The sequence below is a fragment of the Bifidobacterium callitrichidarum genome (assembly GCF_003129905.1).
GTDB lineage: Bacteria > Actinomycetota > Actinomycetes > Actinomycetales > Bifidobacteriaceae > Bifidobacterium > Bifidobacterium callitrichidarum.
This window is the reverse complement of sequence record NZ_QFFM01000026.1, coordinates 1-47,225: the sequence shown is the minus strand read 5'-3', so window position 1 is coordinate 47,225 and position 47,225 is coordinate 1. Positions and strand designations below refer to the sequence as shown.

The 47,225-nt window shown below is 62.2% G+C and carries 25 protein-coding genes and 1 rRNA gene; 5 read left to right on the top strand and 21 right to left on the bottom strand.

The window, feature by feature from the left end; translation table 11 throughout:
• Positions 1 to 135 precede the first annotated feature (135 nt).
• Positions 136 to 1,494, top strand: coding sequence for an FIVAR domain-containing protein (locus DF196_RS10770; RefSeq protein ID WP_109057818.1), 1,359 nt, complete (start codon positions 136 to 138; stop codon positions 1,492 to 1,494).
• Between the two features lie 243 nt (positions 1,495 to 1,737).
• On the opposite strand, the gene DF196_RS10765 is transcribed toward DF196_RS10770, so the two are convergent.
• Together DF196_RS10765 and DF196_RS10760 are read right to left on the bottom strand one after the other, a co-directional pair.
• Complete coding sequence (locus DF196_RS10765) at positions 1,738 to 4,734, bottom strand: cation-translocating P-type ATPase (RefSeq protein ID WP_109057817.1); 2,997 nt, start codon at positions 4,732 to 4,734, stop codon at positions 1,738 to 1,740.
• Between the two features lie 215 nt (positions 4,735 to 4,949).
• Positions 4,950 to 6,359 (bottom strand): MFS transporter, encoded by a 1,410-nt coding sequence (locus DF196_RS10760; RefSeq protein ID WP_476544397.1) that lies wholly within the window; start codon positions 6,357 to 6,359, stop codon positions 4,950 to 4,952.
• 59 nt (positions 6,360 to 6,418) lie between these two features.
• Here DF196_RS10760 and rlmB point away from each other — a divergent pair, with 59 nt between their 5' ends.
• Positions 6,419 to 7,432 (top strand): 23S rRNA (guanosine(2251)-2'-O)-methyltransferase RlmB, encoded by a 1,014-nt coding sequence (gene rlmB, locus DF196_RS10755; RefSeq protein ID WP_109057816.1) that lies wholly within the window; start codon positions 6,419 to 6,421, stop codon positions 7,430 to 7,432.
• A 184-nt stretch (positions 7,433 to 7,616) separates the two neighbouring features.
• Here rlmB and DF196_RS10750 read toward each other — a convergent pair whose 3' ends face one another.
• From DF196_RS10750 to DF196_RS10710, 10 genes are all read right to left on the bottom strand, one after another.
• On the bottom strand, positions 7,617 to 8,921 hold the full coding sequence (locus DF196_RS10750) for an ATP-binding protein (RefSeq protein ID WP_109057815.1): 1,305 nt from the start codon (positions 8,919 to 8,921) through the stop codon (positions 7,617 to 7,619).
• 257 nt (positions 8,922 to 9,178) lie between these two features.
• Entirely contained in the window at positions 9,179 to 13,510 is a 4,332-nt protein-coding gene (locus DF196_RS10745) for a SpaA isopeptide-forming pilin-related protein (RefSeq protein WP_146194751.1), read from the bottom strand.
• Positions 13,511 to 14,084: 574 nt separating this feature from the next.
• Positions 14,085 to 18,473: an InlB B-repeat-containing protein gene (locus DF196_RS10740; protein WP_109057813.1), complete on the bottom strand. Its 4,389-nt coding sequence runs from the start codon at positions 18,471 to 18,473 to the stop codon at positions 14,085 to 14,087.
• Positions 18,470 to 23,164, bottom strand: coding sequence for a Cna B-type domain-containing protein (locus tag DF196_RS14070; RefSeq protein WP_277745630.1), 4,695 nt, complete (start codon positions 23,162 to 23,164; stop codon positions 18,470 to 18,472). The genes DF196_RS10740 and DF196_RS14070 overlap by 4 nt, the downstream gene beginning before the upstream one ends.
• A 1,558-nt stretch (positions 23,165 to 24,722) precedes the next feature.
• On the bottom strand, positions 24,723 to 25,637 hold the full coding sequence (locus tag DF196_RS13965; RefSeq protein ID WP_158276316.1) for an isopeptide-forming domain-containing fimbrial protein: 915 nt from the start codon (positions 25,635 to 25,637) through the stop codon (positions 24,723 to 24,725).
• Positions 25,638 to 26,413: 776 nt separating this feature from the next.
• The gene (locus tag DF196_RS10730; protein ID WP_109057811.1) at positions 26,414 to 27,820 is read right to left on the bottom strand and encodes a DUF4032 domain-containing protein; all 1,407 of its coding nucleotides are present in this window, start codon (positions 27,818 to 27,820) and stop codon (positions 26,414 to 26,416) included.
• 72 nt (positions 27,821 to 27,892) lie between these two features.
• Positions 27,893 to 28,681: a hypothetical protein gene (locus DF196_RS10725; protein ID WP_146194750.1), complete on the bottom strand. Its 789-nt coding sequence runs from the start codon at positions 28,679 to 28,681 to the stop codon at positions 27,893 to 27,895.
• Complete coding sequence (locus DF196_RS10720) at positions 28,650 to 29,303, bottom strand: hypothetical protein (protein WP_146194749.1); 654 nt, start codon at positions 29,301 to 29,303, stop codon at positions 28,650 to 28,652. The genes DF196_RS10725 and DF196_RS10720 overlap by 32 nt, the downstream gene beginning before the upstream one ends.
• 364 nt (positions 29,304 to 29,667) lie before the next feature.
• On the bottom strand, positions 29,668 to 30,795 hold the full coding sequence (locus DF196_RS10715) for an ABC transporter ATP-binding protein (RefSeq protein ID WP_109057808.1): 1,128 nt from the start codon (positions 30,793 to 30,795) through the stop codon (positions 29,668 to 29,670).
• A gap of 374 nt (positions 30,796 to 31,169) precedes the next feature.
• The gene (locus tag DF196_RS10710; RefSeq protein ID WP_170115050.1) at positions 31,170 to 32,351 is read right to left on the bottom strand and encodes a glycosyltransferase family 2 protein; all 1,182 of its coding nucleotides are present in this window, start codon (positions 32,349 to 32,351) and stop codon (positions 31,170 to 31,172) included.
• A gap of 204 nt (positions 32,352 to 32,555) precedes the next feature.
• Here DF196_RS10710 and DF196_RS10705 point away from each other — a divergent pair, with 204 nt between their 5' ends.
• On the top strand, positions 32,556 to 33,416 hold the full coding sequence (locus tag DF196_RS10705) for a response regulator (protein ID WP_476538835.1): 861 nt from the start codon (positions 32,556 to 32,558) through the stop codon (positions 33,414 to 33,416).
• Complete coding sequence (locus DF196_RS10700; RefSeq protein WP_109057805.1) at positions 33,416 to 34,741, top strand: ATP-binding protein; 1,326 nt, start codon at positions 33,416 to 33,418, stop codon at positions 34,739 to 34,741. The genes DF196_RS10705 and DF196_RS10700 overlap by 1 nt, the downstream gene beginning before the upstream one ends.
• A 34-nt stretch (positions 34,742 to 34,775) precedes the next feature.
• Here DF196_RS10700 and nrdF read toward each other — a convergent pair whose 3' ends face one another.
• The 8 genes from nrdF to DF196_RS10660 all read right to left on the bottom strand — a co-directional run bounded on the left by nrdF (position 34,776) and on the right by DF196_RS10660 (position 45,310).
• The gene (gene nrdF / locus DF196_RS10695; protein ID WP_109057804.1) at positions 34,776 to 35,768 is read right to left on the bottom strand and encodes a class 1b ribonucleoside-diphosphate reductase subunit beta; all 993 of its coding nucleotides are present in this window, start codon (positions 35,766 to 35,768) and stop codon (positions 34,776 to 34,778) included.
• A gap of 85 nt (positions 35,769 to 35,853) precedes the next feature.
• On the bottom strand, positions 35,854 to 38,052 hold the full coding sequence (nrdE, locus tag DF196_RS10690; protein ID WP_109057803.1) for a class 1b ribonucleoside-diphosphate reductase subunit alpha: 2,199 nt from the start codon (positions 38,050 to 38,052) through the stop codon (positions 35,854 to 35,856).
• A 194-nt stretch (positions 38,053 to 38,246) separates the two neighbouring features.
• Positions 38,247 to 38,699, bottom strand: coding sequence for a class Ib ribonucleoside-diphosphate reductase assembly flavoprotein NrdI (gene nrdI / locus DF196_RS10685; protein ID WP_241519701.1), 453 nt, complete (start codon positions 38,697 to 38,699; stop codon positions 38,247 to 38,249).
• Positions 38,700 to 38,827: 128 nt separating this feature from the next.
• Positions 38,828 to 39,088, bottom strand: coding sequence for a glutaredoxin family protein (locus tag DF196_RS10680; RefSeq protein WP_109057802.1), 261 nt, complete (start codon positions 39,086 to 39,088; stop codon positions 38,828 to 38,830).
• Between the two features lie 444 nt (positions 39,089 to 39,532).
• Positions 39,533 to 40,075: a GtrA family protein gene (locus tag DF196_RS10675; protein ID WP_109057801.1), complete on the bottom strand. Its 543-nt coding sequence runs from the start codon at positions 40,073 to 40,075 to the stop codon at positions 39,533 to 39,535.
• Positions 40,068 to 42,593 carry a glycoside hydrolase family 3 C-terminal domain-containing protein gene (locus DF196_RS10670; protein WP_109057800.1) on the bottom strand — a complete coding sequence of 842 codons (2,526 nt, stop codon included), beginning with the start codon at positions 42,591 to 42,593 and terminating at the stop codon, positions 40,068 to 40,070. Before DF196_RS10670 ends, DF196_RS10675 begins: the two co-directional genes overlap by 8 nt.
• 550 nt (positions 42,594 to 43,143) lie before the next feature.
• Complete coding sequence (locus tag DF196_RS10665; protein ID WP_109057799.1) at positions 43,144 to 43,770, bottom strand: sugar O-acetyltransferase; 627 nt, start codon at positions 43,768 to 43,770, stop codon at positions 43,144 to 43,146.
• A 49-nt stretch (positions 43,771 to 43,819) separates the two neighbouring features.
• Positions 43,820 to 45,310 carry an MATE family efflux transporter gene (locus tag DF196_RS10660; RefSeq protein WP_109057798.1) on the bottom strand — a complete coding sequence of 497 codons (1,491 nt, stop codon included), beginning with the start codon at positions 45,308 to 45,310 and terminating at the stop codon, positions 43,820 to 43,822.
• A gap of 202 nt (positions 45,311 to 45,512) precedes the next feature.
• On the opposite strand from DF196_RS10660, the gene DF196_RS10655 reads away from it, so the two are divergent.
• Positions 45,513 to 46,526, top strand: a complete 1,014-nt coding sequence (locus tag DF196_RS10655; protein ID WP_109057797.1) for an AraC family transcriptional regulator — start codon at positions 45,513 to 45,515, stop codon at positions 46,524 to 46,526.
• Positions 46,527 to 46,852: 326 nt separating this feature from the next.
• Here the strand turns inward: DF196_RS10655 and rrf are convergent.
• Positions 46,853 to 46,969: ribosomal RNA gene (gene rrf / locus DF196_RS10650) — 5S ribosomal RNA — on the bottom strand.
• Between the last annotated feature and the right edge of the window lie 256 nt (positions 46,970 to 47,225).

The window sequence follows — 47,225 nt, the reverse complement described above, 5'->3', positions numbered from 1 at the left end:
CCCGCCGCCCCCGCAGCCGGCGCCTCGACTGCAGGCTAGCAGCAGTACATCTGGGATCAGGCCATCCAGCGATTCATCCCCATCGCCCCCACCGCGGCTCCCGCAACCGCACAGCCCGCGGCCGCGACCCAGCCGATGATGCAGCCGACCGCACAGCCGTCCACCTACGCGGAGGCGACGCAGCCCATCACTTCCGCCGCGACCCAGGCGACCATGGCGTACGGCCAGCCTGTACAGCCGACCCAGCCCGTGCGCCCCGCGGCCTCCTCCGCGGCGACGCAGGTGTTCCAGCCCACGCAGGCCGGCGCCACGCAAGCGATGCCGTACGCAGGTGCCGCCGCTCCGGCTCAGTCCGCACAGGCGACTCAGGCATACGCCCCGCTGGGCACCACGCCGATGCCCCGATCCACGGCACCGGCCGCACAACCGCTGGCGCAGTCCGCCCCGGCTTTCGCACCGTCGGGCATGCCGTCCGCAGCCGCGGATAACGAGGCCGCCACCCAAGTGTTCCAGCCGTTGACCGATGCCGTGCAGCCCGCCGCCCAACCGGCCACGCTGCCGCCGTCAATCCTGCCGGGCGATCCGGTGGATGACGAACCGGACGACGACGGGCCGAAGGGTCATGGCTCCCGTCGTGGCGGCGGCAAAAAGAAGAAGCACACCGGCGCCATCGTGGGCGGCGTCATCGCGGCTATCGTGGTCATCGCTCTGATCGTGGGCGGCGTGATGTTCTGGCGCGCCAACAGTTCCAAGGTGAGCCATGCGGCGGCGTTGGTGGAGTGCAAGGCCGCCGCCACCCAGTACGACGCGGCCAAGGCCAAGCTCACCGCCGCCGTGACCAACGGCGAGGCCAGCGCGCAGACCTCCTCCAGCCAGGTGGCGGACTCCACCACCATCGACACGCTGAACCAGGCGCTGCAGGATGCGGCCAATCCGGCCGAGACCGCCAGTTGCGATTCCTCGCTGACCGCCGACGAGCTCAAGACGCAGGCCAAGGACATGCAGACCAAGGTGAGCGACGTGACCGACAAGACGGATGCCATCAACAACGCGATCAAGGCCCTCAAGGCCTCGAAGGACACGGCCAGCACCGATTCGCTGAAGTCCAACCTGAGCTCGGCCATCTCCAGCGCGCAGACCACGCTGAACAACTCGGCCGGCGCCGTGGCGGACGAGTCCACCCGCACCGCGCTGCAGAGCGCCATCACCGATGCGAACAACGTACTCGGCAGCTCCAACCCGTCCGAATCGGATGTGAACAACGCCATCTCCGCACTGCAGAAGGCTGAATCGGACGTGAACGCCTCGATGCAGGCCCAGCAGCAGGCCAATTCCAGCACCTCGAACAATTCCGGCACCAGCAACGGCACCACGGAGAACGGCACGACCGGCGGCACCACCACGGATAACGGCGGCACGACCAGCAACGGCACGGGCACCGATTCGTCCAACACCGACGACTCCGGCACGGCAGACGACTCATCCGCCAACTAGGCCACGGCCACACCGTCACATGATGTAGGGAATTCCCCATGATGTAGGGAAATTCCCATGATGCATGGTCGCAAAAACGGCTCTATTCCGCCAAAACCGAAAATCGCATCCCTACATCATGGGACTTTCCCTACATCATGTGCCCCCGCAACACCCGCCGAACACATGTGCAACGGCCCGGACCTTCGCAATTGAGGGTCCGGGCCGTTGGTTTTTGTCCCTAGGATTAGAAGAATTCAGGCGTTATTGGCGCTTAGCCATTATTCTTAGCACAATCTTGCGCAACTCGGAAGCGACAAGCACAAATGCCGCCAAACCGATACATTCCAGCCACGCCAGCGGGCTCAGCGGCGTGGTGCCGAACGGGCCGTTGAGGAACGGCACGTAAATCACCACGAGCTGCAGCGCCACGGACAGGCCGATCGCGCCCCACAGCCACTTGTTCGAGAACAGGCCCACGAACGCGGACTGCAGGTGGGAGCGGGAGGCGAGCGCGTTGAACAGCTGGGCGAACACCAGGATCGTGAAGCCCATGGTGCGGGCCTCGGTCATCTGGGCCTCGTGGCCGAGCGCGTCCACCGAACGGTCGGTGAACAGGCCGCCGGCGAGGTGCATGTCCATGCCGATCAGCGTCACCGCGGCCATGATCACGCCGATGTAGATGATGTCGCCCCACATGGAGGCATCGATCACGCGGTCGGTCACCTTGCGCGGGCGGCGGCTCATCACGTCGTCGGTCTGCGGATCCACGCCCATAGCCAGCGCCGGCGCGGCGTCGGTCAGGAGGTTGATCCACAGCAGCTGCGTGGCGAGCAGCGGCACGGTCACGCCCACGGTCTCCGGCTGTCGGATGCCGAGGAAGCCGGCCAGCACCACGCCGAAGAACACGGTGAACACCTCGCCCACGTTGGAGCTCAGCAGGTAGCGCAGGAACTTGCGGATGTTGTCGAAGATCACGCGCCCCTCGCGCACGGCGGCCACGATGGTGGAGAAGTTGTCGTCCGCCAGGATCATCTTGGCGCTCTGCTTGGTCACCTCGGTGCCGGTGATGCCCATGGCCACGCCGATGTCCGCGGACTTGACGGCCGGGGCGTCGTTCACGCCGTCGCCGGTCATGGCCACGATGTTGCCCTGGCGCTGCAGGGACTCGACGATCTTGAGCTTGTGCTCGGGGGCGACTCGGGCGTACACGGACACGTCCGCGGTGGCCTTGTCGAGCGCGGCCTCGTCGGGCAGGGCGTCCAGCTGGTCGCCGGTGAGCGCCTTGCCGTCCTTGGCGATGATGCCGAGGTCGGAGGCGATGCGGGCCGCGGTGAGCGGGTGGTCGCCGGTGATCATCACCGTGCGGATGCCGGCGCGGTGCGCCTCGGCCACGGAGTCGCGGACCTCGGTGCGCGGCGGGTCGATGATGCCGACCATGCCGTTCCAGATGAGGTCGGTCTCGATGGCCTCGGACTGGTCGGCGATGTCCGCCACCTGTCCGGCGGCGTTGACGGTCACGCCCGGCACATCGGCCAGACTGCTGGTCTCCAGCGGACGGCAGGCCTGGCCCAGCGTGCGGTAGGCCTCGGAGGAGAGGCGCTCCACGGTCGACAGGATGGACTGGCGGTCGCCTTCGGTGAGCTTGCGCACGTGACCGCCCACGCGGATGCGCGAGCAGTAGCTCAGGAGCACGTCGGGCGCGCCCTTGGCGAACACGGTGAGCTTGCCGGAATCGGTGTCGTCCTTGGCGATGATGGACATGCGCTTGCGTTCGGAAGTGAACGGGATCTCGGCCACGCGGGTGAAGCGTTCGGCCTTGCGATCGGCCTTGACCTTGCGGGCGGCCACGATGAGGGAGACTTCGGTGGGGTCGCCCACGATCTCCCAGCGACCGTTGGCGTCCTGCCGCAGTTCGCCGTCGTTGGCCAGCGCGCCGGCGGCGAGCGTGGCGACGACCTCGTCCGCGATGGTGCGGGCCTCGTCCGATTCGGGCGAGACGCCGCCGGTCATGACCATGCGGCCTTCCGGAGCGTAGCCGGTGCCGGTGATCTGCACCTCGCCGGACGGGGTGACCACGCGCTCGACGGTCATCTCGTTGCGGGTCAGGGTGCCGGTCTTGTCCGAGCAGATCACGGACGCGGAGCCGAGGGTCTCGACCGAATGCAGCTTCTTGACGATGGCGTTGTGGGCGGCCATGCGCTGCACGCCGAGGGCCAGTACCACGGTGAGGATGGCGGCCAGGCCTTCCGGCACGGCGGCCACGGCCAGCGAGACGGCGAGCAGCAGGGAGTCGATGACGTCCTGCGTGTCGTTGAAGCCTTCCAGCACGGCGAGCGCCGCGAGCACCACCACGGCGATGATGCACACGGCGATGCCGAGAATCTTGGAGACGTAGTCCATCTCCTTCTGCAGCGGGGTCTTCTCGTCCTCGGTGGCGGAGAGCATGTCCGCGATCTTGCCGACCTGCGTGTTCATGCCGGTGCCGGTCACGATGGCACGGCCGGTGCCCTGCGTGACGGAGGTGCCGTTGAAGATCATGTTGGCGCGGTCACCCAGGGCCTTGGCGGACTCCAGGGTGTCCGGCTTCTTGCCCACCGGCACGGATTCGCCGGTCAGCGAGGCCTCGGCGATGCGCAGGCTCGCGGCGTTGACCAGTCGGCCGTCCGCGGAGACCGAGTCGCCTTCGGCAAGGACGATGATGTCGCCGGGGACCACGTCCGCAGTGTTGATGCGCTGCACCTTGCCGTCGCGCAGCACGGAGGTCTGCGGGGCGGTCATCTGCGCGAGCGCCTCGACCGCCGCCTCCGCCTTGGCCTCCTGGATGTAGCCGAGCACGGCGTTGACGATGAGGATGAGGACGATGACGATGGCGTCGAACGGCAGCGCCTCACCGCCTTCGGCGCCCGGGTGGGCGTTGGCCTTCTCGATGAACCAGGCGATGACCGAGATGACGGTGGCCGCGAGGAGCAGATAGACCAGCGGATCCTGGAACTGGGCCAGGAACTTCTTCCATTTGGGCACGGGCGGCGCGCTGGCGAGCTCGTTCGGTCCGAATTTGGCGAGGCGGCGTTTGGCCTCCTCCTCGCTCAGACCCCGACTTGGGTCCACATTCAGGGCTTTGGCCACATCGGCGGCACTGGTCAGGCTGGGATCCGTATCCCCCAACAGCGCTTTCTGGGCGCGCACTTCTTCTGATTCCGGGATCTCTTGCGTTGCGGTCGCGGACTGTTCGGATTGATCCTTCAGGCGATCAACCATACTGTTCTCCTTGGTATAGCCGCGGAGTAGTCAGTCCTGCGGCCTTTGCCGGGTTTTCTCTCCCAGCCGTCACGCAAGGACTGCGCGGTTATGGGCATCGACGCAACTGCTGCCGATGCATACGATTGCCATTATTCCATAACCGTGGTGATTGCTCGGCGCACAGCGTAATGGCGTTTTGTATGGTTACTTCCGCATGGCCGACGTGGCCGCCGTCAGCCGGCGAGCTGGTCCTGGAGGTTGCGGGCGATGGCGCGGTCGCGGGAGGATTTGGTCAGTCGCAGGCCGATGGTGACGGCGATGAGCACCAGCGTGCAGGCGATCCACAACGTGCGGCCGCCGAAGCCGCTGATGGTCCAGCCGCCCACGAGCGGCGCCAGCGCGATGGAGACGGACCAGATCACGTTGTAGACGCCCTGGTAGGTGCCGCGCGCGGAGGCCGGGGCCATGGCGGCCACGGTGGTGGTGGCGATGGGGAACGTGCCCAGTTCGCCGAGCGTCCAGAGCACTACGGCGAGCGCGAATCCGGCCCAGGAATGGGCCACGATCTGCACGGCGTATCCCACGACCGTGACGGCGAGGCCCACGACGAGCACGCGCGAGTTGCCCATGCGCGCGAACAGTTTCATGGCGGGGATCTGCAGCGCGCACAGCATGAAACCGTTGATGGTGAGCAGCACCGAGTACTCCCCCAGTCCCAGGCCGAGGTCGGTCATGGCGATGGGCAGGCCGGAGGTCGACTGGAAGTAGACGAGATAGTAGCCGAACATCAGCATGGAGAAGGCGAGGAAGGGCACGTCGGTCAGGACGCGGCGCCAATTGTCGCGCAGGGACGGGGCGGACGGGGCTGCGGTCGCCGCAGAATCACCGGACGATGCGGATTCGGTACGGCTACCGTCATCGCGGACCTCGGCGGTCGCCGCAACGTCGTCACCGGTGATGCCAACGTTCGCGGGCTTGTCGTCCGACGCCGATTGCGTACGGCCGCCGTCGCTCCGACCTGAGACCGCCGCACGTACGGCACCGCCCGGACCGGGCACGGCGATGCCGAGGTGCCGCACCTCGCGGAAGAAGGCGATCAATAGCACGGTGACGGCCGCCATCACCGCAGCCTCGACGTAGAACATCAGCGAATACGAGACCTTGACGAGCTGGTTCGCCACGATCGGACCGATCGCGTACCCGAAGTTGATTGCCCACGATTGCAGCACGTAGGCGCGCTGCTGGCGCTTGACGGGCACTACGTCCGCGATGTACGCGGCGATGGCGGGGCTGGGCAGCGAGGCGAACGCGCCGTAGACGAACAGGGCGGCGCCGATGGCCACCGGTGCGGTGAGCGCGGAGACCACGAGCAGGGCGATGGCCGCGCCGATCTCGCCGATGATGATCATGGATTGGCGGCCGAAACGGTCGGAGAGCGTGCCGCCGAACAGGCAGCCGATGATCGAACCGAAGCCGTACATGGAGACGACCGCGCCCACCACGCCCTCGTTGATGTGCAGCGCGGAGACCAGGTAGATGGACAGGAAGGAGGTGACGAACCGGCCCATCCACAGGATCAGAATCGCCAGCCACAGGCCCCAATACACCAGGGGCAGTCCGAATATCATGCGCTGCTGCTTCACGCTCAATACCTTAGCAACACCCGGCACGCTTGGGCTGGGGTGCTGGGAGAATGGCACCTATGGCTATTAAGAAAGGACCGACCAAGGGGTCGGGTGGCAAGCATCGTAACAAACTGAAGGGTCACGGCCCCACTCCGAAGGCCGAGGACCGCGTCTATCACAAGGCCTACGCGGCCAAGAAGGCGGCTGATCGCCGTAAGATGGCCGATCCGCGTCTCGCGGCCCGCAGGCGCGTGGACAAGTTCGCCTCCGCGGACACCTCCGATCTGGTGTTCGGCCGCAACTCCGTGCTGGAGGCGCTGCGCGTGGGCGTGCCGAGCTCCACGCTGTACATCATGTCCCGCATCGAGCATGACGACCGCACGCGCGAGATCGTGAAGCTGGCGGGCACGGTCGGCCTGCACATGATGGAGGCCGACCGTCTGGAGATGGACCGCATCGCCCGCTCCGGCAACCATCAGGGCGTGATCCTGAAGGTCAACCCGTTCGAGTACTCCTCGCTGGCCTCGCTGGCCGACCGTGCGGAGAAGAAGGCGAAGGCGATGGAGGCCGCGAACTCTGCGGCCGCGCGCATCGCCGCCCGTCCGCTGTTCATCGCGCTCGACGGCGTGACCGATCCGCAGAACCTGGGCGCCGTGATCCGTTCGGCGGCCGCGTTCGGCGCCAACGGCGTGATTCTGCCGGAGCGTCGTTCCGCTTCCGTGACCGCCGCGGCTTGGAAGGTGTCCGCCGGCGCCGCCGCGCACATGCCGGTGGCCCGCGTGGTGAACCTCAACAAGGCGATCGAGGGCTTGAAGGAGCGCGGCTACTACGTGGTGGGTCTCGACGGCGGCGGCGACAAGCTCGTGGGCGAGACCGGTTTCGAGACCGATCCGCTCGTGGTGGTGCTGGGCTCCGAGGGCAGCGGCCTGAGCCGTCTGGTGCGCGAGGCGTGCGACGCCATCGCCGGCATCCCGATCAGCTCGTCCGTGGAGTCGCTCAACGCCTCCGTGGCGGCGGGCATCAGCCTGTACGCCGTGGCCAACGCCCGCCGCAAGGCCGGCGCGGCCGGGGCAGCTGTCTCGGCGAAGTGATTCGACGGTCACCCGGGCAACATGACAGCCGGTACGGCGGAACAAATCACTAGCTGGCCTTTACCAATCGGGTTATAGGCCGGAACGCATCATAAACGGCGCGAAACATGAGGTTCGATCACCTATGTTTCGCGCCGTTTTGATATGCAATGGGTCTCAACACCAGTGAATCCCATTGCTGCATTCACTGTCCGATGCAGAACGCGGCATAGAGAGGCACGCTGCGGATGCCATTGTCCATGCCGAAATTCTTGGGCGATATGCGTATCACCGTTTCCGGTGCGTACTTTCCACGGTAAACCGCGAGGCTGCGTGATCGCGTGTTGAAAGATGACTTGACCTCTATCGGCATACCGGCTGTCATACCCGCGGACTGCATGACGAAGTCGACCTCTGCGGTGTTGCCGCTTGTCCAGTACCGCAGCGGCACCTCGTTCGCCGTCAGTGCCTGCGCGACGGCATTCTCGACCAGGCCTCCCAAGTCAAGATGACTGCGGCGTATCGCATCCAGCACCATAGCGGGATCCAACTCGCTCCGCGCGGCAAGCAATCCCGTATCCGACATATAAATCTTGAACGCGGACGCATCCTCATGCATGGCCAGCGGCAATTGTCCGCTGGAGATGCAAGTGCAACGCTCCACCAGCCCCGCGGCGAGCAACCAGGATATGGCGGTGGAATACACTGAAGCGCGGCCGCCACTGTGTACCAGTTTGTACTGGAACTTATGATTTTCCTTGGCCAGTTGCGCGGGAATGCTTCTCCACGTATCGCGGATGCGAGCACTCTCCGTTGGCGTGGCATACTTCGCCATATCGGTGACGTATAGATCGGTGATGGCGCTCTGGATGCCGCGTACTTCTAAGTAATCTCCGGTCTGTGCGAATCGTGACACCGCCTCGGGCATGCCACCGACCATCAGATACTGCCAAAACCGTTCCATCATCGCATCATGGAGGTAACACGGCTCCGAACCCTCATAGCATGCACGAATCTCAGGGACCATGGCCCCGTCTCCCATGGCATCAAGGAACTCATCAAAACTCATCGGATGCAGGGTGAGCGTCTCCACCTTGCCCACAGGCATACTGAAACCCTGCCTATTGACGGCCACACCCAGCAGGCTACCGGCGGCGGCTACGTGGAGCTGTGGCATGTCCTCATGGAAATACTTCAACGAAACCAGCGCGCGGTTCGAGGCCTGAATCTCGTCAAGAATCAGCAATGTATGTCCGGGCTTGATCCGTTGTCCCGATACCTGTTCCAGACGCCTCACCAATGTTTCCGCGTCCAGGTCCGCATCGAATACCCGCCGCGCGCGATCGTCACGTTCCAGATCGAATCGGACGCAGTTTCCCGGAAAAACGGTTCTTGCCAGTTCCGTAAGCAAATAGGTTTTGCCCGTCTGCCGCGCGCCGTACAGCAACAGAGGCTTGTAATCGTGTGATGTGGCCCAGTCCTTGAGACGGGCAAGCATGTTCCTGTGCATTTAGCCTCGTTCCAACTCGTCGCATATCAATCTATGAGAAAGTGCCGCATAATACATTTTTATCTAGATAAAAATGTATTTTTATTCACTTTTCCATAGATAATTGGATTATATCATTGCGTCGCCTGACATACCGATGCAATCAATCCAATCCCGTCGTACCGTTCGGCACAATTCATGCTGTGGCATCAATCATGCCGAACGGTACGACGTCGAAGCCATGCGGCAGCATCGCCGAAAAAGGAAGACGCCGACCGTTACCGAAGACTGCGGCTGCGGGAGATGTGGATGAGGGCCAGGCACGCACCGCCGAGGATGACCATGATGCCGCCCGCCGACATGACCGACCACGCGCCGATGCCGCCCGTTTCCGGCAGCGTGACGCCGGGGTAGTTGGCGAGGGTGTAGCTGCTGCCGTCCTTCTTGAAGGCGGGGACGCGAGCATCATCATTACCTATGGTCGTCTGTCCGGTTGCGGTGATGATGGTGGGCTCCTGGATGACGAGCTTGTTGCTGCCTTGGTACGGTGCGGTCACTGTGATGGCCCACTGACAGTGCGGCGAATCGAATCCTGCGGGGGTGCCTGTTTCCACCAGCCGATAGGTACCGACCATCAGACCGCCGAGTGCTACCGACCCGTCGTCACCGCTGGTCTTTGCCTCACCGACTCGCTGCCAATCAGAACCGCCCGCGTTCGTATTGCCGCCGTCAATCGCATCCGGGTCGATGAGCCCGGCGGTCGGTGCTGAACCAGAGCCAACCCATCGATACAGTTTGAATGTGGCACCAGCAAGCGGCTTGATTCCCGTTGTATCGGAACCGTCCACCTTGGTAAAGGTGAACGTGGCGGTATCTGCCACCAGTCCGACCTTGGTATAGCCGAAGTCGATGTTGCTGGTGGCGGTAGCAGCCGCACCGCCAGCCCCAGTGCCAGTGGTGGTGGTCTTCACGTGCGTGCCGTTGTAGGCGTGCGCGTCGGCGTCCACATACCCGGCCACCTCGGTCGGATCGCTGGGCGCGTTCATGACGAGCGTCACCTGCACGGACGAGCCGCCGGCGAGCTTCGCCTCGCTGCCGTCCTCGGCCCGGCTCAGGTCGATCGCCACGGCCTTGACCTTGGAGTAGTCGTAGGTCTTGTGGTCGATTTCGTATCCGACGGCTGGTGGCGTGCAGTCCTCCCAGATTGTGGTGTTCGTCAGCTCGCGGTTCGATTCGTTGGCGGAGCCGGTCGGTCCAAACAGATTCAGGCCAGCTGTCTTGGAGCAATACACGGCGGGCTTGAACCCTCGGTCGATAGCCTGCTGCACGTTCACGCTGCTGAGCGTGCCCCGCCAGCGCGGCGTGTTGATGCCGACTGCAGTATCAGACGCAGAAGTATCAGAACTGAGGTAGTTCTCCAGCGAATCGTAGAGCACGATACCACGCGCGGCGGTGTTTGGCATGGGCGTGTAGCGCAGGCGGTACTCGTATTGGCCGGATGCACGCACCATCACCTCGTTGTTCTTACCGTTGGTCCAGTCAATCTGCGTGCCACCGCGCACGTGCTTCTCCAAGCCGGACGAGGCAACCGTGTTGAAACTGATGGTGGTGGTTGCCGCGTCGTAGAGGAACGTGAAGCTTGTGTTCATGGTGTCGAGCTCGCGCATGGCGGCGCGTTCGTCGTCGCTCCAGTTGTCGCCGAGCGTGGCGTCCGACAACCCGGTCAGGTCGTCGTTGTCGTCGCCGTCGGCGATGCCGCCGTTGTAAGTTTCGTAGGCCACCACGTTGTGCAGGTCCTTGGCGTTGTCGTTGTAGCCGAGGTCGTTGGCGTCCTGCCAGCTGATGTAGGAGTCGAAGCGCAGCGTCATGGTGGATTTGCCGTTGTCTCCGTTGGTGTACCGCAGGTTGGTGTAGCCGTCCGGCGCTTCGGCTTCCACTTCCAGCAGGGTACGTCCGGATCCGCGATAGTTGGGGTAGGCCTTCGCGGTGAGGATGGTCATGGCGGTCGCGTCGTCCACGGCGGTGACCTTCACGCTGTCCACGTCGGGCGTCACGCCGACGGGCAGCAGATCGTAGAACGTGCCGCGCTGCTGCGGAGTAGCCCAGTTCTTGTCGATATACTCCTCGCTGTAGTCACCGGTTTCACCCATAGTAACTTTGTAGGGAATCTTGACACGGCCGTTGACAGTGTCGCTCGTCCAGTTACCATCGATGGTCTTGCTTTTGATAGATTCCATAGCGAATGGCGTCAGCTTTTGTTTAGCTCTGGCATGGCAGATGGGCACGTTAGAGGCCGAGCCCGCCCAAGGTGCCCCTGAACGCTTACCGCTGCTGTAGTCATAGTATTGCTCGTCGCTGTTGAACGGCTCTACGTTATAGAGTTCGTGACTTTGTGTACCGTAGCCCGCGAAATTCAATGCATCGTCGTCGCTGGCAATAGGCTGGACGCAGGCACCGTGATTACTGTCTCTTATTTGTCGAAAATCGAATCCGGCGATGCCTTTCTTGCCCTGTTCCACTTGATCCTGCGTGCGCACCACCAACGTGTTGTAGTCAGTGAGCGTCACATAGTCGTCACGTACCTCGTCGGTGGACGAGGTGTTGTCGTCGCTGAGTTTCTTGAGCAGGGTCTTGATGTGGTCGCTGGTCGTGAGTGTGATGTTCACGCCAAGATTCAGCTCCACGGCCGCCGCGGTCTTGGATTCATACACGGCTTTGACGCCGACATAATGATCGTAGGGGCTGAACTGCCAGATTTTGCTAAAAGCCAAGTTCATTTCACTGACTCCACCGTCGGGATAGTCGGTACCAATGGGCTCCCAAGCGGTGTCCCATTGATTGGTGTCATAGTTCCATGTGGCTTTGAGTCCGTACAGTCGCAGTTTGTCGGAGTTTTTGTTCAGATATTCGGACCGTAGGTCACGTACGGTCAAACCCCAGTCACCTGAATCATTTTGCCTCCAGTCGTACACGGCCCAGCCGCTCGATGATGTGAGGAATTGGTATTCTTTCGACGTATCACAGGAATCGCTCGACGACACACAACTATTGGGAATGGTAATTGAGGAGATATAGAAATCGTCAGGCTGTAGCTTGGCGTAGCCTTGAGTGGGGATGCTCGTGTTGCCGTCCTGATGCGGTCTGGCACCCCCTTGCTCCATCTGCCGAGGATATTCCTCACCGAAAACGAAGTTGTCGTCAATGAACTCGTGGCGTACGGTTTTCTGTTCGTATGCGGATTGGTCGTCGGGGAAGCCTATGGTCTGGTTGCCGCCATTCGCGCTGCCCATCGCAGTGGTCAGACCGTAGGTCTTGGCCGCATAATGGTTTTTGAACATGGCGGTGGTTGTGGCCCTGCCACTACTCAGAGCGGTCAAGCCGCCTCTGACGGTGCATTCAGTGGTGGGGTCGTCAAAGTCCTCTTGTCCCAAGAAGTTGTTTCCGCAGGATTTGTCGAGGCGGTAGAGGTCGCCGTCGTACGAGAAGGACTCGTTCTTAATCTCCTGGTCGGCAGTGTCGCTTTTCTCGGTGGTGATGCCGTCGTCCGTGCCAGTGACCGTGCCGGTGACACTGTTCTCGAACGTGTAGCTTTCATCACTGGGCAAGCTTTCGCCGTCATAGTAAGTGACCACGTAGTAGGTGTAGGTACGGCCGGGCGTGATGTCGACGGTATAGGGGCCTTCGTCCCATGCGTCGCTTACGGGTTTCCCGGTGGAGTCCAGCAGGCCGAGCACGTTGCCGCCCAGATTGTCGGTGATAGTGTCGGTGATTTCGGCGGTGCCTGGCTGGGCGCCGGTAGCGTAAAGCGTGACCTTCCATTTGACGTAGCGGTAGTCGTCGACGTATGCGCCGCTGTCAATCCAGTCGCTGGGCAGGAAATCCCCGGTCTCTCCCACACTGTCGTAAAACTTATAAATACTGGAAATAGCGATACTGGTGTCAGTGGTCTCAGTGATCGGCGGGGTGGTTTTGGTCTCGTCGCTACCTTTGATGGTCGCGCTGGAAGTGATAGAGCCGGTGCCTTTGCCGGCGTAGTCCTTGTCTGGCGTAGTGTCTTTGTCGGGCACGTCGCCGGCTCTGGCCGTATAGGTGACTTGGATGCTGAAGGTGTTGGCCGCGGGGATATCGATGGCGTTCGTAACGACGTATTCGTCGGTGGATTCGTCGTAAGTGTATTGCAGGCCGGTGCCGGTGTTGTAGTCGGGTGCTTCTGGGACGGGCAGCTGTGCGCCGCCGGTGGGCTTGCCGTCGCGCCCGGTGAACAGGTGGGCGGGGATGCGCCACTGGAGGTCGCCCGCGGGGATGGTCTCGCCGCCGCCGGCGCTGGACTGGCCGGAGGAGGTGAGGTCGAACTGGGCGGTGGCCGAAAGGGTGTCGTAATAGTCGGTTGGCGTGAACGTAATTTGCCCGGTGTCCGGGTCGATGGTGCCGTTGCCGGATGTTTTGATCCATCGTGCCGTCAGGCTGGTCACGGCGGAGGTGGCGCCGGCGGCCCAAGCGGCGGTGCCGTTGATCAGGGAGATCGACAGCAACACGGCTATTGATACCACAATTGATGCGAACGTTTGCAGTATGGTGCGTGGCGAGACGCGATGGTTTTGGTGAGCCATGATTCCTCCCGGTACGGCATCTTCGTCGTCGACCGATGCCGCCTTGCCTTTCTTAGGGCGCATTATACATGGAGGAATACTAGGTTTTATAACGGTTTCGGCGTGTTTTAGCGGCATCAAAGAGGTCAGACCAATGATGACGGAATGATGCAAGTCATCATTTTTCTGAAAGTTGAATGCAATTGCAAACGATTGCTGATTTTAAGCTTGGCTAGTAATCTGCAATCGCATGTTCGTGGCCCGATAATGTTATCAAGGGGACGGCTCTGTTAAGTTGGACTACCCCTCAGTCGGCTTCACCGCCAGCTCGTCCTGCAATTAAGGACGAACTTCGTTCGCAGTCCGCTGGCTCGACTGCCGTCTCGCACATCGCCTACAAACAGCTCTGCTGTTTGCCTCACGGCGATGTCCTGACAAGGGGAGCCGAGGGAGGTTGCTTCATGGCGATGTCCTGACAAGGGGAGCCGAGAATACGGGTGTCAATCCTGGTGTAACGGCGAATAGCGGACAGGCCGGTACCGTGATGGGCTTGAGGGTTTCACGGTACCGGCCTGCTGTGTTTGTTATTCAGTTATCAGCTCTTGGCCCAGAGGGCGTAGAGGGTGCCGTTGCGGTCGATCGGGATGAGGCTCTTGCCGTCGGTGTCGAAGCCGAAGGCGCTGCCGCCCGAGAACGTGCCGTTCTTGTTCGAGGCGAAGGCGTCGTTCTTCACGGTGGTCCAGCCTTGGAAGGTGTAGCCATCGCGGGTCGGGTTCTTCTTCGGCTTGGTCAGGTACTCACCGTCCGGCACCTCCTGCGTGCTGGGCATACCCGCCCCCAGTTCGCCACCGTTAGCATTGAACTTGATCGTCCACTTCCTGCCTTCCTTCACCCACTTGGCGTAGAGGGTGATGTCGGTCGTCACCAGTGAAGGATCCTTGCCGTCCTCGCCCTTGAACACGAACTTCGTGCTCAGCTCGGTATCCGCATACCATCCCTCGAACGTGTACCCATCGCGGGTCGGCTTGGGCGAAGGTTCCGCAACGTAGGCGTTCTCGCCGTCGTCCACCATCTGCGTGGGCACCGAACCGGCGTCACCGGCAGCCGGAGCGCCCTCGTAGTTGAGGTCGAACGTCACCTTCCAAGCCCGCACCCAATGCGCGTACAGCGTCAGATCACTGGTCACGCCCGTCGCGAAGTCGTACGCCGTGCCGCTACCGTCCGCAGCCGTGTACCAGCCGGTCAGGCGGTATCCGTCACGGGTCAGCGTAGGCGCGGTCAGTTTCTCGCCGGACTTGACGTACATCGCCGTGGCCTCGCCGGAGCCGGTCGTGCCGTCGTTGCGGTGGAACGTCACCAGGTAGTACTTCGCGGACGGCTCGTCATCCCACTTGGCGTACAGCGTCAGGTCGCCGATCACCGCCGAGCCGAACACGTACGGCGTCTTGCCGTCCACGTCCGTCGTCCAGCCGACGAACGTCTTGCCCGCCATCGTCGGGTCGGCCGGCCGCGTGACCGCATCGCCATGGTTGACGGTCTGCTGCGCGATATCCGAACCACCCTCACCGGTCTCGAACGTCACCGTGTACTGCTTGATCTTCCACACCGCGTGCAGCGTGATGTCGCCGTTCACCGGAGTGCCGCCGTCACCGATCGTGAAGTTCGGTTCGGTCGCCCCCTCCTCGGTGCTCCAGCCGAGCAGGTCGTAGCCGTCGCGGCGAGGCACCTGGTTGGCAGCGATCGGAGCCACGGTTCCGCTGGTCCTCACCGTCTGCGACGAGACGTTCCAGTCGATGCCGGTATCGAACTTGACCACGTTCGCCTTCTCGTACTGGGCGTACAGCTTGAGGCGTTCAGTCACCCGAGTGCCGCCCTCGCCAATCGTGAACGGCTTCTTGCCGTCCGCATCGGTGGTCCAACCGGTGAGGATGTACCCCTCGCGCTTCGGCACCTGGTTGTCGGCGATCGGGCGGACCGTGCCGCCGTAGACCACGGCCTGCGGGCTGACGTTCCAATCGAAACCGGTCTCGAACGTCACGCCGAGCACCGACGGACGATACGTGTAGATCGTCGGATCGCCACTCACCAGCCAGATCTCGGCAGTACCGGTCTCGTTCTGGCCGGCCGCCACCTGAATCGCGGACTCGGGAATCAGACGGTCGTTGCCGTCCGGGTCCTTGCTCATCCACGAATCACCGCCCTGGCGCAGGACGAATTCAGGAGTGCGGTTGCCCTTGGTCGGCTGGTTGAGCGTGTAGCGCGCGATCATGCCGTAGTCGTCATGCTCGGTGAACGAGACCGGGGAGCCGGACTGCTCACCCGACCACATCCACAGATCCCAGCCCTTCCAGGCGTCCGTGTCGAGGTCGTACTCCTGGTAGTTGCCGTCGGCGCGCATGTAGTGCACGATCACGTTGAGCTGCTTCGGGTTCTTCACGTCGTTCGGCGTGGGCACGGAGGCCGGGTTGCGCGATTCCTCGGACGAGTCGTACGACTTGCCGTCGGAGCCGTCCGCCCATGCTTCGATGGAGCCGCGCACCTTGGCGACCACGCTGCCTTCCTTCTTGTCGATCACGGAAGCCGTGTACGAACTCTCCGTGCCGGCGACCGCATCAGCGTCCACCGACCCGTCCTCAGCGGAGACGATGCGGTAGTTCACCGTGGTGAAGTCGCCGCCTAGCGTCGTGCTCATGCGCTTGCCCCACGAATCGGAGGTCTTGTCGAACGCATGGTACGTCTTGCCCAGCGGGTTGCCGCTCACATCAGTGCCCCAGACGACCACGCCGGTCGCCTGCTTCTGCGCGTCACTGGTGGCCTTGAAGTGCACGGTGAACGTGGTCTTGGCCGAGGCGACGCACACGAACGGCACGCCGATCGTCTCGTCGTGGTGCTCGACCGCGGTGATGGCCGTGCCGACCGCGTTCTCGTACGGCTTGGAGCCGCCGGCGTTCGAATAGCCGTCGCGGTAGTCCCACAGCGCGCCGTCGGCACCGGCCGGGTCGTTGGTGAACCGGTACTTGAGCCGCTTCGCCGTGGCGTCCTTGATGGTGGTCTTGTACCAGCCGTCCGCCGCTTCGCAGACCGCGTCGCTGCCGGAGACCTTCTCCATCTTCACGGGCGTGCCGTTGAGCAGGGTGTCGCCGATCGCGTACTGGATGTACACGTCGTCGCCCCAGTCGGAGCTGGGCTTGTAGTAGATCGTGGCCGAATCGTCGCCGATGCGGTCGGTGTTGACCTGGTCGTCGTAACCGGTGTCCGCGGTCTCGTAGCCGGCCCAATCGGCCGGCTTGTCGGCTGCCGCGTAGATCGCGACGGCGGAGCGCTTGGCGATCGTCACGCTCAGCTTGCCGTCCTTCACGGTCACCTTGTTGCAGGTCTTGCCGGACGTGTACACGTCGCAGTACTCGCCGTCGGGCAGGTTCGTCTCGTACGTTTCCTCATGCTCCTGCAACGTGTTGTTGATGGCGATGAAGCCCTGGTCGTTGCCGTTGGCGTCCTGACGGGCGAAGCCGATGTTGCCGGTGCCGTTGTCCTGCCAGCGACCGACCGTGGTGCCGGTCACGGCGTTGTGGAAGCCGATCATGCCACGCACGGACGCCCAGCGCTGCTCGCACAGCCACTGGCCCTGTTCGCGGGTGCCGCTCGTCTTGCACGCCTCGTCGAAGTCGACATCGGTCACATGCGTGTCCGTGGTGCCGTTCGGGCCGGCGTCGGAGTTGGCGTCGGTGAAGTAGTAGTCGGAGATGAGCTTCGGCTTGCCGTAGTCGTAGGCAAGCATGAAAGCGTTCGCAAGCTCGTAGCGTGAGCCGGAGTCGACGGTGAGCGTCTCGGAACCGCGTGCGGTATCCCAGTTGGTCACGAACACGGTGGCCTTGTTGCTCGGCAGCAGTCCGTTGCTGATGTTCTTCAGGTTGGAGACGTCGCCGTTGAAGTACTGCCGTAGCTGGTACGAGTAGGAGAATTCGGTGACGTCGCCGTTGGCCGTGTAGTTCTTCGGCGCGAGCAGCGGGGATTCGCCCTGGTGGTAGATGACCTCCTGCTGGAACGGGATGTCGGCGGCCTTCACGCCGATCTTCTGGGCGAGCTTCGCCTTGATGGCCTTCAGATCGAGCGTGTCGATGTGCTTTGCGGAGTCGATGCGGAAGCCGCGCACGCCGAGGTTCCACAGCTTGGCGAGATATTCGGCCTGGATGGTCTGCACGCGGCTGGAGCCGGTGTTGATGTCCCACATGGTCGACAGACGGCAGTCCTGCACTTCGTCGGCGTTGGTGTAGTCAGCGATGTTGGTGCGGCAGGAGTGGAAGTCGCCCGTGGCCAGGCCGTACTGGTGATTGTTGCCGCTTTCCTCGTACTGGTAGATGCCGATGCCCGGATAACGGCCGTACGTGCCGTTGTAGGCGGTGCCGGCCACGCCGTACTGGTCATCCACCCACGAGACGTCGTGGCCGGAAGTATGGTTGAGCACCACGTCGGCGATGATCTGCACGCCTACGCTGTTGCAGGTCTTGATCATGCTCTCCAGCTCGGATTCGGTGCCGAAGCGCGAGTTGAGCGAATAGCTGATCGGCTGGTAGACCGTCCACCACTGGGTGCCCTGCACGGACTCCTCGGGCGGGGAGATCTGCACGTAGCCGACGCCTTCCGGCCCGTACGTGGCCTTGCATTCCTTGGCGATGGTGTTCCACGACTGCTGGAATGCGATCATCGTCACGTCGGACTGGGCCTTGGTCGGGTCGATGGTCTTGCTGGTCTTGTCCGCGGCCTGCTGCTGCGTGACGTTGGCGTTCATCTCATCGGCGACGGCGGCGGTCGTCGCGGCCGCGCCGCCGAGCGTCATGGCCGCGCCCAGCATCATGGCGAACAGCTTCGATACTCCCCTGCGGAAGGATCGGGCCATCGTCGCCTTGGCCCGCCTGGTCAGGTGGGCCGGCTTCTCAGCGGACCGGGAGGCGGTCAGGCCGCGCATCGCGGTATTCCGAGTCATCGGAGATCTCCCTTCTTGTTGCGCTTGCCTGCGGCGGCGAGCGCCTTGCGGCCGAAGAACGCGCCGGACAGTGCGATGAGCGTCATGCCGAGCAGCAGGATGCGGGTCGTGCCCTCACCGCCGGCTTCCGGTAGGATCGGCAGGCTGGTGTTGGTGATGGTGTAGCCCTGGGTCTGGTTGCCGGTGATGATCGGCGGCTGGTAGCCGTCGATCGAGGGCACCGGCACGTACTTGCCGTCGTTCTTGGCGACTTCGCGCACCTCGTACTGCTTGTGCTTGCTGATGGTGAACGTATACGCCCAGTTGTTGCTCTCGTTCAGTTCGACCGGTTCTCCGACGGCGGTCAGGTTGCTGGTGTCGGTGTTGGTGATCTTTGGCGCGGTCGTAACGTTGGCGAACACGGCGGACGTGGTGCTGACGTTCTTCTCGTAGAGCTGCACCCAGATAGAGCGAGGACGGGTGTTGTCGTCGTTGTCGTTCCACGCCTTGCGTACGTTGAGGTTGGTCTTGTTCGGCGCGTTGCGGTTGCTTAGCGTGAAGGAGTACGCCTCCGGTTCGCCGGTCGTCGTTTGGGTCGCCGACGTGTCCGTATTGCCGCCTTCGGACGGGGCCGACGTTGTCGGATACTTCGTGGTGTCCTCGAACGTCGCGGTGTAGTCGTCCACGGCCTCTTCGGTGACGGAGTAGCGCAGCAGCTTGCCGTTGCGGTACTTCGGCAGGTTATTGAACGTGTACGTCCACGTATCGGCCGTTGCGGCCTTGGTCGCATCGGACTTGCTATCCGTTTCGTTCGATTCGCCGGCGGGCGTCTCCGTGTCGGTCTGGTCCGTTGCGGTTGCGTCGCCGTCAGCGGGCTGATCGGACGATTCGGACTGCTCGGATGCGGTCTGGTCGGATTGATCAGACTGGTCAGTCTCGGACGGCGTGGTCTCCGACTGATCGGTGCCGGACTGCTCGGTCTTGCCGGATTGGGACTGCTCGGTCGATTCGGAACCAGTCTGCTCGGTCTTGGACGGCGTGGATTCGGACTCGGTGGTGTCCGGATCAGTGGTGTTGGTATCAGTACCGTCGGTCGTATCGGACTGGGTCGCGTCTGAGGTTCCCGTCGTTGCCTTGTTCTTAGCGGTCAGCACGGCGCAACTCACGCCGACCAAGTCACCGACGCACTGATCACCCTGCGGCTCGGGCCAGCCGTTGGACTGGTTCCACAGGCTGGTCAGCAGCCAGACGGTCACCTGCTTGGGGCGCTGACCGTTGAAGTTCTGGGCGTCGTCCCACACCTTGCTCACGGTCACGGCCGTGGTTTCGGGCTTGTGCGTATTGGTGATCTCGAACTGCTCGTTGGTCTTCTCGTCAGCATCGGCAGACGTTTTCGTGAACGTGACGTTGCACTGATCGCCGGTCGGTTTATCCACCGTGCACACGCCGGAATCGTCGAAGTCGTTGTATCCGGCCACCGGCGTCTCCTTGACGGAGTACGTGTACTCGTAGCCGTACGAGTTCTTCTTCGGCAGGTTCTCGAGCGTCCACTTCCACGTGTTCTTGTCGGCGTTATCCGGAACCTTGAGCGTGGTGACGATCATGGTCTCGGAGTACTCCTCCGTCTCGGTCGTGCTGCCGTCCTTCGGATGCTTGCTGGTGCCGGTCACGGTCACCTGAATCGCCTCGGGGCGGATGCCGTCCTGATTATCGTTGTCCTTCCACGTCTTGGTCAGGTCGATGTTGCGCGCATCGGGCTGATGGATGTTGTACATCACGACGTCGTAGCCGTTGGCGTTCGGCGTCTTGACGATCGAGGCGTGGTATTCGTCTTTGTTGTCGCCGGACAGCTCCTCGTCCACGGTGTACGTGATCTCGTTGCCTTCGTTGTCCTTGGCGTCCAGACCGGTCCAGTCGTAAGTCCAGTTGTTGCTGTCATCCAGCACGACGCTGTATTCCTTACCGGTCATCTTCTCGCCGTTCTTGTACAGCACGGCCTTCACGGTCACATCCTTGCGCAGGTCCTGGGCGCCGCCGTCTTCCCAGCGCTTGGTGACGGACACGGCCGTATACGACTTGACCGCGTCCTCAACGCGGACCACATTGCCGCTACTGGCCACCTCATCGACCACGACCTTGCCGTTTTCCACGGTGAACGTGATTGGCTTGGCGGCCACGTCGTAGCCTTCCGGGGCCTTGGTTTCGGTGAGCTGGTACGTACCGTTGGGCAGCTGGAACGTCTTCGGACCGTCCGCGGAGGAAGTCCAGGTCAGCGTCGAACCGTTCTCCTTCACCGTCACGCCGTCAAGCTTCGTGAATGCGTCGGTGTCGAACGGTGCCGCATCGCCCTCGAACGTGGTGCCGGTCAGTTTGAACTCGGCACCGGCAAGTTCGGCCACGCCGGCTACAGCGGTCTTGGAGACGGTCACGTTGGTGGTGTTGAGCTCATCGGTCATGGTGACGGTGTTGCCCGCCGCAGTGTCCTTGCCGACCTTCACCGTACCGTTGAGCTTCACCGTGAAGGTGATGTCGCGCGCCGGCTGGTAGCCGGACGGCGCCTCGGCCTCGTGCAGTGTGTATGTGCCGGGGACGAGCGTGATCTCGTGCTTCTTTCCGGTGGAGGTCCACTCAATCGGGTTGATGGCCTCGCCGGCCAGCGTGGTGCCGGTGACGGTGAGCTTCGCGCCGGCGATCTCGCCCACGCCGCCGGTCAGGCTCACCTTGGAGATCTTCACATCGGTGGTCTTATAGATGTCGGTCATGACGATGACGTTGCCGTCCACAGCATTGCCGTTCACGTCCTGTACGGACAGCGACTGGTCGGCATTACGCACGACCTTGAACGTGATCGGATCGGCCACGCGGTAGCCGTTCGGCGCCTTCAGCTCGGTGAGCGTGTACGTGCCGGGCTTCAGCTCGACCTCATGCGACTTGCCCTTGCTGCTGGTCCACTTTTCGGTGACCTTGTTGCCGTCCTCGTCCGTGCCGTCGATCTCCATCTCCGCGTCCTTGATTTCCTTGCCACCGAGGTCGCGCTTGGAGACGCGAATCTTCGTATCGGTCGGATAGTGCGTGTTGGTGATGGTGATGCCGTCCGCATCGGTTGCAGTGCCGCTGGTCGTCGCCGTGTAGCCTTTGGTCGGGTTGACTTCCTGCACGGTGTATGTGATGGGCGCGCCGTTCTCGTACCTCGGCAGGTTGTCGAAAGTGCCCTTCCAGTGGCCGTCCGCGTCAGGCTTGATCGTCAGCGTCTTGTCAGGCACGGCGACGCCGTTGGCGTACAGCTGCACGGTGATTTCGGTCGGGCGCAGGCCGTCCTGGTTGTTCGCGTCGTTCCACGCCTTGGTGACGGGCACCGAGACGGTTTCCGGCGTGTACTTGTTGGTGAACGTCGTGGTCGACACGCCGTCCGCTCCGGTTACCGGATCAGATCGGGTGGTATCGTAACCGCCCTCGCCCGCGTTCACCTCAATAACCTGGTACTTGACTTCCTTGCCACCCTCGCGCACAGGCAGATCTGTCCATTCGACCACGGCTTGCGCGTCCGACGTGCTTTCGTTGATCACTTTCTCCTGGCCAACGTTGGTCCACGTCGTGCCGACGTCAGTCGACTTCTGCAGCTGGAACCGGGCCGGCTTGCGCTTGCCGTCACGGTTATTATCGTCATTCCACACCTTGCGAGCGCGGATTGAAGTGACGTTCGAGCGGTCGGTGACGGTCAGGTGCTTGCCATCGTCCGACGAGACGGTCTTGCCGTTGATAATGACCGCGCCAGCATTCGTCACGGTCACAGCAATCGGGTCAACCGCTTGGTAGCCTTCCGGGGCCGTGGTTTCGGTGAGGGTGTACGAGCCGGGAGTAAGATCCTTGAACTCAATCGATTGGCCATCAGCAGTCGTCTGCGTCTGGGCAGCGAACGAGGAGTCGCCGTTCTTGGTCAGCGTGAACGTGGCACCGGCCAGCCAGTTGCCCTGCTCGTCCTTCTTGTCGAGCTTGAACGAGCCCTTCTTGGTGCTGGCGTTGCTCACCGACCACAGGTAGTTCTGCAACGTCACATCGCGTGCGGCGGCGACGGTCAGCGACGTATCGTTCACGGTTTTGTCCTGATAGAACGCGGCTTCATGACCGCTGGGCTGGCCGCCCGGGAACACGACGTACAGTGTGGCGGGGTTCTTCGGATCGTACTGGTACCCGTCAGGCCCCTGCGTTTCGGTCACGCGGTAAATCACGTCCGCGTTCAGGCCAACTGCCGTCGATGTGTAACCGGTGGTACCGGACTGCAAACCGTTATTCACGACCTCGGTCCCAGTCGAACTCCATGCGTCGTTGGAGGCGTCCATGTCCACAGTAAGCTTCTCGACCTTGAACTTCGCGCCGTTCAGCGGCTTGGTGGCGTCGCCATCGGCGTACTTGTAGATCTGCAGCGAGTACAGGTTGGAGCTGATACCGCCCTGCGCGTCGATGACCTTGCCGGTCTGCGTGGTGGTTGCCGTACCGCTGTTGTTCTCGTAGCCGGCGAGCACGATCGTGTTACTGCCGAGATCGCCGAAGTCCTGCCCCGGCTTGAGCTGCACGGTGGCCTTGTAGGTAATCGTGATCGCGCGCGAGTCGGGCACGGTGAACGTGATCTTTCGCGTGCTCGGATCATATGCGTATGTCGCACCGGTCACTTCGGCCTTGGTGTTCGTGTCGGTGATGACCACACTGTCCATACGCAGGGTGAGTGCCTCACCGAGCGTATCGGTAAGCGTCAGCGACTTGCCCTTGTTCAGGGTCGAACCGCCCGGATTCACGTTCACCGTGTAGTTGATGTTCGGCGCGGTCTTCTTGTCGTAGACGCCCTTCTTGGCGACCAGGTTGCCGGGTTTGGCCCAGATGTCCGAATAATCGGGCAGCTGTGCCTTGCCATCGATATGGATGATGGCCTCGTTCTTGTACAGCAGATTTCCTTGCTGCCCCAGAGCACCGGTGATGTCAGTGAACGTGGTGTCGTACTGGATGAGCAGTTCGCCGCTCTGTGCCTTCTCGAATGCCTTGCTTCCCTTGGCGATGACGAACGTGAGCGTGTGGTCGCCGTTGTCGGTGACGGTCACGCCAGTGTACGTGTTGCCCTTGGAGTCCTTGGCCACCATCGAGCCGGGGATGTAGCTGTGATCGCCGTAGTACTGCCAGTTGTTGTCGGGGGCCTTCTCCCCGTGGGACAGCGTATCGGTGATGACCACGGACTGTGCGTTGTCCGGAATGTCGTGCACCTTGAGCTGCCAGCGCATGGTGTTCCGGCTCATCGGCGTGCCGTTGCCATCGTTCTGGTTCGACAGGTTGGACTTCTCCATGTTGTCGGCCACCGGCTTGTGGCTGTCCGTGGCCTCCTTGTTCACGAAGCGGGCCGTGTTGTAGAACGTGGTGCCGGTCGGGGTGCCGTTGAGCACGGTGGACGTGTACGAGATGTATAGCTTGGTGTTCTTCTTGATCTCGTCGTTGAACGTGATCGTGAACGACTTGCGGTCAGCGGCTACCGTCTTGGTGACGCTGCCGGTGTACTCCGTCTTGTTATCAAGGTCGGTGTAGATCTTGATATTGCTCGCATCCGGATCGAGCACCTGCCAGTCGGGCTTGACGTAACCATCCTTGTGGTCCTTGCCGTCGTCGTCGACCGTATCGGTCAGCTTCTTGCCGGCCGGCAAGTCGTCCTTGGCGGTGAAGGTGGTCAGCCATTCCAGCGTCTTGTCTGCGTTCGCGTCGCCGGTGTACTTCTTGTCCAAATCCACGGCGTCCTTGCCGATGGTCACCGTGCCGGTTCCGGGCAGTGCGTTGCCCTTGCCGTCGCCGGGCGTCACGGTCACGTCGTTCTTGACCGTGACCTTGTCGCCGCTGCCGCTCTCGGGCAGATTCTCGACTTCGGTGGAGTATGTGATCTTGTACTGCCGGTACGGATGCGTGCCGTTGCTGGGCAGCTTGGCCGTGCCGCTGACCAGGTCGGCCCACTTCAGCGTGGTCTCTTGCGGCTGCCAGTTATCGTCATAGTAGACGACCTTCACGTCACCGGTCGGGGCCTTGAGGTTGCTGCCGAGCGAGTCCTTGATCGTCGTCGCGTTGGGCACTTCGGCGTCCGTGCCGGCGTTGACGGTAATCGTCCAGTTGACCACGGTGACCTGCACCGGCTGGCCGTCCTTGCCGAGCACCGGCTGGCCCTTCTCATCCGTCTTATCGACGGTATTGGCCTTGCCGTTCTTTTTCACGGACCATTTGCCGTTCAGCCAGATGCTCTGCTCAGTGGTCTGCTTTTTCGTGTAGTCGTCGCTGTGGTACGTGACCTTGTTCTTGACAAGGTCGCCCTTGCCGTTCTTGACCGCGTCGATGACGTCCTGACGGTTGATCTTCACGCTGTAGCGCGCGTAGAGCGCCTGACCGTCGGTCATCTGGTCGATGTTGGCGGTGAACCCGTTGGGAATGGGCGTCGGTCTGCTCCGTGTGTTCCCATTTGCCGGTGTATTCCTTCGTGCAGTTCGGATCCGTGTACAGCTTGAGCGAATCCGGCACCAGATTGAGCAGATTACCCATCGAGTCTTCGAGCTTGACGTTCTTGTTGCTGCCTTTGGCGTGCACTTCCACCACGAAATCGAACACGGTGGGGTCGTCGGTGGAGATGGCGCCGTTCTTCTGTGCCCACAGGCTGTGCTGCTCGTTCACGTTGACTTCCAGCTGCCCGATGCCGGGGAATTCGAAGTTGGCCTTGCCGCCGTTGTTGTTGCCGGTGGACGATTCGGTGATGGTGCCATTGACGGTGACGTAAATCTTTTTGTTGGAGCCGGTATCCCTTCGGCTGAAGGTGGCCACGAGCTTGTTGCCGTTGACGGTGAACGTACCGCGTTCGACACCGTCTTCGCCGTAGATGGTGTAGGTCTCGTTGGACTTGAAGTTCAGCCCCTTGGGCAAATCGTAGGTGAACTGATCGCCTTCCTGGATATCGACGTCATTCGGCATTGTCCAATACAGCTTCATCTTGACTGGGTCGCCGTAGTTCACCGTCATGCCGGTGGTGTACGGCTTGCCATCGATAGTGATTACCGTGTCGTCCTTGTTGACCGGAGCCTGGGCACTGCCGATTTCATAGGTGTTCGCAGCCTGCGCGGCCGGCACGCCCACGATTGCAGTGGCCAGCAGCATCGCAATCACCACAAGCATTGATGCCAACGTTCGCAACAACGGATAACGGGGGTGTTGGCTGCTTTGAACGAACATCTTCTCTCCTACTATGGCACTACGTCATCGATTGATACCACTCAGTCGTCTGTATTTCAGAATACGTCAGCCCCTCGTCTTTTTGCAAACGATTGCCAAATGGTGATTACCCTCAGAAACTTAACTAATAAGCCATTTTTGTCAATGATTTTCTTGCATTGCTTTCATGAAAGTAGACTGCAAGTGCAAACGTTTGCGAATCAAAACGCAAAAAAGTACCGGCAGCGCGAGCTGAGCCCCCTGATTTCGCCCCCCCATTCGGCTTGAAACCGATTTCCGCGCAACCGGGGACAACATAACATGCCCCCATTTAACGAATAAGAGTTTTTCCGGAAATGGGGGCAATGCCCCTCGCCCCCATTGCAGCATCAAACGATTGACATGCCCACGGGGACAAATCATCAACCCGGCGAATCCTTGGAATTAAGCCAATGTTGGATTCAACATCTCAAAGGGCATGACATAGCGTTTGCCCCGATTCCGCAATAACAGTCAAATCGAAAGATGGGGACAAGAATTCTTGCCCCCATCTGCACGTCAAACGATTATTGGACGAACCGGGGGCAAAAATCGCCCCGGTTCGGCGGACTGTCCTGCTTAACGACTCGCTCAGCGAGCCCCGCAATCAAGGACTTGCCTACGGCAAGACTCAATATTGCCTTCGCTCAGCTATCGCTTCGCTCAGGGCTCGTCTACGGACAGTCCACTGGACTGTCCGTTTAACGGCTCGCCCATACAGCCGCATCCGGATCGTCGTCCGGGTTGTAGCCGTCGTCGCCGTAGGTGTATTCGTCGTCCACCACGCCGGAGTCGGCCTCGGCGTTGAGGGCGTCCACGTCCTTCTTGTCGAGCTTGTACTGCGGGAGCACGTTCTCGATGTAGCTCTTCACGGCCTCGCCCATCGGCACGTCATGGCCGGCCTTCTCCGCCAGGAACCAGCGGTGGGTGAGCACCTCGTGGAAGAACTGGGCGGGTTCGATCTGCGAGCGGTATTCGCGCGGAATCATGCGTACGGTGGGCTCGTAGACCTCGCGCATCCAGTCCGTGGCCACGATCTCCAGCTCCTCGTCGTCACGCCACATGGAAGCACGGTAGGCATCGAGATCGTTGAGCAGGCGGCGGGCCTGGTTCTCCTGCACGTCCAGACCGGTGAGGCGCAGCAGCTTGCGGGATGCATAGCCGGCGTCCACCACGCGCGGACGGACCAGCACACGCTTGCCGTCCTCGGCGGTCTTCATCTCCAGCTCGTCCACGTCGAAGCCGAGCTCGTTGAGCTTGTTGACGCGCTGCTCGATCTTCCACATTTCGTCCGGACCGAACTTGTCCGTGTCGGTCAGGGCGCTCCACAGCGAGTGGTAGCGGTCCACCAGACGGTTGCCGACCTCGATCTCGTCCAAGTCGCTCGGCAGGAGGCGGCCGGAGGCCAGATCCATAAGTTCGCCGATGATGTTGGTACGGGCCAGGTCGATATCGTATTCGCGCTGGCCTTCGGTCAGATTCACGTGCAGATCACCGGTCTCGGCGTCCACCAGGAAGGCGGAGAAGGCGTCGGCATCGCGCAGGAACAGCACGTTCGAGAGGGACACGTCGCCCCAGTAGAAGCCGGCCAGATGCAGACGGACCATAAGCACGGCAAGGGCATCGATGAGTCGTTCGGCGGTGTCCGGACGCAGATTGCGGGCGAACAGCGCACGGTACGGCAGCGAGAACTTGAGGTGCTTGGTGACCAGAATCGCCTCCAGCGGCTCGCCTTCGCGATTGCGGCGTCCGGTGACCACGGCGATCGGCTGGACGGTAGGCAGGTCGAGCTTCTGCAGACGACGCAGCAGCTCGTACTCTCGCTCAGCCACCTGACGGGTGATCTCCTTCATGGCGTAGACCTCGTCGCCCACGTGCACGAAACGCACCACGTGGCGGGAGATGCCTCGCGGCAGGTTGGCGAGCAGGTCCTCGGGCCAGGTGGCCAGAGGCTTGTGCCACGGCAGCGTGAACATCTTCGGGTTCGAGCTGGCGGCGGTGATCTTCAGTGCTTGCGGCTCGCCTGAATCGACCTTTTCGTCTTCGGCTTTGACAGACGTGGCTTTCAGTGCGCGCGGATCCAACTGGGGTACTTCGTTCAACTCCATGTGTTCGATTTTACGGCGCATCAGGGATGTCCGGGCAAAACGGCGCTGCGGCGAGGCTTCCTCCGAAAAAGATCAGACATAATCCTCTGGGCGACCGGCATGACGGGGCATGTCCAGCAATTGGGCCAATACTTCCAAAACCAGCTTCGCGTTCTCCTCATGCTCCGCATCCAACTGCCGAAATGCAAAGTCATCATCGGGCAGAAGCAATGTGTCACGTAAAGTCCGTATATTCCTCCGGTCGCTTCTGCTGCGATTGTCCAAACGAAGTAACGCCTCAATCGGATCATCAATCAGCGAAGCCAATAGCGCCGCGTCCAGAAGGTGACGGCTCCGATCCCCCTGCCTCGTCTCTCGCCAAGATGCCGCTTTCATCAACAATGCCCCGAGCACATCCGGCATGCATACCGAGGCGGTTCTTCGTTCAAACCGCAAATCAACGATCATGCTGCGAGCCACAGCTCTACGAGACCCCGGCATACCAAGCATCTGATGCCCACTAAGCAACGCCCGTGAGCGAAGGTATGGCGATAAATGGTTGTCCACCAATAGGTCGACGCTGGAATTCCCGCACACCATCCGCGTGGTATACCCGGTGAGCGACCCTCTCGTTACTTGAAATCCCATGTTTTGCAACGCATCACGCACTTCACGAACTGCATGCTTGTGCGTCAACACATCCACGAGAAAATCCGCATCCGTGGTCGGACGACTGCTCAGACCACGCATCATGGCATGAGCTTGCACCATAAGACCACCGGCGAGCCTCCACGAAGTAGGATCTTCCGTGTGCTCGGCCAATGTGAGGACCGTTCCCCAAGGATGTCCACTAGACGGAATCTGAATTACCGGATTTGTCATGATGTTCCCCCTGAAAATCACGTAACAATGCAGCCAGCCGCCCCATACCGGCATTACGTTCTCGCGGATCGATCGAATCGGCCAAATCTGCGGCACACACCGCGACCGGCATGACTCGACGCCCTCGAATGGGGCATCCCCTCACCACATGAAAACGAACCTTCTTCGGCTCGGCAAGTTCCTTGAGCATATACCGTGACTTCAGCATCGGCAAATCGCTCTCTTCCACGTATCCTTCGACCAATTCCGAAGGAGAAAGCTCAAAATATTCGGCCATCCCCTCGCATCCGCCGGAGCGACAAATATCGCCACTGCCGCTCAACCTGTCCAGGAACAGCGCATTGGCCCAATACTCATGGACATCGGCACGATGACGGATATTGCGCACGAACGCATCCGCATCCGTTTCCTTAAGCAATCTTCTGATCTCGTATCGTTTCCGCACACTGAGCCAGTCAATTGACTCCCCGGAGAGCAGATACAACGCACCCATTGCGGTTTCCGACGAATACGGTCTTCCGGCACGTTTTTCCCGAAGAGCAAGCCGAATCAGCGACTCCTCCGTAATCAGCGCGATTCTCGGGGCTGCATGCACCGCCTGCAGCTCACCACTCTGGATCAAGGAACGCACTCTTCGATCAGTAATCGACAACCTCTTCGCGGCCTCTGCGACTGTATATAAACGCCCCGCACTCCGTACTGTCATGGTTCAAGAATACCGTTAATTATTCCTTCATCGGAATAATTAACGGTATTCTTGGCAGAATCAAGCCAGACCAGTCGGGCAGCAGTTCCTTTGACGGGGAATCCGAACCCGTACCGCCTTATACCCGTTCCCGCCGCGAGCATGCCAATACAAGAAAAGCCCCGCAGCTATGCGGGGCTTTTCCAACGAGGTCATAAGAGAGGAAGAGAACAACCTCGTTTAATGGTTGACGAAGCGGTTAGACCTCGCCAAGTGTATCTACGCCGTGACCGGCGATCGACTAGTTCAGACGCAGCTCGGTCGACGGAGCGAACAGGTGCATCTTGGCCGGATCGATCTTGATCTTGACGGTGGCGCCGACCTTCGGAAGCGCACGCGGGTTCACACGAATCGTGGTGAGCTTGTTCTGGTCGGACATGACCTGAGAGGCCTCGGCAGCGGAGCCATCGGTGATGATGTTGCCGTAGATGTAGCCATCGGAGCCCAGATCCTCGACGTTCACGACCTTCAGGGAGAAGGCGTTCGGGTCGTCGGCCGGAGCCAGGCCAGCGTCCTCAGGACGGAAGCCGACCACGATCTGGTTGTTGTCCTCCGGGGTGAGCTTGTTGACGGCCTCAGCCGGCAGGTCCACGGTGTCCTCACCGATCTTCGCCTTGCCGTTGACCACCGGGTGGGTGTTCAGGTTCATCGACGGGGAGCCGATGAAGCCGGCGACGAAGACGTTGGCCGGGCGATCGTACAGCTCGGTCGGGGCGCCGACCTGCTGCAGGATGCCGAGCTTGATGACGGCGATGCGATCGCCCATCGTCAGAGCCTCGGTCTGATCGTGGGTCACGTACAGGGTGGTGACACCCAGCTGGCGCTGCAGAGCGGCGATCTGGGTACGGGTCTGGACACGGAGCTTGGCGTCGAGGTTGGACAGCGGCTCATCCATGAGGAAGACCTTCGGCTCACGGACGATTGCACGGCCCATGGCCACACGCTGACGCTGACCACCGGACAGAGCCTTCGGCTTGCGGTCGAGGTACTCGGTCAGGTCGAGGATCTCAGCGGCCTTCTCGACGCGCTTGCGGATCTCATCCTTCGGGGTGCCGGCGATCTTCAGAGCGAAGCCCATGTTGTCCGCAACGGTCATGTGCGGGTACAGAGCGTAGTTCTGGAACACCATTGCGATGTCGCGGTCCTTCGGCTGCATCGTGGTGACGTCCTTGCCACCGATGAGGATGCGGCCCTTGTTGACCTCTTCCAGGCCGGCGAGCATGCGCAGGGTGGTGGACTTACCACAGCCGGAAGGGCCGACGAGGACGAGGAACTCGCCATCCTTGATATCAAGATTCAGATCATCCACGGAGGGCTTGTCGTTGCCCGGGTAGATACGAGTGACGTGGTCGAAAACGACTTCTGCCATAATTACTAATCCTTTCAGAGGCAGGTACGTGCCTCACGATCCGTTGTAAAGGGATTTGTGGTTATTACTATGCTTCGACCTACCGTAGCCATCTACTACATTGCTTCCGGGAACTGCAAGCCTCAGCGTTCACTTTTCCTGGTTCAGTGAAGGTTCTCTTCGTTGAGCCACCACTCACTATACACGGCCCCCGTACAAACTCAAGGACAAACGCGCGAAAACTTTCGCATCGCGTGTCGCGTGTCAGGCGATCCCCGGTGGGGTGTCTAACGGGGTGTTCGTCGGCTCTCGGATGCCAACGAACACCAACCGGTCTGGGCTCCCCTCAGTCGGCTGTGCCGACAGCTCCCCTCAGAGAGGGGAGCCGAAATGAATCACTCCAGTTCGAAGGTGACGCCGTTGCGGTGGGCCTCGCGTTCGGCCTTGCGCTCGTCGCGGCGTTCCTCGGCGGCCTCGATGCGCTGGATGCGCAGCTGGCGCCAGTCCTCGCGCATGTCGCGGAACCGTTCGAGCAGCGTCGGATCGGTATCGTCGTCAGGCAGGACAGCGGGTTTGGCCGCGGCGGCCCCGGCCGCGCCATCGGCGAGGTGGGCGACGCCCATCTTCAGCAGGCCCAGCAGCTCGCGCAGGGTCTCCGGAATCGGCTCGTCGCCTTCGTCGGCGGACTTGGCGAGCCCTTCGATGCGACGGCGCAGGGCGTCCGCGTCCTCGGGGTCGATCTTGAGTCCGGCGATGAGTGACTGGCGGATGGTCTCATAGTCGAGGTTGGCGAAGAAGTTGAGCTGCTGGAGGGTCATGAAACCCTTGAGCTCGGGGAACCGGTGGACGATGTACTCCTCGCGGTCGTCGGCGGCGCGGGTCCAGTCGCGGGTGAGCTGCGGGTCCCAGCTGGCGGTGATGGAGCCTTCGCGCATGCGGTAGTGGTAGAGGGCCTTGGGCAGACGCACCACGCGCGTGGCCTCGCCGATCACGTTGCAGATGCGGGAGAGGTCCTCGATCTTGCGGCCCACGGGGAAGGCGAACCCGGTGTTCTGGTAGGTGGACGCAGGGGCCAGGAACGCCCAGAAATAGCCGTCGATCTCGGCCTTGACCTGCTTTTTGATGGCCTCGACCGGGGTCAGGACCTGCACTTCGGAGTAGTCGTTGTGACGGTAGCTGGACAGCAGCGGTTTGTCGTTCTCGGAGATGGTGTCAAACTGGAACATCACCAGGTCGGCGTCGTAGTCGCGCATGGCGTCGAGGCAGTCCTGGACCAGCGTGGGGGCCACGGTGTCGTCCGAGTCGGCGAAGTAGATGTACGCGCCGGTGGCCCGTGCGATGCCGGCGTTGCGCGCGTCGGACAGGCCTCCGTTGGGTTTGTGGATGACCTTGATGCGACCGTCCTTGGCGGCCCAGGCGTCGCACATGGCCGGGCAGCGGTCCGGAGAGCCGTCGTCCACCAGCAGGATCTCGAGGTTGGGGTACGTCTGCGCGGTCACGCTCGCCACGCATTCGTCAAGGTAGCGTTCGACTTTGTACACCGGGATGATGATGCTGACCAACGGATCATGTTCCATATATCCAGCGTAACGCCACGATGCGAACGTTCGCCAGAGCGGCGACGGCATTCGGGCGGGGCCGATGGACGGCCGCCGCATCATACGGGACTCTTCGGCGATTCCACGGGCGCCCCACGGCAGAACAGCTGCCGAAAATAGCAGTCTGCGCACCGGCTCCCCCGGTTATCGGGGCGACTGGGTTAGGATTTGCAGGTAAAGGACATGGCAGGAGGTGCGGCGATGCGCAGCGTCAGGGTCGGCGTGGTCGAGGATGACCCGGTGGCATGCCAGCGGATACTGGACTACCTCAATCAATATCGCAGCGAGACGGGCGTGGAGTTCACGGTCGCCGTGTTCGACGACGGCGAGGCCATCGTGGAGCAGTACACGCCCACGTACGACATCCTTTTCCTGGACATCGAGATGGCGCGCCTGGACGGCATGTCCGCGGCGCGCCGAATCCGCGAGCGCGACGATTCGGTGGTGATCGTGTTCATCACGGCGGCCCCGCAGTACGCCATCAACGGATATCAGGTGCAGGCGCTCTCCTATCTGCTCAAGCCGGTGCCGTACTTCGCGTTCCGGCAGGAGCTCAAGCGGTCCATCGATATGGTGCGCCGGCGTTCGGACGGGTCGCTGCTCATCGAGGCCGGCGGGCGCCAAATCCGGCTGGAGCTGGCGGATGTGACGTATATCGAGTCGATTCGGCACACCATCATCGTGCATACGTTGGATGGCAAGCTCTCGGTGTCCGGCACGCTGAAGGACTTCGAGGAGCGGCTGGCCGAGCAGGACTTCTTCCGCTCCAACTCCTGCTATCTGGTGAACCTCAGGCATGTGGTGGGCGTGGACGGTCAGGACTGCGTGATGTCGAACGGCGAACTGCTGCGGGTGAGCCGGCCGCGCAAGAAGGCGTTCCTGACGGCGCTGACGAACTACATGGGTGCGGCCGGGCCGACCGCACGGGCCGGCGTCGGAGCCGGAGCCAGTGGCGTCAGTGTCGGTGCCGGAACCGGTGAGACCGGCGCTGACGAACGGCCGGCAGACGGCCAGACCGCTGCGACCGAGACAGGAGCCGCGTGATGGGCGGGACGACCATCACCAACGCGCTGCCGGACATCCCTCGCTTCTACACGGCCATCTGCGAGTGGATGGCGTGCGTGACGTATCTGCTGGTCATCTACCGGCGCGTGCCACTGTCGCGCACGATCACAGTGGGCGTGCTGGGACTGGCGGGCATGATCGGCATCCAGTACTTCGACGGCGCGATGCCACTGTGGTTCTGGGTAATCGGCATGCTGCTGGCGTTCGGCGGCATGTGGGCCATCGTGCGGTTCGGTGCCGGCACCGGCAATCGCGAGGGCCTGTACATCGCCGCACGCGCGTTCGTACTGGCGGAACTGGTGGCCTCGCTGCACTGGCAGCTGGTCACGTTCCTGCAGTACGGGGTCGGCATGCCGCCCCGGGAACCGTACGCCTCGCTGGTGCTGGTCGTCACGTACGCGATCGGATTCGTGGCGGCGTGGGCGATAGAACGCGGCAACTTCGCGCACGATGCGCCGACCAACACGACCCTGCAGCTTTCGGTGGGCACGGTGGCCATCACCATCGTGACGTTCGCCATGAGCAACCTGAGTTTCATCTCCACCAACACGCCGTTCTCCGGCACCGTGGGCCAGGAGGTGTTCTACATCCGCACATTGGTGGATTTCTGCGGGTTCGCAATCCTCTACGCCCAGCAGGAACAGGCGCGGCGCATGGCGGCGAGCGCCGAACTGGCCTCCATCAACGCGCAGCTCAACAGCCAGCATCAGGAGTATCTGGCGTCCAAGGAGAACATCGAGGCCATCGGACGGCTCGCGCATGACTTGAAGCATCAGATCGCGGCGCTGCGGGCGGAGGTGGATCCGGAGCATGCGGCGGCCGGATTCGAACAGCTGGAGGCCTCGGTCGCGGCGGCCAGCGCGCAGCAGCATTCCGGCAATCCGGTGCTGGACGTGATCCTGACCACCAAGATGCGCACGTGCGCGGACCGCGGCATCACGCTTACGGCGGTGGCGGACGGCAAGCTGCTGGCGGACATGTCGTCGATGGACATCGCCTCGCTGTTCGGCAATGCGCTGGACAACGCCATCGAGGCGACCAGCAAGCTGCCGGACAAGCAGCAGCGGCTCATCCGGCTGGCCCTGTACGGGCAGGGCCGGTTCACGGTGATCCGCGTGGAGAACTACTACGATTCCACGCTCAAGAAGGATTCGACGGGCGCGCTGCGCACCACCAAGCGGGATGCCGCGCGGCACGGGTTCGGCGTGAAGTCGATTCGTCACATCGCCGCGCAGTACGGCGGCGAGGTGACGATTCGCACCGAGGACCACTGGTTCGTGCTGACGGTGCTGATTCCGCGGTAGGCGGGGCCGGGGGGTGCCGGGAAACGGGCGGGCGTCAGAAATCCCAGTCCTCGTCGTCGGTCTCCTCGGCCTTGCCCATCACGTAGGAGGAGCCGGAGCCGGAGAAGAAGTCGTGGTTCTCGTCGGCGTTGGGGCTCAGGGCGGCGAGGATCGCGGGGTTCACATCGCAGATCTCGGCCGGGAACAGGGCCGGGTAGCCGAGGTTCATGAGGGCCTTGTTGGCGTTGTAGTGCAGGAACTTCTCCACGTCCTCGACCAGGCCCACGCCGGAGTACAGGGATTCGGTGTATCCCACCTCGTTGTCGTACAGCTCGTTGAGCAGGTCGTAGGTGTAGTCCTGCAGGTCGGCGCGTTCGGCGTCGGTGAGCTGGGCGATGCCCTTCTGGTACTTGTAGCCGATGTAGTAGCCGTGCACGGCCTCGTCGCGGATGATGAGACGGATCACGTCGGCCGTGTTGGTGAGCTTGGCGTGCGCGGAGAAGTACATCGGCAGGTAGAAGCCGGAGTAGAACAGGAACGATTCGAGCAGGGTGGAGGCCACCTTGCGCTTGTACGGGTTGTCGCCCTCGTAGTAGTCGAGCACGATCTCGGCCTTCTTCTGCAGGAACTCGTTCTGCTCGCTCCAGTCGAAGGCGGCGTCGATCTGCTCGGTGGAGCACAGGGTGGAGAAGATAGACGAGTACGACTTGGCGTGCACGGACTCCATGAACGCGATGTTGGTGTACACGGCCTCCTCGTGCGGGGTGAGCGCGTCCGGGATGAGGGAGACGGCACCGACCGTGCCCTGGATGGTGTCCAGCAGGGTCAGGCCGGTGAACACGCGCATGGTGAGCGTGTGCTCCTCCTCGCTCATCTGCTGCCAGGAGGGGATGTCGTTGGAGACGGGGACCTTCTCGGGCAGCCAGAAGTTGCCGGTGAGGCGGTCCCAGACCTCGAGGTCCTTCTCGTCCTCCAGACGGTTCCAGTTGATGGCCGAGACGCGGTCGATGAGCTTGAGCGGCTTGCGCGGAATGGAAATCGGTGCCATGGGTTTGTTCCTTATGTAGTTGGTGGACGTGACGGGCAGGCATACGTTTTCTGGCTCCCTTCCCTGAGGGGAGCCAAAAAGTGACTCAGAGCATGCAGCTAACGCAGCCGGCCACCTCGGTGCCTTCCAGGGCCTGCTGACGGATGCGGATGTAGTAGAGGGTCTTGATGCCCTTGCGCCAGGCGTAGATCTGGGCCTTGTTGAGGTCTCGCGTGGTGGCGGTGTCCGGGAAGAACAATGTGAGCGAGAGGCCCTGGTCCACGTGCTGGGTGGCTTCGGCGTAGGTGTCCACGATGGCCTTCCAGCCGATCTCGTAGGCGTCCTTGTAGTACTCCAGGTTGTCGTTGGTCATGTAGGCGGCCGGGTAGTAGACGCGGCCGATCTTGCCTTCCTTGCGGATCTCGATCATCGAGGCGATCGGGTGAATCGAGCTCGTGGAGTGGTTGATGTACGAGATGGAGCCGGTGGGCGGCACGGCCTGCAGGTTCTGGTTGTAGATGCCGTCGCGGATAATCGCGGCCTGCAGTTCCTTCCAGTCGTCGACCGTGGGGATCGCGACGCCGAAGCGGGCGAACAGCTCGCGGACAGTGGCGGTGCGCGGTTCGAGCGAGCGGCGGCCGTCGGTGTACTTGTCGAAGTAGTTGCCCTGACCGGCCGGCTTGGCGTACGCGGAGGTCGGGAAGCTCTTGAACGCCTGGCCGTGCTCCACGGCGAGCGCGTGCGAGGCACGGTAGGCGTGGTAGGCCACGGTCATGAAGTACATGTCCGTGAAGTCGAGGCCCTCCTCGGAGCCGTACATGATGCCTTCGCGGGCCAGGAAGCCGTGCAGGTTCATCTGGCCGAGGCCGATGGCGTGGCCCTCCTCGTTGGCGCGGCGGATGGAGGGCACGGCGTTGATGCTCGTGCGCTCGGCCACGGAGGTGAGCGCGCGGATCGCGGTCTCGACGGTGCCGGCCAGGCCGCCGTCCATGGCCTTGGCGATGTTCAGCGAACCGAGGTTGCAGGACACGTCGCGGCCCACGTGGGCGTAGCTCAGGTCCTCGTTGTATGTGCTCGGCTCCTGCACCTGCAGGATCTCGGAGCACAGATTGGACATGGTCACACGGCCCTCGATGGGGTTCGCGCGGTTGACCGTGTCCTCGAACACGATGTACGGGTAGCCGGATTCGAACTGCAGTTCGGCGATGGTGGTGAAGAACTTGCGGGCGTCGATGTAGGTCTTCTTGATGCGATCGTCCGCCAGCATCTCCTCGTAGTGTTCGGTGACGGAGATGTCCGCGAACGGCTTGCCGTAGACGCGCTCCACGTCGTACGGGCTGAACAGGGCCATCTGCTCCTTGCGCTTGGCCAGCTCGAAGGTGATGTCCGGGATCACCACACCCAGGGCGAGCGACTTGATGCGGATCTTCTCGTCCGCATTCTCGCGCTTGGTGTCCAGGAAGCGCAAGATGTCCGGGTGATGGGCGTTGAGGTAGACCGCGCCCGCGCCCTGACGTGCACCGAGCTGGTTGGCGTAGGAGAAGGAGTCCTCCAGAAGCTTCATGACCGGAATCACGCCGCTGGACTGGTTCTCGATGTGCTTGATGGGCGCGCCGAGCTCGCGCAGGTTGCTCAGCAGCAGGGCCACGCCGCCGCCACGCTTGGACAGCTGCAGGGCTGCGTTGATGCCGCGGGAGATGGACTCCATATTGTCTTCGGTGCGCACCAGGAAGCAGCTCACCGGCTCGCCGCGCTGGGCCTTGCCGAGGTTGAGGAACGTGGGCGTGGCCGGCTGGAATCGGCCGGCGAGCATCTCGTCCACGTACGCGATCGCCTGCCGCTCGTCACCGGCGGCCAGTTCGAGGGCCACGGCGGCGCAGCGCTGTGGGAAGTCCTCGAGGTAGCGCTTGCCGTCGAAGGTCTTGAGCGCGTAGGAGGTGAAGAATTTGAAAGCGCCGAGGAAGGTGCCGAACTCGAAGCCGGTGGACTCGGCGTGCTCGTAGAAGCGGTCCAGGAAGTCGGCGGAGTACTGGTCGAACACCTGCGGGTTGTAGTACTGGTGTTCGATGAGGTAGTTCAGGCGATCGGCGGTGGAGTCGAAGGTCACGGTGTTGGGGACCACGTGCTCGGTGACGTACGCGCGTTCGGCGGCCTTGTCCTTGTCGAACTGGATCTTGCCGTCGGCGTCGTAGAGGTTGAGCATCGCGTTGAGCGCGTGGTAGTCGCGGGACGGGTCGTTGGTGCGTTCGGCCGCGGTGGAGGCGGTGTTGTCCAGCGACAGGCCGGTGTTGGTGAAATCAGTCATGGTGATTCGGGGGGGTTGGTAGATGGATGGGTAAGCGAGTCGCCATGCAGGGCGCGCTCGTTTTTCTGGCTCCCCTCTCTGAAGGGACATTGCCGTGAAGCAAGCAGCGGAGCCGTTTGTAGGCGATGTGCGAGACGACAGTCGAGACAGCGAACCGCGAACGAAGTTCGTCCTTAATTGCAGGACAAGCCAAGTTACGAAGCGAAGAAGCGGGTGAGACCGTCTCGTACGGCCGCGGTGTCTTCCGGGGTGCCCATGAGCTCGTATTTGTAGAGGAACGGCACGTGGCATTTGGCGGAGATGATGTTTCCCGCGGCGCAGTACGCCTCGCCGAAGTTCGTGTTGCCCGATGCGATGACGCCGCGGATCCACGCCCGGTTTTCAGGGTCGTTCAGGAAGCGCTTGACCTGGATCGGCACGGCCTTCTTGATCACGCCGCCGCCGTATGTGGGCACCATGATGACGTATGGTTCACGCACGTTGAGCGGCGGATCCGCAGGCCTGAGGGGCACTCGGTAGACGTTGATGCCATGCTGTTCCAGATGGCAGCCGGCCACGAACCGTGCGGTGTTCTCGGATGCCGAGGAGAAGTAGACCAGTGCGCCGATCGGCTCGCCCTGCGCCGCGTATTCGGGAGCGCTGGGAATGGTCCGCGCCGCATCGGCGGGCGTCGTGCGCGCCTCGGATTCCCCCGACGGGGCTATGGATGCAGCGGACGATGCGGCGGCCACGGTCGTGACGCTCTGGTCGGCCGCTCCGGCCGCTGTGTTCGGGCTCACACGGCGACCGCGGCGGTCTCGGTCACAGTGGCCTGCTTGGCGACCTCGCGGATGAGGTCCGGGCGGTAGCCACTCCAGGAGTTGTCCGGCGTGATAACGACCGGGGCCTGACGGAAACCGGCGGCCGTAAGCTGTTCGAGCGTGGAGGGGTTCTCGGAGAGGTCCACGGTCTCGAAAGGCACGCCGAGCTTGGTGAACTGACGCTTGGTGGCCTCGCACTGCGGGCAATGAGGCTTGGTGAACACGGTGACGGTCATGGTGGCTCCCCTTGACGTAGAACAATGAAGCGAACGCCATATTACAACCGCATGATTCGCAAGCAAGCCACTATGGGTAGTAGCGTGTTGCGCCAGCAAATACTAGATGTAGTGTTTTTGTTGATTTTCCGCCGTTTCCGCGAGCCGGCCGGGAGCCCCGCGGAACGACCCGCCCGCCCACATGTGGCATTGTTCACATTTACCGGTTCGCCGACGGCTCGCCGACAAACCCCTCATCGAAAAGCCTGACCGCACACCGCACCGGTAATAATCGAAATTCCGTAAGACTACCCCTCAGTCGGCTTCGCCGACAGCTCCCCTGACAAGGGGAGCCATGGGCGGGGAACGGAAAAGCCCGGCCGGACGCTCACGGGAGACGTCCGGCCGGGCTCGGAGAGGAAGAAGAAATCAGAAGAATCGTTCAGATATAGGTTATGCGGCCTCCTACTTGTTCTTGGGCATGATCCAGAACTTGAGCAGCGGGTAGCTCACCACCACGGCCAGCAGCGTGTTGACCACGGAGGCGATGGTGCCGGCCACGCCGGCGTTCATGCCCCAGCCCTGGCACAGCGCGGTCACGTAACCGGGCAGCACGAGGTTCACCACCACGATCACCACGGCCAGGATCGCGTACTTCCATGCGGCGTCCCTGAAGCTGGAATCGGACTTGAACACCCACTTCATCTGCACGAAGAAGTTCACCACCTGGGCGATCACCTCGGCGAACAGGAAGGTGAGGAAGCCGCCCAGGCCGTTGCCGGACTCCGGGTAGTTGAAGATGAGGAAGTGGAACGGCGTGGTCAGGCCCAGTCCGGCCACGAACACCGCGGTGCCGATCCATGTGACCACGAAGCGGGAGATGGTGGAGATGTTCGAGAGCACGTTGAACAGGATGAACTCCCAAATGGTGGGGTGATCCTTGATCCACCGACGGACAGGTCCGAGCTTCTTGCCTTCGGCAGCGTCGGCGGCGTTGGTGTCAGTCATGGTTGAGCTCCTTTGCGGTGCGTTTGTTGGCGGATTGGTTGCGGAAGAATCCGGCGATGAGTCCGCCGAGTCCGCGGAAGGTGTGGCCGTTGGCGATCTTGACGATGGCGTCCACCATGGCCGAGTCGACCATGCCCTGCGTCATCTTGCTCATGGCGCGCGGCGGCATGTTGAGGATGAACAGCGTGTTGAGGTCCGGCGAACCGGTCTTCTGGCGGGTCTTGGCCTCGCGGCTGGTGAGCGTCCGGGCCACGGTACGGGCCGCGAACCCGCGCGAGTCAACCCAGCTGGAGATCGGGTCGTTCACGCCGAATACGGTGGGCTTGCCGGGGGCGATGACCTCGCGGCCGAACAGCACGGCCATTTCGGCGTCGGTCACATGCTTGACGTCGCCATCAAGGTAGTGGCCCAGTGCCGGGTCGGCGGGGGCGGCGTCCACGTCGCCGGCCACGGCGAACGGCGTGGTCAGCGGCAGGTGCTCGGCATCCGCGCCCACGGCGAGTGTCCAGACGCCGGATTCGATGGCCCAACGGTTGGTTTCGGTATCGAAATGACGGAAGGTGTACCGGTCAAAGTCGATGCGCACGGTCTTCGACTCATGTGCGTCCAGTTCGACCTTGACAAAGCCCTTGAGTTCGCGGGTGGGGCGCAGCACGCCGGCCGTTTCGCCGGTGCCGAGTTCCGTGCGGGAGGGGCCGGCGACGTACAGCTGGGCGACGGTGGCACCGGACACATCGGAATCGTTGGTCACGGTGAACTGGACGCCGGTTTCGTCGGCGGTGAGTCCGGTGTACGTGAACGTCGAATAGGACAGACCGTAGCCAAACGGGAAGCGGACGGGCACGCCGGCGGTTTCGTAGTAGCGGTAGCCGACGAACGGGCCCTCGCGGTAGATGGCGTCGCGGCCGATGGCCGGGTACCAGCCGGAGGACGGGCAGTCGGCGTACGTCAGGGGCCAGGTTTCGGCCAGATGGCCGGACGGGTTGACCTGGCCGGTCAGTGCGCGCACCGTGGCGGAGGCGCCGGCCTGGCCGGACAGGCCGACGTACAGCATGGCGGCCACGGACTCGAACCACGGCAGTTCGACCGGGGATCCGGCCACGAGCACCACGATGACGGGCTTGCCGGTGGCGGTCAGGGCGTCCACGAGGTCGTTCTGGGCCTGCGGGATGGCCATGGTGGAACGGTCGAGGCCTTCGGATTCGCTGCGCTCGTCGAGGCCAATCACGGCGATGACGGCGTCGGTCTCCTGTGCAGCTGCGAGCGCCACGGCTTCGTCGATGAGGGACTGGTTGGCGGCGCCCTGGCGGTCGTAGCCTTGGGCGTAGCCGGTCACGGTGATGCCGGTTTCAGTGGCCGTGGCGGCACGCTGCAGTTCGTTCAGGATGTTCTCTTCGCGGGTGGCGTTCACCTTGGAGGAGCCGGAGCCTTGGAATCGCGGGGTTTTAGCCATGTCGCCGACCACGGCCACGCGGGTGCCGGGCTTAAGCGGCAGGACGGGTGCGGTGGAGTTGGCTGCGGCGGTATCGGCCGCAGTACCGGCGGCGGGCGCGACGGCATCGTTCTTGAGCAGCACAATCGAACCTTCGGCGACCTTGCGTGCCACAGCGTGATGCGCGGCGGCGATGTCGTCCTTGAGCAGATCGTTGCGGCCCACGCCTTCGGTGCGGGTCAGGCGGGCAATCTTGGCCACTTCTGCCGCGCGAGCGCTCAGGTCCGCCTCGGAGAGCGTGCCGGCCTTGACCGCGCCTTCCAGCTCGCGCACGGAGGTGTAGCCGGGGCTGGGCATTTCGAGGGAACCGCCAGCCTTGACCGCGGCCACGGCGGAGTTGGAGCCGCCCCAGTCGGAGACGACCATGCCGTCGAAGCCCCATTCGTCGCGCAGGATGTCCTGCAGCAGGTGCTTGTTTTCGTGCGCATAGACGCCGTTTACCTCGTTGTAGGAGGTCATGATGGTCAGGGGCGCGGCCTCGCGCACGGCGATTTCGAAACCGGTCAGGTAGATCTCGCGCATCGTGCGCTCGTCGATGACGCTGTTGGAAGCCTGACGGCGCAGCTCCTGGCTGTTGACCGCGAAGTGCTTGGGGCATGCGGAGACGCCGTTGGATTGGATGCCGCGGATGAGGCCGGCGGCCATACGTCCCGCCACGATCGGATCTTCGGAGTAGTACTCGAAGTTACGGCCGCACAGCGGGTTGCGCTTGATGTTGAGGCCCGGCCCGAGCAACACGTTCACGTCGAGGTCATGCGCCTCCTTGCCGAGCGCCTCGCCCATCTCCTCGGCGAGCGCCGGATCCCAGGAGTTGGCCACGGTGCCTGCGGTCGGGAAGCAGGTGGCGGGCTTGGAGGCGCCAAGGCCCAGGTGGTCGCCCTCGCCGAGCTGACGGCGCACGCCGTGGGGGCCGTCGCTCATCACGAAACTGGGGATGCCGGCGCGTTCGTTGCCGCGCGAGTCCCATTCGGAGCCGCCGGAAAGCATCGCCGCCTTCTCGGCCACCGAGAGTTCTTCGAGTTCCATCGCTGTCTCGTCCTTCCTTGCACTGTCTGCCGGGCAACTGGCGCATACTGGTCGTTGCGCATGCGTCCGGGCGCGTGCTCGCGTACTGGTTGCGTATCTCTCCAGCGAGACCGCCGCGCCGCTCTGCCGCATGCGATTCGCCGCTAGTCTGATTCAATCAGGTTCACGAGGCCGCGGTGGGCCGCATTACACAACCTGTCGTTTCCCGCGCACGATTGGTCGGAAGGATATGTCGGGGCATGCCGACAGGACTGAGAAGAGGCCGGACGGATGATGAAACGTCCAGCTAGAAGGTCATGAATCGTTGTCTCAACGGTTCTTTGGACGTAGAGCCGCCAGTCTTCTCAGTGCAAAAGGCCGTGTGGCGATCGTTTGAGGCTAGAAGCAGATGTCTTCTAACCTCAAACAGTTGCGAATCGCCGTACTGGAGATTGTTTCGCGCCAGAAGCGTGGATCTCCTATCACGAAACAATCGTGGGTGGCCGTCCCGGACGCTCCTTTGCGTGCGGAAACGGCCTCGTGCACAACCAGGAAGATCACGGCCGGCTTCTTATACGGCCTTGTTCTCTTGCACCAGCTCGTCGTCGGCGAAGGTCATGCCGGGGCGGTATTCGGTCATGTCCGTCTCGTTGATTTCGCGCAGCACGCGGCAGGGCACGCCGACCGCCACCGTGTGCGCGGGAATGTCGTGCGTGACGACCGAGCCAGCACCGATCGTGGTTCCTTCCCCGATGGTGACGCCTGGGCAGATCGTCACGTTCGCGCCGATCCAGCAGTCGTCGCCAATCGTGACCGGGTCGGCGAACATGTACTCGCGCATGGCCGGGTTGATGGGGTGACTGACGGTGGCGATGTTCACGGACGGGCCGAACATGACCCGTTTGCCGATGGTGATGCGGCCGTCGTCGATGAACGAGCAGTTGACGTTGATATACGTACCGTCGCCGATGGTGATGTTCCGGCCGTAGCAGAAGTAGAACGGCGGCTCGATCCAGGCGTTCGTCGGACGGCCGAAAATCGCGTTGATCAGTGTGGCACGGCCGTCCTTGTCTTCCGGTTCAAGGTCGTTGAACCACTTCATCCGGCGTTTGGCGGCCCTCCGGTCTTCGGGTAGCCCTTCGCAATAGTCGGTAAAGAGCTTGCCCTCCGCGATGCGTTGGCGCATGGTTTCCTGCATGATGGTTCCTTTCTTTCGGGTCTTTCGAATCTTTCGGGTGAGGGGCGTGTCAGTCGGACTCTCGCGTCACGTTCCGCAGCCATCGGTAGGTGCGGTAGTGGGCGACGACGGCGGGTATCTTGAGCATTTCGTCGATGTTGAGGATGACGTACACGACCATGACCGGCAGTTGCCAGACGAATGCGGCGAGCATGCCCAGCGGAATCACGATGGCCCATATCGTCACCGCATCGCACACCATGCCGAACCGGGAATCGCCTCCGGCCGGGAAGATGCCGCCCACGGTGATGGAGTTGAGGGCCTTGCCAATCACGTAGTAGGCGCAGACAAGCAGCATGCCGGACAGGTATTCGTTGGCCCGCGCATCCAGCGACGACCAGTGCAGGACCAGTGGGCGGATCATGAGGATCACCGCGCCGATTGCCACGCCGAGGGCCAACGCACTGCAGCACAGCCAACGGCCGACGTGACGCGCCTGGGCGAGGTCGCCGCACCCCATGATGCTGCCAAGCAGGATGCCGCCGCCGGAGCCGAGGCCGGCGCATAGGCAGACCAGCAGGTCCTTAATGATGTTCGCCACCGAGTTCGCGGCCACGGCGTCCGTGCCGAGATGGCCCATGATGATGGTGTAGGTGGCGAATCCGCCGCCCCAGATGATCTCGTTGCCGAGTACGGGCAGGGTGTACCGCCAGTAGTCGCGTTCGAGGACGGACATGGCCAGGCGGATGGCATTACCGGGAATGATGCCAGCGGAACCGTCCGCAGGACCGGCCTTGGGGCCGGCGATGCGATTGGTTCCGGCGGTCTTGGCATCGGTTTTGCATTGTGCTGGTATGGGAAGCATCGTGCGCCATTGCACGCCGGGAGCGTTATGGCGCCTCGAATCCCGCCGAACCTTCCAACAGGACCAGACGCATTCGACCGTACGAGAAACGACCGTGGAAATCGCGACACCGGTCACGCCGAGCCGCGGCATGCCAAGCAAGCCGAACAGGAGCGTGGCACTGACCACGATATGCAGTGCGACGCCGGCAGCGCTGATGGCGGTGCCGGTCCGTGCGCGGCCGGTGTTCTTGAACAGACAGAGGTTGATCTGACTGACGCCGATCAGCATGAACGCGAGCGACGTGACGGAAAGGTAGTGGGAGCCGAGGTCGATGAGTACGGCATCGTTCGTGGTGATGCGCATCAGCAGATGCGGGACTGTGGCGGCCAAGATGGCGAATATAGCTGACAGTGCGATCGTATGCCGCATGACGAACGTGATTACCTGTTGTACGGCACCGACGTCTCCTCTGCCCCAATATTGGGCAATGAGGGTGCTGGTACCGATGGTGAAAGCCATGAGAAACAGGTCGAAAATGAATTGGAATTGCGTGGCAAGGGATACCGCGGATAGGGCGTTCTGATCGACTGCGGCCAGCATGAACACGTCAAAGGCGTTGGACAGGACCAGCACGAATTGCTGGAACGCGATGGGCAGAGCCAATGGGCGCAGCTGACGAGTGAAATCATGGAAAGTCAGCTCGCCGGCCATCATCGGCTCCTCCTATCCTTGTTGTCCGCGTTGCACTTGTTGCGCGCGGCCTGTAACCGCCATCCATTACACAGCAATATCGGACGAAGAAGTACGCAAAAACAGCAGAATCAGCATGATTTTTAGCATTATTTGCTATGTTGGTGATGGCAATGGCTGCGACGCGGACGCTCCTGTCGCACAGTATTCAGGGAATCGATGAGTTATGGCGCTGCACAAGGACGACATCCAGCAGGAAATCGCCGGACCTGATCCGGCACGGCTGCGGGCCGACGGCTCGGAGCGCGTCCGATACGACTATCCCACATTCTTCTCGTATATCCGCGAAGGACGGCTTTCCTCATACCCGCACATGCGCGCGGAATGCCATTGGCATGACGACTGGGAGTTCCTCATCGCCCGGCGCGGGCATCTGACGTATTTCGTGGATGGCGAGCGGGTACGCATCGAGGAAGGGCAGGGCATCTTCGTCAATGCCAGACGACTGCATTACGGGTATTCGGAGGACGGCACGGATTGCGAGTTCCTGTGCGTATTGGTGAACCAGATGCGCGTCGGTGCCACGAAGGACGTGCTGGAGCGGTTCATTCTGCCCATCGGTGGGGCGGATAGGCCGCCATATCTTCTGCTCGATGACGGTGACGGCTATGGTTATGCCCATACGGTTCTGGAGTCATTGGACGCGATGGCGGCCGCGCAGGACGAATACGATGATGCGCCACTGGCCGTGCTGAGCGGATTCTACGCCATTACACGGGCACTGAACGCCATGATGAAGCAAACGGCTTATGCGCACAATGATGTATCGGATGCCGATGCGAACCAACCTTCGACAGACATATCGGCTGATCGTCGCGTACCTGCATCACATCCAGTACATCGCCGTACAGGCAGCCGCCTCACCGCGTTGACTGCCATGGTCGATTTCATACAGGCGAGCTATGCCCGTCCGCTGACGCTGGACATGATTGCATCCGCCGGGGCCGTAAGCCGGAGTACCTGCTCCGCGATCTTCCGTGACTATCTGCATCAATCGCCCATCGACTACGTCACGGACGTTCGCCTGCGAGCCGCCACGGAACTGTTGGAGACCACTGATTTGCCGGTTTCCGCCGTGGCTGCGTGTTGCGGGTTCAATTCGTCGAACTATTTCACCCGTGTCTTCCGCGCCACGCTGGGAGTGGCTCCCCTCGCCTATCGCAAGAGGCAGAATCCGTAGTGCTCATCCGGGTTTCGCGGTCCTTTGGATCCAGGACCGCGTGCCTTCCGTACTGGAAGGACCGCGAATCGGCTTGTTTGCGGTCCTTTGAGTACGGAAAGGACATGTTCCTGTACTGAAAGGACCGGAGACACCCCCGTTCCGATGCTCCCTTGGGACGTGTATCCCTATATCATGGCTCCCCTTGTCAGGGGAGCTGGCCGCGAAGCGGACCGAAGGGTGGTCCCGGCGGGTGCGTTGATGGGTGGCCCATGTGCTTGTCGTGTTTAAAAGGGAACAAAGGAAGCCCCTTGGCGGGTTTCCGTCAAGGGGCTTCATGAAATGTAGTGCGGCGGTGTGCTACTCTCCCACACCCTGTCGGGTGCAGTACCATCGCCGTGCCAGGCCTTAGCTTCCGGGTTCGGAATGGGACCGGGCGTCTCACCTGGGCCATGACCGCCGCAAATCTTCAATTGTCAACCCCGGGGAACCATGTCTCCCGGAGGGGATTGTTCCGTGGCGGCTTGGGAACCGGATAGGGGACGCGATGCTGTTGCCGATTGGTTTTGTGACGTGCCTGACGTTCAATGCTGCCTGGCATGTCCGTTGCGCAGTATTCGGGACCCATCATATTGATGGGATGTGTGTTGTCGTTTCCCCGTTAGTACCGGTCAGCTCCACCCCTCGCGGGGCTTCCACGTCCGGCCTATCGACCACGTG

Bases quoted from the DNA above. Each gene is read 5' to 3' on its own strand.
- DF196_RS10665 (WP_109057799.1), bottom strand. From the start codon at position 43,770: ATGCAGGAAACCATGCGCCAACGCATCGCGGAGGGCAAGCTCTTTACC.
- DF196_RS10670 (WP_109057800.1), bottom strand. From the start codon at position 42,593: ATGGAACTCGAAGAACTCTCGGTGGCCGAGAAGGCGGCGATGCTTTCC.
- DF196_RS14070 (WP_277745630.1), bottom strand. From the start codon at position 23,164: ATGGACAGTGTGGTCATCACCGACACGAACACCAAGGCCGAAGTGACC.
- nrdE (WP_109057803.1), bottom strand. From the start codon at position 38,052: ATGACTGATTTCACCAACACCGGCCTGTCGCTGGACAACACCGCCTCC.
- DF196_RS13965 (WP_158276316.1), bottom strand. From the start codon at position 25,637: ATGCTTGTGGTGATTGCGATGCTGCTGGCCACTGCAATCGTGGGCGTG.
- DF196_RS10675 (WP_109057801.1), bottom strand. From the start codon at position 40,075: ATGACTGACACCAACGCCGCCGACGCTGCCGAAGGCAAGAAGCTCGGA.
- DF196_RS10715 (WP_109057808.1), bottom strand. From the start codon at position 30,795: ATGGCAGAAGTCGTTTTCGACCACGTCACTCGTATCTACCCGGGCAAC.
- nrdF (WP_109057804.1), bottom strand. From the start codon at position 35,768: ATGGCACCGATTTCCATTCCGCGCAAGCCGCTCAAGCTCATCGACCGC.
- DF196_RS10700 (WP_109057805.1), top strand. From the start codon at position 33,416: ATGGGCGGGACGACCATCACCAACGCGCTGCCGGACATCCCTCGCTTC.
- DF196_RS10655 (WP_109057797.1), top strand. From the start codon at position 45,513: ATGGCGCTGCACAAGGACGACATCCAGCAGGAAATCGCCGGACCTGAT.
- rlmB (WP_109057816.1), top strand. From the start codon at position 6,419: ATGGCTATTAAGAAAGGACCGACCAAGGGGTCGGGTGGCAAGCATCGT.
- DF196_RS10710 (WP_170115050.1), bottom strand. From the start codon at position 32,351: ATGGAACATGATCCGTTGGTCAGCATCATCATCCCGGTGTACAAAGTC.
- DF196_RS10770 (WP_109057818.1), top strand. From the start codon at position 136: ATGATGCAGCCGACCGCACAGCCGTCCACCTACGCGGAGGCGACGCAG.
- DF196_RS10750 (WP_109057815.1), bottom strand. From the start codon at position 8,921: ATGCACAGGAACATGCTTGCCCGTCTCAAGGACTGGGCCACATCACAC.
- DF196_RS10740 (WP_109057813.1), bottom strand. From the start codon at position 18,473: ATGACTCGGAATACCGCGATGCGCGGCCTGACCGCCTCCCGGTCCGCT.
- DF196_RS10725 (WP_146194750.1), bottom strand. From the start codon at position 28,681: ATGACAAATCCGGTAATTCAGATTCCGTCTAGTGGACATCCTTGGGGA.
- DF196_RS10680 (WP_109057802.1), bottom strand. From the start codon at position 39,088: ATGACCGTCACCGTGTTCACCAAGCCTCATTGCCCGCAGTGCGAGGCC.
- DF196_RS10705 (WP_476538835.1), top strand. From the start codon at position 32,556: ATGGCAGGAGGTGCGGCGATGCGCAGCGTCAGGGTCGGCGTGGTCGAG.
- DF196_RS10765 (WP_109057817.1), bottom strand. From the start codon at position 4,734: ATGGTTGATCGCCTGAAGGATCAATCCGAACAGTCCGCGACCGCAACG.
- DF196_RS10730 (WP_109057811.1), bottom strand. From the start codon at position 27,820: ATGGAGTTGAACGAAGTACCCCAGTTGGATCCGCGCGCACTGAAAGCC.
- DF196_RS10745 (WP_146194751.1), bottom strand. From the start codon at position 13,510: ATGGCTCACCAAAACCATCGCGTCTCGCCACGCACCATACTGCAAACG.
- DF196_RS10660 (WP_109057798.1), bottom strand. From the start codon at position 45,310: ATGATGGCCGGCGAGCTGACTTTCCATGATTTCACTCGTCAGCTGCGC.